Source organism: Noviherbaspirillum sp. L7-7A (genome assembly GCF_019052805.1).
In the GTDB taxonomy this organism is placed as follows: Bacteria; Pseudomonadota; Gammaproteobacteria; order Burkholderiales; family Burkholderiaceae_D; genus Noviherbaspirillum_A.
In genome coordinates this window covers 453,061-509,153 of record NZ_JAHQRJ010000001.1, presented here as the reverse complement: position 1 = coordinate 509,153, position 56,093 = coordinate 453,061, and the positions used below count along the sequence as shown (strand labels likewise).

Here is a 56,093-nt window from a genome sequence, read left to right as displayed (position 1 = left end):
GGAAGTACAGCTCAATGACAGCTTCCAGCAAGGCATTAACTGGGCCTCGTTCGCTTCGGTGCTTGGCAATCCGCTCGGCCTGGGTTTTGCCGCCCCCGGCACTACGCTGATGAACCGCAGCTATGTGCCTGCCCCCACTTCCACCGGGCAGGCAGTGGCAAACGGCCTCTATACCGCTGCCGACACAATCAATCCGCTGACCGGGTTGCGCGGCACGACCAGCTACAACACCTCGCCAGGCAGCATCGTGCAGGCGGCCGGCAATGCCGCCGGCTCCATCTTCGGCGTGGCGATCCAGAGCTCCAATTTTGCGGCGCTGCTGACCTTCCTCGAAACCCAGGGCAACGTGCATGTGCTGTCGAGCCCGCGCATCGCTACACTGAACAACCAGAAGGCCATCCTGAAGGTTGGCACCGACGACTTCTTCGTCACCAAGGTATCGTCCACTGTCAACGTCAGTAACGGCAACACGTCAACCACGCCGGACGTGACGCTGCAGCAGTTCTTCTCCGGCGTGGTGCTGGACGTCACGCCGCAGATCGACGACCAGGAAAACATCATCCTGCACGTGCATCCCTCGGTGACCGAAGTCACCACGCTGAACCGCCAGGTCAACCTCGGCCAGCTGGGCAACCTGACACTGCCGCTCGCCTCCAGCAACACCTCGGAAACCGACAGCGTGGTGCGCGGCCAGAACGGCCAGATCATCGCCATCGGCGGCCTGATGCGCCAGGCCAGCAGCGGCGACCAGTCGCAGGTGCCGGGCGCGGGCAATGCGCCGGTGGTCGGCGGCCTGTTCCGCAACACCAACCGGGTGAATCAGAAGCGCGAGCTCGTCATCCTGATCAAGCCCACCATCGTCGACAGCAACGCCGCATGGGGCGGTTCGCTGGCGGACAGCCAGAGCCGCATCCAGCAGATGGCGCCGCCGGCACCGGCCGAGCGCAACTGACATGTACACCGGCCACTTCGGATTGCGTGAGCCGCCGTTTGGCATCACGCCGGATACCAGCTTCTTCTTCGGCTGCAGAAGCTACCAGGAGGCGCTCAACACCCTCCTGATCGCCGCACAGAATGGCGAAGGCTTCATCAAGATCACGGGCGAGGTCGGCACTGGCAAGACGCTGTTGTGCCGCAAGTTCATGGCGACGCTGGATGCGGGCTTCTACACCGCCTACATACCCAATCCGGCGCTGGAGCCGCGCGCGCTGATCATGGCGCTGGCCGAGGAACTGGAGATCGTGCTGGAACCAGGCATCGAGCAGCATCAGCTGATCAAGCAGATCAACCTGCGGCTGCTGGACCTGGCGCGGGAAGACCGGCGGGTGCTGCTGTGCATCGATGAAGCCCAGGCGATGCCGGTGGAAAGCCTGGAGGCGCTGCGCCTCCTGACCAACCTGGAAACCGAAAAGCGCAAGCTGCTGCAGATCGTGATGTTCGGCCAGCCGGAGCTGGACCGCAAGCTCGAGATCAACGAGATACGCCAGCTCAAGCAGCGCATCACCTTCCAGTACCGCCTAAGCCCGCTGGACCGCGACGAGCTGCAGTTCTATCTGTCGCATCGCCTGAGCGTGGCCGGCTATGCCGGCGGCCGCCTGTTCGGCCCGGGCGCGGTGCGGGCGCTGCACCGGGCATCGAGCGGCTATCCGCGCCTGGTCAACATCCTGGGCCACAAGGCCCTGATGCTGGCCTATGGCGAAGGCAGGCAGCAGGTTGGCACGCGCCATGTGCAGGCGGCCGCCGGCGACACCGGTAGCGTGGCAAAGCCACGCCGCGCCTGGCTCTACGCCACGGTGCCTCTTATTTTTGCCGCCCTGTGCGGCGCAGGATGGATGTTTTTGCAATGAGTCTGATAAACAGCATGTTGAGGGATCTGGAAACGCGGCGCAGCGACGGTACGGCTGGCGCGCCGTTTCAGGGACAGGTGCGCGCCGTGCCGGCCAGGCCGGCGCCGACGATGAAGTTCAAGCTGGGCGCAGTGGCCGGTGGCGTGGTGCTGCTGGCCGTGGCGGCGGTCGCAGGACAGCGGCTGTGGCAGGCGCCGGCGCCATCGCAGATAGCGACAGCGGCTGTTGCGCCGGCAGCGGCAGAGATGCCGCAGGCTGCATTGCAAGCGCCCGAAACAACGCCGCCGGCAGTTGTCGCTGCACCAGTAGCGCCGGCAGTATCAGCTACGCCGGCAGCGCAGCAGGAAGCAGCAGAGGTTAAACCAGCAACGATGGTCAATGCGCCGGCTGCCAAAACCCAGGAAGCCAGCGAGGCAACTGGCAAGGTCATGTCGACAGTTGCAAGTAGTCCAGCCGCCATGCCTGCGCCTGCAAAACCGGTTGAACCGACCGCACCGGCTTCAAACACCACAGTGGCGACCGCAACCGCCGTGGCCGCATCAGCCAAGCCGACAGCACAGTTCAAGACGGCTGCAATAGCTGCAACGCCGGCATCGGCAGAACCGGCAATACAAGCTACCAGTGCAGGCAACGAGCCTGTCGCCAGGCCGGCGAAACGCCAGCCCATATCGCCGGCAGCCACAGCAGCACAGGCACAAGGACGCAATGAAGAAGCGCCGCTGCAGCAGGCCGCTGCAGCGGCATCAACGGCAACCACACCGACACCCCCAGCGGCGGAACCACTGAAGATCGTGCGCGAGACCTTGCCGCAAGCCGACATGGCAATGCAGCTGGCGCGCCAGCAATTGCAGGACAATGCGCTGCGCGAGGCGATCGACACCCTGCAGCGCGCCCTGCCCCAGGCAGGCGCCCGCGCCGACTACCATGCCTTCCTCGCCGCGCTGCTGCAGCGCGACGACCAGCACCGCTCCGCCGCGGAGCACTATGCCACGGCGCTGCGCAGCGCGCCTGACAATGGGGTCTGGTGGATGGGCCTGGGCATTTCCTACCAGGCCCTGCAGATGGCGACGCAGGCGCAGCAGGCCTACCGCAGCGCGCAGGCCAGCCGCACCCTGAGCCCAGAACTGGCGGCCTTCGTCGAAGCACGCCTGGGCCAGTTGCAGCGGCCGTGAAACGCCGAGCGCGTTTCCAGCCTGGCTGGGCATCAACCGGCTTGCCCGGAATGCCGTTGAACGAGCCGCACCGCGGCGATCCGTAGGGTGGCATACCCGAAGGGCATTCCACCATCGGCGGTTGAATGACGAGCGAAGTCAGCGCCCTGCCGTAAGCGGCGCGTTGGTGGTGGTGGAATGCCCCTGCGGGGTATTCCACCCTACGCCCTCAGGGGCATGGCAAGCAGGCGGGATGCGGTGTACGCCCCACGGGGCCTGCATCATGCTGAGATGGCCGAATCCGCTCTAGTGCCCGGTGCGGTCCGGGTTGCGGTCCGCTTCGAACAGGAACCAGGTACGTTCCTCGGTCTCGTCTATCCAGTTCTCGATCAGGCTGGCGGTGGCGATGTCACGGTTGTCGTCGCAGACTTCATGCGCTTCGCGCAGGCTGGCCACCAGCGCGCGGTTGTTGTCGCACAGCTCGGACAGCATCTTCGACGGCTCGACGAATTCCTCGTCGTTGTCGGGAATGCGCTGCAGCCGCGACACATGGCCGATCGAGCGCAACGTCTTGCCGCCCAGCTTGCGGATGCGCTCGGCCAGCGGGTCTGTCATTGCAAACAGTTCGGTCGCCTGGTCATCCAGCATCAGGTGATAGTCGCGGAAATGCGGCCCGCTCATGTGCCAGTGGAAGTTCTTGGTCTTCATGTACAGCGCGAACACGTCGGCCAGCACTGCATTGAGCGCCTCGGCCACTTCGGTGGTTGCCTGCGGCCTGAGGTCGGTCGGCGTCTTGAGCGCCGGCGCGGCGATGCCGTCGTCGCCTTGCTGCTTGTTTGCTTTTGGAGCGTCCATGTTGGTTCCTGAAAAAAGGGGGGTGAGTCCTGCCTTGTAGCAGCAGGAACGGAGGGATCCGATTCTCGGATTCCGGTTTGGCTCGCATGTTCAAAAAAAACCCGGCTAAACGCAGCAGTATTGCGAATAATCAGCGCTGACAGCCCCCACTGGCTTATGGCCGCGCCATCCTGCCAAGCCCTCCCTGCCGCCCACCCGCGGCCTTTGACGATTGACAAGACCGGCGATGTATGCATGCGCTGGCCTTCTTCTTGCATTGCTCCTGGCTGACAGCCGTACAGACCAGCACAGGACCATCCATGAAAAAAGCGTACAAGGAACCCGGCCTCACCACCGAAGGCGTGGTGTTTTCCGTCGAAGTCGACTCGGTCGAGCGTGAATTCCTGATCCTCAAGAGCGCCCTGACCTATCTCTGCAAGTTGCAGGGTTTCACCATGGACTTCATGAACACCTACCGTGCATGCGAAGCCCGGATACACAGCGTCGCGCGGCGCCTCGCCGCCAGCGCGCCCAGGGGCGGGCCGGTAGTCCTCAATACCGCCTGCTTCGTTTGAGGGCGTGGCAACGGGGCCGGCTGCACGATTCTGGACCAACCGCCCGCCGACCTGTCCAGCATGATGCAAGCGGTCAGCCCTTCATTGCGTCAAGGAAATAGATGGCACGGGCATTGCTTGAAGGAACAGTCTCTTCCAAGCGGGGCCCATGCATGCAGAACTACCTATCCCGCCTTATTGGCGGACTGAGCGTCGGCCGCAAGCTGGCGCTGATCTATTTCCTCGACCTGACCGCGGTGATTTTCGTTTCGGGCATCCTGATCAACGAAAAGTACATTGCCATCGACTTTACCGACAAGGAAATCGCCGGCGCCCACTATATCGCCGCAGTGAGCCGCAGCCTGGTGCCGCTGGCGCAGGGCCAGCAAGCCGCATCGTCCGCCGACACTGCCGCAACGCTGTCCCGCCTCGACGAGGCGCGCTCCCGTTACGGCGCGCTGTTTGGCGCCAACGATCTCGCACAGGCATACGGCCAGGCGCTACGCGCCCATGCAGGCGACCAGGCATTCGATGCCGGCCGCGCCCTGATTACCCGCATCGGCAACCAGTCCAACCTGATACTCGACCCCGACCTCGACAGCTACTACACGATGTCGCTGGTGATGCTGCGCTTCCCGGAACTGCTGGGCCTGCTGCGCGAAGCCGGGCAACTGGCACAGCGCCTGCAGGCGCATCCGGATGCGAACGGCCACACCCGGCTGCTGCTGCTGGAAGGCCGGCTGGACGCCACGATGCACGGCATCGCCAGCGATTACGAGGAGGCATTTGCCGCCAGCAAGCCGGCGCTGCGGGAACGGCTCTCGGCCAGCCGCGCCGCGCTGCTCGACGCCGTGGTGGTATTCCGCGCAGCAAGCCACAGCCTGGAGCGCCAGGACGGCACCGTCCTGGAGCGGGATCGCATCGCGGCGGTGCAGGCGCTGGCCAACGCATGGCATGCCGCCCAGGACGACCTGCAGCGCCTGCTGGCCTTGCGCAATGCCGAGGCCTATTCCCGGATGTGGACGCATCTGGGCACGGCAGCGCTGCTGCTGATCGTGATCCTGAATGTGGTGTTCTTCGTGGCCAGCCAGATCTCGCGGCCGATTTCGCGGCTGGCGCAGGTCGCGGCCCGGGTCAGCGGTTCGGGCGACTACACGCTGCGCGCCGACTGGCGCAGCGGCGACGAGATCGGCCGCCTGGTCAGCGGCTTCAACGGCATGCTGGAGCAGCTGGACCATCAGCGCATGAGCCAGCAGGAACTCGTGGCGCGCCATCGCGCCGCCGACGCCCAGCGCGAGCTGGTGGAAGCCATTCCCATCCCGATGATGGTCACCTCGATCCCGACCCACGAGGTGCTGCATGCCAACGAGGCGGCGCAGTCCTGGCTCAATGGCTGCCGCAGCGATCCGTGGAAGGCCGGCATGCCGGGGCCGACCCGGGCCCGCTTCTTCCAGGCACTGACCGACATGGAATCGGTGGACCAGTTCGAAGTCTGCTGGCGCGGCGGCCAGACGCCTTCCTGGGCGCTGGTGTCGGCGCGCTGCATTGTCTACCAGGGACAGCGCGCCGTGCTGACCACCTTCACGCCGATCAACCAGATGAAGCTGATGGAGCAGCGCCTGGAACTGTGGGCCAAGGTGTTCGAAGCCTCTTCGGAAGGCATCGTCATCGCCGACCCGCAGGGCCGCATCCTCGATGTCAACCGGGCCTTCTGCCGCAGCGCCAACCTTGACCTGGCCGAGCTGCTTGGCGCCAATCCGCGCGCGCTGCTCGACGAGCGCAATCCGGCGCGCTTCCTGGCCGACATCACCGATGCCGCCCAGAACCTCGGCAGCTGGCAGGGCGAAGCCTGGCTCAAGCGCAAGGGCCGCGACCCCTATCCCGCATGGCTGGTGCTCAACGCGGTGCGCGATGCGCAGGGCGAGGTCAGCCATTACATCGCCATCTCGCTCGATATCAGCGAACGCAAGAAGAACGAGCAGCGCATCGCCTACATGGCGCAGCACGACGCGCTGACCGGCCTGCCCAACCGCAGCCTGTGCCAGGAGCGGCTGCAGCTGTCACTGGCGCAGGCCCGCCGCACCGGCCAGAAGGTGGCGCTGCTGTTCGTCGACCTGGACCGCTTCAAGAACATCAACGATTCGCTCGGCCACCATGTCGGCGACGGCCTGCTGCGCTCCATCGCCAGCCGCCTCACCGCCTCCGTGCGCGAAGGCGACACGGTGTGCCGGCTGGGCGGCGATGAATTCGTGGTGATTCTGAATGGCGTCGGCGATGTCGACGAGATCGGCCGCATCGTCGACCAGCGCCTGATTTCTCTGGTGCGCAGGCCGCATCAGGTGGATGGCGCGGAACTGCATATCTCGTGCAGCGTCGGCGTGGCGGTGTTTCCCGACGACGGCAACGATATCGACCAGCTGATGCGGCATGCCGACGTGGCGATGTACCAGGCCAAGAACAGCGGGCGCGACAACCTGCAGTTCTTCACGAAGGAGCTCAACCACAAGGTCGTGCGCCGGCTGCAGCTGGAAAACGACCTGCGCCATGCGGTCGATCGCGGCGAGCTGCTGCTGCACTACCAGCCAAGGATCGATGCGCAGAGCGGCGCGCTGGCGGGCGTGGAAAGCCTGGTGCGCTGGATCCATCCGGCGCGCGGCCTGATACCGCCGGCTGACTTCATCCCGATCGCGGAGGAAACCGGGCTCATCGTCGGCATCGGCGCCTGGATCATCAATGAGGCATGCCGCCAGCACCAGGCCTGGCAGCAGGAGGGGTTGGGCCCAGTGCCGATCTCCATCAACCTGTCGGCACTGCAGCTGCGCGAGCCCGGCCTGTGCGCGATGCTTGCCCAGGCGCTGCTGCGCCATGCGGTGGACCCGGCCCAGATCGAACTTGAGCTGACCGAATCCCTGCTGATGGACAATGTCGCCGACACCATTGCCGTTCTGCGCGACATCAAGGCGCTGGGCTGCGCCATCTCCATCGACGACTTCGGCTCGGGCTATTCCAGCCTGAACTATCTCTACCGCTTCCCGATCGACAGGCTGAAGATAGACCGCTCCTTCATCCAGAGCATGCACAGCGCGCCGAAGAACCTGGCGGTGATCAATGCCATCATCGGGCTGGGCCATACGCTGGGCCTGAAGGTGGTGGCCGAGGGCGTGGAGCACTTGCCGGAAGCCGAGCAGCTGAGGGCGGCCGGATGCGATGAGCTGCAGGGCTTTCATTACAGCCGGCCGCTGCCGGCGGAGCAGGCGCAGCAATGGATCAGGGCGCATGGCGGCATGCTGGACGCGGGCCGCGCGCTGCGGCTGGCATGAAACCCGGTCCGCTGGAACCTCAGCTCAGGCCGCCCTGCTCCGGATCGATGCCCGCCCCGCTCCATACCATCTCCAGTTCGAATGCCAAGGAGCGCGCCAGGCCGTCGAGGTCGGGAAACAGCGAGGCATGGGTGATGTTCATGCGGTACAGCGTGCGCATCGCCTCGTCGCGTATCGATGGCGGCAGCAGCAGCTTCTGCATCAACGGGGCGTCGGCGGCGTAGCCGTCCAGGATCTGGTCCAGCGGACGGTCCAGCAGGCCCGGCACCGCGAACATGCCCGACTGCGCCACCAGCCGCCGGTCCATCTGCATCGGCTCGCCGACCCAGACCACCTCGTGGATGTTCTGCATGAAGTAGTACTCGAATTTCCCAGGCAGCCGCGGGTCGATCGCTTCACGCGTCAGTTCCGGCCGCTCGCGCGGCACCGCATGCCAGAGCGCCGGCGTATTGAGCGCATAGACGGCCGAGGTGCCGATGGCGCGTTCCAGCGCAAAGAAGGCGGCCACGAACGGCGACTTGGTAAAGTCGAGCAGGCGGGTCGGCGCGCCGTGATGCTGCATCAGCGCCACGGTGCGCAGCTCTTCCTGCAGCACCGCCTCATTGCTGAGGTAGTTATGCGCCTTGCGCCGGAAGATGCGCAGGGCGCGCTTCTCGCGCTCGGTCCAGGAAGCGGCGTCCGGCACGAATTCGCTGAAATAACGCGACAGCGAGGACGACAGCTGCGATCCGGCATAGCGCTGGCCACGGAATGCCCAGCCGTCGAGCGCGGCCGTGCGGTCGATGAATTCCTGCCAGGTGTGGATGGGGATTTCTTCCATGGTGGGGGCCAGCAAAGACAAGCCAGGCTCGATGTTCTCACTGTCATCGACATCACGGATGGAAATCCATCAAGCCGCAGATCGTTTGAATTTTACGCGCAACAGCTTACTTGTTCCGTTCCTCGTACCCTGCTGGAAACAGACCTGCTCGGCTGACTTGCAGTAAAGGATAGATGCAGAACTTCATCACGGACAGATGATGAGGTGGAACGCCCGCTTGGGGCAATGTTCAACCAGGAACATTGGTCAACAATACGGTTTCGGTTTGCGACCGATGGTGCGATGCGCTTCGAGTGTTGGAGCCTGCAAAAGCGGTTGCGGTTGCGGTTGCGGTTGCGGTTGCGGTTGCGGTTGCGGTTGCGGTTGCGGTTGCGGTTGCTTTTGCCTTTCAACTTCCCGTTGAGCGCGCCGTGCCGGCGGTGCCCCGAGCGGGAAAAGGTGCGGCGTCTGTTTGAGCGCAGCGTAGCGTAGCGAGTTTAGCCGCGCCCCGCTCGGGGCACCGCCGGCACGGGAACCCCGCGCAGCGGGGCGCGATCATCGGGGCCGCCTTTTTTGGTTACTTTTTTGGCGGAGCAAAAAAGTAACCCGGCCGCCGGGACGGACTCCCGGCTTCTCTCCACGGCAGTGCAATCGCCTTGCGTCACCCGGCAAGGCACGGGCAGCACCGTCGCCTTGGCCTTGAATTTGGATTTGGAACGATAGGTAAATGCAAAGCCCTGACTAGATCGACCAACCTTGGAATGCCCCTCCGGGGGTATTCCACCCTACGAAAGACGCCGCACCATATCCGCTTCAGCCATCGCCGTCACGGCGTGATCAACGGGGCCTGAACTGCGACGGCAAACCGCAACCGCAATGCGCCACGCGCCCTTACTTCACCCCCAACGCCGCCGACTCCTTATCCACCGCCATCAGCACTTCCTTCCCCACCCTGCCTTCCACTTCCTTCCTGACCGGCAGCAAGGCCTTGCGCCATTCCGCCTTCTCGGCATCGTTCAGGGCATAGACCTCCGTCTTGCCCGCCTTCCTGATGGCCTCCAGCGCATCGCGGTTTTCCTGCTCGGCGATGGCATTGGTGTACTTGGTGGCATCCCGCATCGCGCCTTCCAGCTGGGTGCGCACATCCGCCGGCAGGCCGTCCCAGAACTTCTTGTTGACGATCACCGCATAGCCTATGTAGCCATGACCGGAAATCGTCAGGTGCTTCTGCACCTCGTGCATCTTCTGCGTATAGATGTTGGACGGCGTGTTCTCGGTGCCGTCCACCACGCCGGTCTGCAGCGCCTGGTAGGCTTCCGAGAAGGCCATGACCTGCGGGTTGGCGCCCAGCGCGCGGAATTGCGCGTCCAGCACCTTGGACGACTGGATGCGCATCTTCATGCCCTTGAAGTCGGCCGGCTTGCGCAGGGGCTTGTTGGCGGTCATGACCTTGAAGCCGTTGTCCCAGTAGGCCAGGCCGGTGATGCCCTTGGGTTCGAGCTTCTTGAACAGGTCGCGGCCGACCTGGCCTTCGGTGACGCGGTACAGCACGTCCTTGGTCGGGAAGATGTAGGGAATGTCGAAGGCCTCGAATTCCTTCACGCCCAGCGGTCCAAACTTGGCCAGCGACGGCGCCAGCATCTGCACCGCGCCCAGCTGCAGCGCTTCCATTTCTTCCTTGTCCTTGTAGAGCGTGCTGTTGGGATAGACCTCGACCTTGACGCGGCCGCTGGTGGCCTTCTCCGCCAGTTCCTTGAAGCGCTCCGCACCCTTGCCCTTGGGGGTGTCGTTCGCCACCACGTGGCTGAACTTGATCACGATCGGCGCCTGCGCATGGGCGCCGGCGGACCACACCATGGCCGCGGCCATGGCAAATGCGAGGGGTTTGAATGTCATGATGGTCTCCTTATCGTTCTTGGTCCGCCGTCCGCGACGGCGGCATGATGCAGGCATGGTTTGCCTGGCATCGATTCATGCCGCTATGCTGCGGCTTGCTTCATCCCTGATAGCTTGCGCCTTCAGTATTACCGGGCGGTCGATCATCTTGCCGTCCAATGCCACTGCGGCGCCATCGGTATTTTCCACAGCCTGCAATACCCGCTCGGCCCATGCCACTTCCTCTGCCGTTGGCGCAAAGGCCGCATGGACATGGGCCAGTTGCTTCGGATGAATGCACAGCTTGCCGCCAAAGCCGTTGCGGCGCGCGCGACGGGCGTCGTCCAGGATCTGCGCGCCATCATCCAGCGCGGTGGTGACGCCATCGACCGGCGGCAGGACGCCGGCCAGCCGCGACGCCAGCACCAGGTGGGAGCGGAAGTACTGCAACTCTTCCACGCCCTCATGCAGGCCCAGGTCCAGGCTGAAATCGATGCTGCCGAACAGCAGCCGTTCCACCCCAGGCTGACGCGCCAGGGCCAGCGCCTGATGCAGGCCCAGCGCGGTTTCGATCAGCGGGAGCACTGCCGGCGCGCCCTTTTGCCGCAGCAGGGCAATGTCTCCGGCCTGCTCGGCCTTGGGCAGCACGATGCCGGACACGCCCGGCAGGCCGCACAGTTCGGCATCCGCGGCAAACCAGGCGGTGTCGGCGCTGTTGATGCGCACCAGCACGGGATGCGCTGGCGACAGCCAGGCACGCACCGCGTCGCGGGCGGCCGCCTTGTCGGCCGGGGCCACGGCATCCTCGAGGTCGATGATTACCGCATCAGCCCCGGCCGCGAGCGCCTTGGCAAAACGCTCGGGCCGGTTGCCCGGCACGAACAGGTAGGAGCGGTTCATGGCAGCAGCCTGCCCACCCGCTCGGCGCGGGCGATGTTCCACAGCCGCTCGAAGGCGGCGCGCATTTCGCCTTCGCTGGCGGACTGGCTGAACTCGGCCAGCCGCAGCGCCTTCTGCTCCAGCTCCTCGCGCGACAGCGTGTTGCCGGGGTCGCCTTTCGGCTCATCGACCCGGCCTTCATAGCGCTGGCCATCCACCGTTTCCACCGTGACCTTGCCGATCCAGCGCGCCGGATAAGCCTGGTCGACTTCCTGGTCCAGCACCATCCGCACCTTGTCGCGGAAGGCGCGAATGCCGATGTCATTGAAGGACTGGTCGAATTCCTTCATGCCGGCGCTGTGGAACTGGCCGATCAGGCCCAGCACGGTGCCCATCGAGAACTTGGCCTGATGCACGGTCTGCGGATTGACCACCGGCCCCAGCACGTCGATGGCGCCCTGGTGCACATGGGCGGTGACGCGGCCGATCTGTTCCGGCCGCAGGTGATGCTCGCTGATCACCTGCAGCAGCGCATCGGCGGCCGGATGGGTGTGGCGGCAGGATGCATGGAACTTGAACGAGGTCTCGGCCAGGGCCCAGCGCTGGCCGAGGCGGTCGGTCAGGCGTGACGGGTCTGCATCGGTCGACATGCCGGCGGCCATGCCCTGTGCGCCTTCCAGGATGCGCTGCGCGCCGGTAAAGCCTTCCTGCGCGAGGTAGGCCGACATCAGGCCATCGGCGGCGGCCTTGGCGGTATGCAGCTGCTTGGAGTCGGCGGCGTCGCGCAGGAATTCCCACAGGCCTGCGGCCTGGGTGCCGGCCGAGCCGAAGGCATGCAGCATCTGCTCCGGCGAAAGCTTCAGCAGCCGGCCGACCGCCGCGGCGGCGGCGATGGTGCCGGCGGTGCCAGTGGTATGGAAGATGCGGTAATGCGAGCGGCCCAGGAATTCGCCGACCCGGATGCCAACCTCATAGCCTGCCACCGAGGCCGTCAGCAGTTCGCGGCCGGAGGCGCCGATCACCTGGGCCACCGCCAGCGCCGCCGGGAACACCACGGCGGCCGGATGGAATACCGAGCCGTTGTGCACGTCGTCCTGCTCGGCGAAATGGGAGGATGCGGCATTGACCATGGCGGCAAACAGCGGCGTGCTGCCGGTGCGCGAGATCAGGATTTCGCAGGGGCCGTCGGCCGGCCCCATCTGCCGGGCAAAGCCGGCGATGGTCTGCACCGGGCGGCCGATCCTGCCGGCCAGCGCCGAGCCGAACCAGTCCAGCAGCAGGTCTTCGGCGCGCCGCATCACGTCGGATGGAATGCTGTCGAACTGCAGCCCGGCGGCAAATGCGGCCAGGGCCTTGCTGGGGTGGTTTTCCGTGTATTCCATTTGGGTTTCCCTTATCAGTTTCGCTCCGCCGTACCAGCGCGGCAGGCATACGGCGCCAAGCAGTTGATCCCGGCAAGACGCAGCCTTCGCTCCCCGTTTTGCCGCCCAACGTGCAATGCCCTTCGGGTATTGCACCCTACGTTCCAACATCCCCGACCGCGTAGGGCGTAATACCCCGAAGGGGCATTACGCGTTACCTCCAACACACCCAGTGCATCGCACCGCGCAACGCCTACACCGCCTTTTCCGCATGCAGCCTGGCAATCCGATCCCCATCGAATCCCAGCTCCGCCAGGATCGCATCGGTATGCTGGCCCAGGGCCGGCACCGGGTCCATCCTCGGCGCATAGCCGTTGGGCATGCCTGGCGGCAGCAGCGCCGGCACCGGGCCTGCGGGCGTGGCCACCTCGGTCCAGCGATGCCGGGCCTTCAGCTGCGCATGCTCCCACAGGTCATGCATCGTGTTCATGTGCGCATTGGCGATCTGCGCCTCTTCCAGCCGCCCGATCACCTGATCGGCAGCGAGGCCGGCAAACACGCCGACGATCAGTTCATACAGTTCCTTGCGCGAAGCGCTGCGCAAGGCATTGGTCCTGAAGCGCGCATCGGTGGCGAGTTCGGGCTGCAGCAGAACCTTGCTGCAGAACACCGCCCATTCCCGCTCGTTCTGCAGGCCCAGCATCACTACCTTGCCGTCGCCCGCCGGAAACGGCCCATAGGGATAGATGGTGGCATGCGAAGCAGCCGCCCGCGGCGGCGGCTCGGCGCCATCCATGGCGTAATACAGCGGGTAGCTCATCCATTCGGCCATGCTCTCCAGCATCGACACATCGATATTGCAGCCCTGCCCGGTCTTGCCGCGCTGGATCAGCGCCGCGAGGATATTGGTATAGGCATACATGCCGGCAGCGATGTCGGCCACCGAGCAGCCGGCCTTGGCCGGCTCATCGGGCGAACCGGTGATGGACAGGAAACCCGACTCGCTCTGGATCAGGAGGTCATAGGCCTTCTTGTCGCGATACGGGCCATAAGAACCATAGCCGGAGATGTCGCAGACGATGAGCCCCGGATACTGCGCCTTCAATGCCTCGTACGACAGCCCCAGCCGGGCGGCGGCGCCGGGCGCCAGGTTCTGTACCAGCACATCGGCCTTCTCCAGCAGCTGGTGCAGGATGGGCACCGCTTCCTCATGCTTCACATCCAGCGTCAGGCTTTCCTTGGAACGGTTGGTCCAGACGAAATGCGAGGCCAAACCGCGCACCCGCTCGTCATAGGCGCGCGCGAAGTCGCCCACGCCGGGACGTTCGACCTTGATCACGCGGGCGCCGAGGTCGGCCAGCTGGCGGGTGCAGAACGGCGCGGCGATCGCGTGTTCCAGGGTAACGACGGTGATGCCATCAAGGGGTCGCATGGCGCTTCCTCAGAACGAGCGTGGCAGTCCGAGCATGTGCTCGGCCACATAGGACAGGATCAGGTTGGTCGAGATCGGCGCGACCTGGTACAGCCGGGTCTCGCGGAACTTGCGCTCGACATCGTATTCGGCGGCGAAGCCGAAGCCGCCATGGAACTGCAGGCAGGCATTGGCCGCTTCCCACGAAGCATCGGCCGCCAGCATCTTGGCCATGTTGGCTTCGGCGCCGCAGGGCTGGTGCGCATCGAACAGCGCGCAGGCCTTGTAGCGCATCAGGTTGGCCGCCTCGATGTTGACGAAAGCCTTGGCGATCGGGAATTGCACGCCCTGGTTCTGGCCGATCGGCCGGCCGAACACCTCGCGCTCGGAGACGTACTTCGTGACCTTGTCGATGAACCAGTAGCCGTCGCCTATGCATTCGGCGGCGATCAGGGTGCGTTCGGCATTGAGGCCGTCCAGGATGTACTTGAAGCCCTTGCCTTCCTCGCCGATCAGGTTCTCTTCAGGAATCTCCAGGTTCTCGAAGAACAGTTCGCTGGTCTCGTGGTTGACCATGTTGGGAATCGGCCGCACGGTCAGCCCCTTGCCGATTGCCTCGCGCAGGTCGACCACGAAGATCGACATGCCCTCGGACTTCTTCTTCACCTCGGCCAGCGGCGTGGTGCGCGCCAGCAGGATCATCAGGTCGGAATGCTGCACCCGCGAGATCCACACCTTCTGGCCATTGACCACGTATTTGCCGCCCTTTTTCACCGCGGTGGTCTTGAGCTTGGTGGTGTCGGTGCCGGTGGAAGGCTCGGTCACGGCCATCGACTGCAGCCGCAGTTCGCCGCTGGCGATTTTGGGCAGGTAGTACTGCTTCTGCTGGTCCGAGCCATGGCGCAGCAGCGTGCCCATGTTGTACATCTGGCCGTGGCAGGCGCCGGAATTTCCGCCGGAGCGGTTGATTTCTTCCATGATCACCGAGGCCTCGGTCAGGCCCAGGCCGGAGCCGCCGTATTCCTGCGGTATGAGCGCCGCCAGCCAGCCGGCCTTGGTCAATGCATTGACGAAGGCTTCCGGATAGCCACGCTGCTCGTCGACCTTGCGGAAGTACTCGGCCGGGAATTCCGTGCACAGCGCGCGCACCGCGTCACGGATGTCCTGGTAGGGGTCGTTATGTTGATGCATGGTGGGCTCCTGTTGTCGTTGTCGGTAGCGGTGGCGATGAGGGGTGCGGCGGAAGCGGTGCATTGCGCTTCGCGTAATGCACCCTGCGATCCTTGCTGGCTTCAGGCGCTGATCAACGCTTCGGCCTGCATCGCCAGTTCGCCCCGCTGGTTCCTGGCCCATAGCCTCACGCGGCCGTCCGCGCCGGGCTGGCCGCATACAGTGAAGGGCTCGATGTCAAACAGCGGCCCCACCGCCCTGAAGCTGAATTCCTTCACTACCGCGTCCGGCATATTGCGGCGCAGCAGGTCCAGCAGCAGCGTGGCAATCAGCGGGCCATGCACGATCAGGCCCGGATAGCCTTCGACACCGGTGACGTAGCTGCGGTCGTAATGGATGCGGTGGCCGTTGAAGGTCAGCGCGGAATAACGAAACAGCAGCACCGGGTCGGGCACGATCTCCCGTGTCCACGCTGCCTCCTGCGGCGCGGGCTTGCCGGCCGGCGCGGCGGCGCCAGGCTGCGGCAGGTCGCGGTAGACGATGTCATGCTCCTCGGTGACCGCAATGCGCCCGTTCTGCGCAATCTCATGGCGCACCGTGACGAAGGCCAGCTGCCCGCTGGCACCGGCCTTGGCCTGCACATCGAGGATGCGCGAAGTGCGGGTCGCCGCCTCGCCGATGGCCAGCGGCGCGGTGAAGACGAGGCGGCCGCCGGCCCACATGCGGCGCGGCAGCGGCACCGGCGGCAGGAAGCCGCCGCGCTGCGGATGGCCGTCGGCGCCGACCTCGGATGCCGGCGCCACGGTCCAGAAATAGATCCAGTGCCACAGCGGCGGCAGCGCCGCAACCGGGGCGGCCTGGTCCAGCGTGGCGGCCAGCGCCGCGGACATGGCCGGCTGGATCAGGTCTTCCTTCACTTCGGTCCTGCCCACCCACTGCTGCAGCAGCGGCAGGTCGAAAGCATGGTCTGTCATCGCGTTTCCTGTCATGTCGGATTGGCGGCCAGTGTGCTGTCTGATGCCGTCTTGCGCAATCTGCAATTTTCTAAGGGGGGCTATCATTTTCGTGAAGCATCGTCGCGCGCCGTAAAATACCGGCCTGCCTCATCTGGAAGCCATCATGCTGTTCGACCTGACCGACCTGCGTTTGTTCATCCATATCGCCGAACTGAAGAGCCTGACCCGCGCGGCCGAGCGCAGCCGCATGTCGCTGGCCGCAGCCAGCAACCGCATCAAGGAGCTGGAGTCGCGCTTCGGCATGCGCCTGCTCTACCGCGAGAACAAGGGGGTGCAGCTGTCGCCGGCCGGCGAGACGCTGCTCGGCCATGCCCAGCAGTTCATGCAGCAGGTGGAACGCCTCAAGAGCGACATGCAGCAGTACAACAATGGCATCAAGGGCCATATCCGCATCTTCGCCAATACCACCGCCGTCACCGAGTTCATGCCGGAAGTGCTGGGCGCCTTCCTGGCCCGCCATCCGCAGGTCAATGTGGCGCTGGAGGAAAGGCTGAACCAGGACATCGTGCGCGGCATACAGGAAGGCACGGCCGACATCGGCATCGCCGCCGGGCCCGTGCAGGGACAGGGCCTGGAGATCATCAATTTTTCCACCGACAGGCTGGTGCTGGCGACTGCGCCCGACCATCCGCTCGCCCATGCCGGCAGCGTGGCCTTTGCCGATACCCTGGCCTATCCCCATATCGGCCTGCATGAAGGCAGCACGCTGTGGCATTTCCTGAACCGTATCGTGTCCGAGGCCGGCCAGCGGCTGGAGCTGCGCATCCAGGTGCGCGGCTTCGAGGCGATGTGCCGCATGGTCGAGGCCCGGGTCGGCATCGGCATCCTGCCGCAGTCGGCGGCGCTGCGGCACAGCCGCACCATGCAGCTGTCCCTGGTGGAACTGACCGAGCCGTGGGCGCTGCGCGAGCGCAGCGTGGTGGTGCAGACGCTGGAAGGCCTGCCGCACTATGCCCGTGAACTGGTGGAAGTGATCCGCGGCATCGGCCCGGACAGGAAGGCGTGACCATGCTGCATGCGCCGCCGATACCGGAAAGCGAGGTCGAGATCACCGCGGTGCGGGCGCAGGGCGCCGGCGGGCAGAACGTCAACAAGGTGTCCAGCGCGATTCATTTGCGCTTCGACATCCGCGCCTCGTCGCTGCCGGAAGCCATCAAGGAAAGGCTGCTGGCATCGAACGACCAGCGCATCACCCGCGACGGCGTGCTGGTGATCAAGGCGCAGGCCCATCGCAGCCAGGAGCAGAACCGCGAGGATGCGCTGCGGCGGCTGCAGGACATCGTCGAGGCGGTGGCGGTGCCGCAACGGGTGCGGCGGCCAACGCGGCCAACCCGCAGCTCGCAGAAGAAGCGGCTGGAGACCAAGTCCAGCCGCGGTCAGATCAAGGCACTGCGCGGCAAGGTGACGGATTAAGAAGCGCGCAGCCGCCGTAGCCTGGGTTGAGCGCAGCGAAACCCGGGATCCGCCACACCACTCCTCCGGTGCAATCGCAACACGCCGGCATGCCAATCAGCCGGATGAACCGCTTCAGGCAAGCACGCTCCCGGAATGGCGGATTGCCATTCCGGGAGCGTGCTTGCGCTGCCGGAGGTTTGAGGCGACCCGGGTTTCGCTTTGCTCAACCCAGGCTACAGTTGCCGATCAGGACGCATGCGGCCCGGACCACCAGGACGCATGCCCCCGCCCGCCGCTCAGAAAGTCAGCTTCTCGCCGGGGCTGATCGGAAACACCTTGGCCTGGCCCTGACCCAGCGCGCTGATGTACTCGGCGGTGGTGCCCTTCAACTGCGGCGTGGTGCCGTAGTGGATCGGAATGGCGAAGCGCGGCTTGATCATTTCCTTCGTGGCATAGGCCGCGTCCTTGGGCGACATCACGAAGTGACCGCCGATCGGAATCATCACCACGTCCGGCTTGTAGTACGACCCGATGAACGCCATGTCGCCAAACAGGCCGGTGTCGCCCATGTGGTAGATCTTGAAGCCGTTCTCAAGCTCGATGACGAAGCCGGCCGGCTCGCCGCCAGCATGCACTTCATCCTTGCCGGTGGCGGCATTCTTGTGGGCCAGTTCCGAGCTGTGCTCGGCACGGACCTGGGTGATCTTGATGTCCGCGCCGATCGGCGTCACCGTGCCGCCCTTGCCGAAGCGCACCGCCTGGCTGGCCGGCAAGATGCCCAGCGCCGCCACCGACTGCATCAGCCCTGCCGGGCCATAGACCGGGGCATTGGTAAGCTTGGCCAGCGCCGGCGCATCGGCGAAATGGTCGAAGTGGCCATGGGTCACCAGGATCAGGTCGACCTTGCCCATTGCCTCCAGCGACTTGAACTGCTCGGGCGTCTTCGGATTGCTGGTGACCCAGGGATCGATCACGATCACCTTGCCGCCCGGCGTGGTAATGCGGGTCGTGGCCTGGCCCAGCCACTGGATCTCGGTCTTGCCCTCGGCCTTGCTCTCTGCCTTGTCCTGCGCATGCAGATGGGGAGCGGCTGCCAGCAGGGCGGCAAGCATGGCGGCGGCGTGGAATGCGGTTTGTCTCATGATTTTTCCTTGTTATGGCAGTTCACATAAAAACGGCGCCTTCAATGAAGGCGCCGTATGGCGATGCCGGCCCTCAGGCCAGCGCTTCCTTTGCCGCTTCCTCCGGCGTCAGCCCGTCGTAGAACTGGTCGGTGAACCACTCGATCTGTTCCTCGATATGCTCCTGGGCTTCTTCCACCGTGGCGCCGCCCTTCACCAGAAACCCTTCCACTTCGATGCACCAGTGAATCAGCGCCAGGGTTTCCTCGTCGAGTTCCTCTTTCTTGGCCATAGCGTCACCTTTCATCAAGTCGGCACGCCTGTCTTATAGCACGGCCCTGCGTCTTGCAGCAGGGGAACCGGCCGCCGGTGCGGCTCTGCGCAAAAGCCGCGGCGATTGTGCAGTGCAACCGCCATCGAACACGCTGGCGCCGGCGCCGTTCCCGCTCAGACTGCGTAGGCGCGCAGGCCCTGCGGCGCGGCCGCCGGCGGCTGCATCGCGGCAGCGCGGCTGCGTGCCGCGGCTTCGGGATCGATCGCCAGCCATGCGCCGCGCAGGTCGCCCAGCAGGCGCTGCGCCTCTTCGATGTCTTCCGTGCGGTTTTCCAGATTGGCGCGCAGCAGGCGAGCGGAAATGTATTCGTACAGCGAATCCAGGCTGCCCGCGATGGCGCCGCCCGCCGACCTGTCCAGGCTGGCGCGCAGGCCTTCCTCGATGATGCGTATCGCCTTGGAAATGGCGCGGCCCTTGGCCGCCACATTGTTGGCGCGCATTTCGATCAGCGCGATATTGAGCGAGGTGAGCGCGCCGTCGAACAGCATCACGATCAGCTTGTGCGGGCTGGCTGCGGCCACGCCGGTTTCCAGGCCTACACTCGCGTAGGCGTTTGCGCCCTTGTTCATCGAACCAAACATTGCTCTCTCCTTGAAGTCCCTGCGCCGCCGCCTTGCCGGCGCTGCTTGTTTGCAATTTCACTTTCCTTAACGGCACATCCGGATGAATCATTAGCGTTTACAGGATTGAATGCCGATAAAAATTTTCGGTGGGAGAAGAAGAAAGCGTTAAAGCGATGCATACCTGCAAATTGGATCGAAAATTCGCAGGGTGGAATACCCCAAAGGGGCATTCCACCGCCTCTGCCGTTGCAAGCGCCGGGCTGGCGTGGCTACCGTGGCGGTATCGCATAATGCCCCTTCGGGGTATTACGCCCTACGTCTTCCATGATGCTTTACCTGCTCATAAAAATTTTCCTTGGGATGAGGAAGAAGGAAAACACGGGACCGCAGCCCAAGGGCAGTCGCCTCATGCGGAACACCCGCCATTGCAGCGGGCCGTCATGGAAATTGCGCTAGCCGTAAGCCCTGGCAATGCGCCGTGCCGAGTCAACGCTGTCGAGCAAAGCGCCAACGCTCGCGCGCCACTCCAGCGCCAGTTCGCGGCGCTTGGCCTGGTTGGCCAGGATCTGTTCAATCAGCGCCTGCTGCCTGCGCAGCACGTCGGCAGGACGCCGCTGGCCGGCGTCGGCCTGCTGCAGCATCGCAAACAGCGCATCCTGCTGCTGCTCCTGCCCGGCCAGCAGTTCCCATTCCCGTTCGCCGGTGGCAGCCAGCATCCTGGCCGACAGGTCGGCCATCTTCTGGTAGGCATCCAGCAGCTGGGCATCATCAAGCATGGGATGGTCGTGATTCATTATTCTCAGTCGGAAGAACTCGACAGCGACGCGATCTGCTTCAGCTGCTGGGTCAGGTAGGAGCTCACGGAATTGAGCTTGCTGATCTGGGTGTCGAGCGCGGTGAACTGCTTGCGCAGGGCCGCCTCGCGGTTGCTCAGCCGGTTCTGCTCCGCTTCCTGCTGCTTGCGCAGGCTGGTGATCGAGGAATTCAGGCCCTTGGTGCGGGCATCCAGGCTGCCGTTCTCGCCGATGATGGTACCCACCAGGGCGCCGAACTGCGACGCATAGCCACGCGAGAAGTTAATGGTTCCACGGTCGCCCGTGGCGCCGCCGGTGATGGATACCTGCAAGCCTTCCGCATCGCCAGTGCCGGCGGTCAGAATGCGGCCCTTGCCGGTTGCGCTGGCGCCGTTGATGGTTCCAGCCACATCCTCCCCCGCCACCGACAAGGGGCTGCCGCCGAAGACCTGCTCGGCGGCGGTGCCCGACACCGTGAACGTCGAGCTGCTGCCGTAAGCATCGGACGTGATCGCAATCTTGCCGTCCACCACCGCCACCTTCACCGGCGAACCGGCATAGGCCTTGCTGGCATTCATCTTCGATTGCAGGTCCAGCGCCAGCGCGGCCGCATCGGCGTAACTGTCATTGAGCGTGATCTCGCTTTGCACGCCGGCCAGGCCCAGCGACAGCGTATTGGCCGGCGCTGCGAATGTCAGCTGCGTCGGCGCCGCTGCCCCGGTTACCGTGCTCTGGCTGGCCATCTGGCTGATGTTCAGGCCGTAGGCGCCGGCCTTGGTGGCGGCGGTCGAGGTGGTATAGGACACCAGGCTGTCGCTGGCCTTGCCGGCCGCGGCGAACAGCCCTGCCACATCGTTGAAGTTGGTCTCCAGGGCCTTGGTCAGCTTGGCGGTATCGAGTTCCAGGTTGCCATTCTTCTGCATCGTCACGCCGATGTCGGACAGCCGGCTGTAGGCGCCATAGCCGCCGCCGATCGAGCTCGACAGCAGTCCGCGCAACTGGCTTTGCGCACCGCGTATCGAGGAATCGCCATTCAGGATGGCCCCGGTCTTGGTGGTGGCGTTATAGGCGGAGGCATCGCTGAGGGTCTTGGCGATGGCATTGTAGGCGCTGACGAACTTGTTGACTGCCGATACGACCGAGGCGCTGTCGCGCGCCACCGTCAGCGTGGTCGGGCTGCCGGCATTGGTCTTGGCCAGGTTGAGCGTCACGCCGGCAATGGCGTCGGTGACGGTGTTGGATGGCTTCTTCACCTTCAGGCCGTCGAGGGTGAATTCGGCATCCTGCGCCGCCACCGTTTCCTTCAGGTTCTGCGTTGCGCTTGCCGGGTCATGGTTGAGCAGGCCCGACAGGCCGCCGTCCGGGTCGTCAGATACCGATATCTTCATGCTGCTGGCTTCGCCGGTGGCGGTATTGGTCAGCACCAGACGGTTGGGCTGGGCGCCGCCATCGTTGACGATGGTGGCGGTCACGCCGATCTTGGCGCCATTGATTGCATCGCGTATGCCGGCCAGGGAATTGTTGCTGGAGCCGATGGTGACGGTCTTGCTTTCAGCGGTGCCGGGCTTGAAGGTCGCGCCGGTGTAGGTGCCGTCGGCGTTCCTGGGCGGCGCGGGATAGATGCCTGAGCCGGCCGGGGTTTCAACCGCTCCGGCGATGGTGCCGAACTGGAAGGTGATGGTGCCGGTGCCTACCGTCGTCGCGGTCGATGCCTGGCCTGCTGTCACAAGCTTCTGGGCCTGCGCCAGCTTGCTCACTTCCAGCGCATAGGCGCCGGGCGTGGCGGCCGACGTCGCCTTGGCCGACAGCACTGCGGCATCGGCCACGCTGGCGGTGGCGGCCTGGAACTGCTGCACCGTCGACAGTGAATTGACGGCGGTCTGGAATGTCGAAAATGCGCTTTGCACCTGCCCGAAGGCCGACACCTTGGACTGGTAGGACGCTTCCTGGGTCTGGAGCGAAGTCAGCTTGCGTCCTTCAACCGACATCAGCTGGGTCACGATGGTGTTGATGTCCAGGTTGGAACCGATGCCGGGAGAGGACAAGCCCATTTGCGATACTCCTTGCGTGTTATGCCTGCGTCTTGATGAACATGCCCTGGAACTTGTCGATCTGCTTCGATATCGCCAGCAGTTCCTTGGACGGGTATTGCCGCAGCACGGTATCGGTGTCGGTGTCGACCACCTTGACGATGGTGCGGCCCGAATCCTCGTCGATGGAGAACAGGATGCTGCTGGCATGCTGCTTCATTGCGGCATTGAGTTCTTCCACCCGCTGCCTGACTTCCTTCGGATCGGCTTCGGCCGTTTCGGCGCCGGTACTGATACCAGCCACTTCCTGCTGCTTCACGGCCTCCGGCTGCCGCGCCGCGCGCAGCTGCAGATCCGTCTGTTTGTTGTCTGCGCCCTGCGTGGCGAGCGGCGACAAACCGGCGCCTGATACTGGAGCGATGTTCATGATGCACCCTTTCTGCTAATGACAAAACGGAAAACAGTCGCCCGTTTTCCGTTTTATTCGAGAGAACGTCCTGAAACGTTACCGGGCGAGCCCGGCGATTAACCCCTCAGCAGCGACATCACGCTGTTGGGCAGCTGGTTGGCCTGGGCCAGCATCGCGGTACCGGCCTGCTGCAGGATCTGGCTGCGGGTCATGTTCGCGGTCTCCGAAGCGAAGTCGGTATCGGTGATGCGGCTACGCGATGCCGACAGGTTCTCGGTCGTGGTCGCCAGGCCGGAGACCACCGAGCCGAAGCGGTTCTGCAGGGCGCCGAGGTCGGAGCGGCTGTCGTTGATCGACTTCAGCGCGCCGTCGATGGCTTCCAGGGCTTTCTGGGCGCCGGCGGCGGTGGAGATGTCGATGTTTTCGACGCTTGAGACCGAGGACACTGTGGTGGCAGCGGTGACGCCGGTGGCCAGGCCAGCCTTTGCCACGCTTGCGCCGCCGACGACGATGCCGGCGGAACTCGTGCTCGACAGGCTAACCGTGCCGTGGGTGGTAGCCGCTACGCCGGCGGTGCCGCCGGTGACGGATTGCGTGCCCATGCTCAAGCCGGTCTGCGCATCCAGTGCGGTCTTGTTTGCAGTGGCAGTTGCGGCATCGGCGGCACTGCCATTCATTCCCAGCGCCACGTCACGACCGTCCGCAGCAGTCAGCTTGACTGCGCCAGTTGTGGCATCCGCAGTCGCCGTCACGCCGGTCTGGGAACTGATCTTGTTGATGGCGGCGGCAACGTTCGCGCCCTGGCCGGCAGCAGTCGTGCCGGCAGCGATCGCGCCGACATCCACGCCGTTGACATTGAACGTATTTGCAGCAACCGCCGTGAAAGCCGTGGCCGCGCTGCCTTGTACGGCGGTCGAATTGGCGGTTGCGGTCACACCGCTTTGAGCCGATACGGCATTGATCGCGTTGGCAACCGAGTAGGCACTGGCGGCCGACTGACCGGGCGCGGCGCCAACGTTGGAGGCGCCAACCTGCTGGCCGTTCAGGGTCAAGTCGCCGGCGGCAAGCGCAGCGGTGGTTGCGCCGCTGGTCAGCTTCGCGCTGCTCGACTGGCCAGCGCTGCCCAGTTCAGACGTACGTGCGCTGCCGATCTTGTTGACAGTAATGCGGTCGTTGTCAGTGTTGTTCGCGCCGATCTGGAAGGTCTGTGCATTGAACGAGCCATCCAGCAGCTTCACGCCGTTAAACGAGGAGTTCTTCGCAACGCGGTCAATCTCGCTCTTCAGCGCGGTGACTTCGGTCTGCAACGCAGCACGGTCCGAATCGCTGTTCGAAGCATTGGCTGCCTGCACCGACAACTCACGCATGCGCTGCAGGTTGTTGGAGATCGAGCCCAGGTCGCCTTCGGCGGTCTGCGCCAGCGAGATGCCGTCGTTGGCGTTACGAGCTGCTTGATTCGAGCCGCGGATCTGGGCGGTCATGCGCTCCGAGATCGCCATGCCGGCGGCGTCATCCTTGGCGCTGTTGATGCGCAGGCCGGAAGACAGGCGCTGCAGGGAAGTCGTGAGGCCAGCCGACGAGCTGCTCAGGTTACGTTGTGCATTCAGGGAAGCGACGTTGGTATTGATAACGGACATGCTGTTCTCCTAAGAAACTGGTTAAGAAATCTGGCTACTCAGCCAGCCCGTTCGGTGCCCTGTTCGGCGTTCCCTGCGGGTTACAAGTTACTTAACGGAGGGTCCTGAAAAACCTTGAGGAACTTTTTGAAGTTTTTTTTAAAAAGACTTGACAGTTGACTAGTCGGCCCTGATGGCCCGGCTTTAACGGCAACTGATGCAAATTCTTTAATAATCCTGCATAAACGGCACATCCATGTGCAGCGAGGCAGAAGGCTTGCTTGCGCTCTTCACCGATTGCCGCGGATTGCGTACCGTTGAGGCTTTGCGTTCAACGGCGCGCGTCGCCTTTACGGATTCATGGACTGGATACTTCTCATCATCGCCGGCCTGTTCGAAGTGGCCTGGGCCATTGGCCTCAAATACACCGAAGGCTTCACCCGCCTCTGGCCCAGCCTCGGCACCGCCGCTGCAATGCTGGTCAGCATAGGATTGCTTGGCGTTGCAATGCGCGCCCTGCCGGTGGGGACAGCGTACGCGGTCTGGGTAGGCGTGGGCGCGGTCGGCACAGTCATCCTTGGCATCGTGCTGTTCGGCGAATCCGCCAGCCCGGCACGGCTGGTCAGCGTGGGGCTGATCGTGGCCGGGATCATTGGCCTGAAGCTGGCGGGGGAATAAGGCTGTTGCCATTCAAGCGCCGTTGAGGGCGCCGTGACAACGCTACCGAAGTACGAAAACTGCAGGTTCGTAGGGTGCAATACCCCGCAGGGGCATTGCACTATTAGTCGATCAAGAAGTCGGCCGACATGACTATTACGGTTTGCGACCCATGGTGCAATGCCCTTCGGGTATTGCCTCCTACGCGAGCGACATTCCCTTCACGTCAAGAGCCATTTTCATCGCCGGCCACCCTGCCACGCAAATAAAACAAAAGGCAAAAAAAACCGCTGCCTTCAGCAGCGGTTTTTGTTCAAAACCCAAAGCGCTCAGCGCTGATACACCGCATCTACCACGCACAGCGCCGTCATGTTCACGATACGGCGCACGGTGGCCGACGGCGTCAGGATATGTACCGGCTTGGCGCAACCCAGCAGCACCGGCCCGATCGCGATGCCGTTGCCGGCCGTGGTCTTGAGCAGGTTGTAGGCAATGTTGGCGGCGTCGATGTTGGGCATCACCAGCAGGTTGGCTTCGCCGCTCAGGCTGCTTTCCGGCATGGTGCGCTTCAGCAGCGCCGGGTTCAATGCGGTGTCGCCATGCATTTCACCGTCGACTTCCAGCTGCGGGTCCAGCTCGCGCAGCAGGCCGAGCGCGGTGCGCATCTTTCTTGCCGACTCGCTGTTGCTGGTGCCGAAGTTGGAATGCGACAGCAGCGCCACCCGCGGCATCAGGCCAAAGCGGCGCATTTCCTCGGCGGCCAGCAGCGTGATCTCGGCGATCTGCTCGGCGCTCGGGTTCTCGTTGACATGGGTGTCGACGATCATGATCTGGCGGTCCTGCAGCAGCAGCGCATTCATCGCCGCATAGACATTGACGCCCTCGCGCTTGCCCAGCACATGATCGATGTAGCGCAGATGCACGTCGGTGGTGCCGTAGGTGCCGCAGATCATGCCGTCGGCATCGCCCTTGTGGACCATCATGGCGCCGATCAGCGTATGACGACGGCGCATCTCCAGCTTGGCGTACTGCTGGCTGATGCCTTTCCTGATCGTCATCTGCAGATAGGTCTCCCAGTAGCTGCGGAAACGCTCGTCATATTCGGGGTTGATGACCTCGAAGTCCACGCCCGGACGCAGGCGCAGGCCGAACTTCTCGATGCGCTGCGCCAGCACGGCCGGACGGCCCACCAGGATAGGCTTGGCCAGGGTCTCGTCGACCACCACCTGCACCGCGCGCAGCACTTTCTCTTCCTCGCCCTCGGCATAGACGATGCGCTTCAGTTCCGCCGGCGCCTTCTTGGCCACCGCGAAGATCGGCTTCATGAAGGTGCCGCTGCGGTAGACGAATTGCTGCAGGCGTTCGGTATAGGCCTGCACATCCTGGATCGGGCGTGCGGCAACGCCGCCCGCCTCGGCCGCCTTGGCCACCGCCAGCGCGATGCGCTCCATCAGGCGCGGATCGAAAGGCTTGGGGATGATGTATTCCGGGCCGAAGGACAGGTTGGTGATGCCGTAGGTGGTGGCGACGATGTCGGACTGCTCTTCCTGCGCCAGGCCCGCGATCGCATGCACCGAGGCGATTTCCATGTCGCGGGTGATGGTGGTCGCGCCGCAATCGAGCGCGCCGCGGAAGATGTACGGGAAGCACAGCACATTGTTGACCTGGTTCGGGTAGTCCGAACGGCCGGTGGCGATCACGGCGTCGCTGCGCACTGCCTTCACGTCTTCCGGCGTGATTTCCGGATTCGGGTTGGCCAGCGCCAGGATCAGCGGACGCGGCGCCATCTTCATGACCATGTCCTGCTTCAGCACGCCGCCGGCCGACAGGCCGAGGAAGATGTCGGCATCGGCGATCACGTCGTTCAGGCTGCGGGCCTCGGTCGGCTGCGCAAAGCGCGCCTTGTCCGGGTCCATCAGTTCGACGCGGCCGGAATACACCACGCCGGCCAGGTCGGTGACCCAGATGTTCTCGATCGGGAAGCCGAGGTCGACCAGCAAGTCCAGGCAGGCCAGCGCAGCCGCGCCGGCGCCGCTGACGACCAGCTTGCATTCCTTCATGTCCTTGCCGACCACCTTCAGGCCATTCAGGATGGCGGCGCCAACGATGATGGCAGTGCCATGCTGATCGTCGTGGAAGACCGGGATCTTCATCTTCTCGCGCAGCTTGCGCTCGATGTAGAAGCACTCGGGCGCCTTGATGTCTTCGAGGTTGACGCCGCCGAAGGTCGGCTCCAGCGCGGCAATGATGTCGCACAGCTTGTCGGGGTCGGTTTCATTGACTTCGATGTCGAAGACATCGATGCCGGCGAACTTCTTGAACAGCACGCCCTTGCCTTCCATCACCGGCTTGGAAGCCAGCGCGCCGATATTGCCCAGCCCGAGGACGGCGGTACCGTTGGAAATCACGGCAACCAGGTTGCCACGCGCGGTATAGCGGAACGCGTTGGCCGGGTCGACCACGATTTCCTCGCAGGCAGCTGCCACGCCGGGTGAATAGGCCAGCGACAGGTCGCGCTGGTTGGTCAGTTGCTTGGTGGGAGTAACGCTGATTTTTCCGGGAGTCGGAAATTCATGATATTCGAGCGCCGCCTGGCGCAATTGCTGGCGAATTTCTTCTTTCTGGTCGTTCGGCGTATCCATTGCAACCTTCCTATGAATTCTTACGGAAAGCTGACGATTTTAGCAGACGCTTGACATTGAACTAATAGGTATTTTCACGAATCAAGAGTTGGTTAATAAGGTGCAATACATTTCTGCCAAGAATATTCTTGAAAGCTATCCCTTCGATAACTACAATCAATTTCGCAGATCGATTTATTTTGGCTATGATCCACTCCATTCTGATTTGCCGAATTAATTTCATAAGGGAGTACATCATGGCCGACCACAATTCCGTTACGGTGCAAAACCTCGAAGCCGCGTTTGCCGGCGAGTCGATGGCGCATATCAAGTACCGTTATTTCGCCAAGCTGGCGCGTGCCGCCGGCGCCGAAGATGTCGCGAAGGCCTTCGAAGCCACCGCTGACCAGGAAGTCATGCATGCCTTCGGCCATCTCGATCTGCTTTATCCCAAGGCGAAGATGACTCCTGCGAAAGCGCTGGAAATCGCGATCGAAGGAGAAACGTACGAATATACCGAGATGTATCCGAAGTTCCGCCACCTTGCAGTGGAAGAAGGCAATCAGGCTGCCGTGGCGGAGTTCGATGAGCAAATCGCCGAATCCAAGGAGCATGCCGAGAATTTCCGTCGCACCCTGGAAATGGCGGCCAAGCGCTTCGCCGCGCTGGCCAAGGTTGAGGAGCGCCACGCCAACCATTATCGCGACGTGCTGAACGCGCTCGGCAAGGCCGCCTGACGGCACAATGAATTCAACTTCAACAAAGGGAACCCAATGAAAACCTATCAATGCGTCGTTTGCGGCTTTGTCTACGATGAAAGCATCGGCATGCCGGAGGATGGCATCCCCGCCGGCACCCGCTGGAACGACATTCCCGACAACTGGGAATGCCCGGATTGCGGCGTCTCCAAGGCCGATTTCGAGATGGTGGAAATCTGACGCCAGCCGGACGAAGGCCGTCAGCCGGCTCAACGGCCATGATGCGTGGCCGGCCGGGCTGAGGCCAGCCGTTGACGCAGCCGCTATACTGGCGCTCCGGAATCCGCAGGTTCACTGCTGCCGAACCCGCGTTCTCGCTGCGAGACAATAAGATACTGAAGCGCGCCATCCCGGTCATCGGCATGGCGCGCATTTTTTGCAAGGATGCTTCATGAAACCGATCATCATCATTGGCGCCGGCATGGCCGGCTATACCGCCGCCCGCGAATTGCGCAAGCTCGACAAGGAAGTGCCGATCACCATCATCACAGCGGACGATGGCGGCTTCTATTCCAAGCCCATGCTGTCCAACGCCTATGCCCAGAAAAAGCTGCCGGCCCAGTTGATAACGCAAAGCGCAACCCAGCTTGCGGCGCAGATAGGCGCCACCATCCTGACCTCCACCACGGTAAGCGGCATCGATACCGCCGAGAAAACCCTCGCCACCAGCGGCGGCGTTCTCGACTATGACAAGCTGATCTTTGCCATCGGCGCCCAGCCGATCCGTCTGCCGCTGCAGGGCGATGCCGCCGGGCAGGTAATGTCGGTCAATCACGTGGAAGACTATGCCCGCTTCCGCGAACTGCTGGATGCGACCGAAGCCGGACGCCAGGCGCGGGTGATGATCCTGGGCGCCGGCCTGATCGGCTGCGAATTCGCGGACGACCTGGCTGGCGGCGGCCATGCCGTCACCCTGATCGACCCCAATCCGCTGCCGCTGGCGGCGCTGGCCGCGCCGGCATTGTCCGAGGGTTTGCAGGCAGCGCTGCTGACACGGGGCGTAAGGCTGTGCCTGGGCACAACGGCGACGCGGATCGATCACAGCGAAAAAGGGGTGAAAGCCACGCTGGCCAATGGCGAGACGGTGGAGGCCGACATCGTGCTGTCAGCGGTCGGCCTGCGACCCAGCACTGCACTGGCCCAGGCTGCCGGGCTGAAGGTCAATCGCGGCATCGTGGTCGATGCCTATGGCCAGACCAGCGCGCCGGACGTCTATGCGCTGGGCGATTGCGCCGAATACACGCAAGCCGATGGCGTCACCCGCATCCTGCCGTATATCGCCCCCCTGCTCAACGCCGGCCGTGCCATTGCCAAAACACTGACCGGCACACCAACCGCTATCGATCTGAAGCCAGCGGCAGTCATCGTCAAGACGCCCTGCTACCCGCTGGCACTGGTGCCGCCGCCGCAAACTGCGCTGGAAAGCGGCAGATGGCACACGACCGAGGAAAGCGGCCGCACCGTATGCCGCTTTATCGATGCGGAAGGCCTGGTTGCGGGATTTGGCCTGTCGCACCACGAAGCCGCAAGCCGCCAGGTATTGATGGCGGAACTGGGCAAGAGCCCGGCAGCGGACAGCGCGGGCTGAATCCGGCAGCAGCGCCAGACCAGGGCTGCAGTGCGCAGCTGCAGCAGCAGGAGGTGGCCCCGGTTTTCGGCTCTATGGATAACAGCTTGATTGAGCTTGATTTAGAGCGTCTGGCAACATGTTCCTGCCCCCGTTGCGGCGGATTGCGGCACGGCGCATGCAATGTGCGCCGGCACGGCTGGCCAGGGAGACGCTACGCTCAACGTGGTAGACGCTATTCGCGCGGTGTGAATGCTTTCCGTTGATTTTTACCGCGCGCCAACAATCCAGTGACGCAATAGCGTCCTTTCCAAGCAGCTGGTAAACAGCTGTTTCCATGCCACTTTCAAGGTTTTCACTATCTACCTCAACCGTAGTTACGCTTAAAATCGCTGGGAAAGCGTTTCCAGGCAACTAGGTTTTCCGCCAAGGCGTGACAATGTATTTCGCAACAGCCTGCCAGGGAGTCATTGCGGCTTCCCGCTAGCATGTTTCCGCTCTGACTGGCTTAGGCAAAACCGAGCCAATTGGCGCCGGAACAAGGAATAAGCAAGGTCTTGCAAAGCCCCGCCCTGCTTTGCGCCGGCATACGATGTGAACCGGCAGCCGCAGACGCGCTCTGCAAGGGCAGCGATGCATCGTGACTTTTCAACAGCGAAGAACAGCATCGTAATACAGGGGTCAATCTGGCCGGAATCGGCAATCTGGACAAGCTGAAATCGCCCCGGCCGGCTTGCTGCCTGCAACAAGCATATAGATAACACTTGGCACTGAACGGGCTTTCCATGGCATGTCGCTGCGTTCTATGCCAAGGCTCACCCCGCCAGGCCAATGGGTGAATAAGCGTCCCACGTCGCTTCAGCCGTGCCACATAGTCCGGCCGGAACCGGCTCAAGTACAATCGCGCATGCTTTCCGAATTCAGCCTTATCTCCCGTTACTTCACCCGCACGCCGTCTGCCAACAGTGGCGTCGATCTGGGCGTGGGCGACGACTGCGCGCTGCTGGCGCCCGCACCGGGCATGCAGTTGGCCATTTCCTCCGACATGCTGGTGGAAGGCCGCCATTTCTTTCCGGGCGCCGACGCGCGACTGCTGGGGCACAAAAGCCTGGCAGTCAATCTGTCCGATCTGGCTGCCATGGGCGCAAAGCCAGTCGGCTTTACCCTGGCGCTGGCCCTCCCAGCGCTCGATGAATCCTGGCTTGCAGACTACTCGGCCGGCCTGTTTGCGCTGGCCGATGAACATGGCTGCCAGCTCATTGGCGGCGACACCACCAAGGGCCCGCTCACCCTGTGCATCACCGTGTTTGGCCATGTTCCGCCCGGCCTCGCGCTGCGCCGCGACCAGGCCCGGGAAGGCGACGATATCTGGGTCTCGGGTACCTTGGGCGATGCACGCCTGGCTCTGGCTGGCTACCGCAGGGAGTGCAGCTTGCCGGATGCCGAACTTGCAGCAGCCGGCCTGCGCATGCACGCGCCCACGCCGCGGATTGCACTCGGGCTGGCACTACGGGGCATCGCCCATGCCGCCATCGATATCTCCGATGGCTTGATCGGTGACCTCGGACACATTCTTGAACGTTCTGGCGTTGGCGCGACCGTGAACGTGGATGCCGTCCCCGCCGGCGCTGTACTGCGTACGCAGGAAAGTACCATGCGTCGCAACTACGCCATGGCGGGAGGAGACGACTATGAACTCTGCTTTACCGCACCGCCGTCTGCCCGGGCCGAAATCAATGCCGCCGCGCAGCGCGCCCAGTGCGAAGTGACCCTGATAGGCACTGTGGACGCGATACCGGGACTGCGACTCATTGATCGCTCCGGCAAGCCGTTATTGCTGCAGGTGCAGTCTTTTGATCATTTTTCCACGCCGTGATTGAATCCATGCGCCCGACAGTCAGCTTGAAGTCCACTGCCGCTCTGGCGCAGTTCATGCTCGCCCATCCCGCACATTGGCTGGCGCAGGGATTTGGCAGCGGCTTGTCCCCCGTGATGCCTGGCACGGCCGGTACGCTGATGGGCTGGGCCTTGTTCGCTGTACCAACCGGTCTCTGGCCCGCCGTCTTTACCCCGCTGTTCTGGGCCATTGCCATACTTGCGGGTTTCATCATCGGGATCTGGGCCTGCGACCGTACCGGGCGCGATATGGGTGTTGCGGATCATGGCAGCATGGTCTGGGATGAAATCATTGCTTTCTGGCTAGTCCTGCTTTTCCTGATGCCAGGCGATCTCGCTACCCAGTGCGCAGCTTTCCTGTGTTTCCGTTTCTTTGACATGGTCAAGCCACCACCCATCCGATACTTCGACAGGCAAATCAAGGGCGGCTTTGGCGTAATGTGGGATGACATCGTCGCAGCGTTTTATACATTGCTTCTGTTTAGTCTCTGGCGCGCCAGCTGATATGGCGTGATTTGTTTGTCATTGTTCATTGCTTTAATAAACGGCAACGACTATGCCGAACAACGAAGCTCCGGGTTACTGGCAAGCCCTATGTTAATAAGGAGAATATCATCCTGCGTTCACATGCTGCATGCATGAAATAAAGCGCTGTTTTTTCCATGCTGAATGGCTTTCCCTGTATTCCCGTAGCGTCTCCTTTTCCTATTTTTTCAGCGTTTCCTCTCCGTCACAATGCATCCCTCGGATCGGAATGCTGCCGCCTGCGGCTTAACTATCCGGCTAATCCATCCGGCTAATGCGACTGCCTTACGTCTTAGTATTGACAGGTCATGAACTACCAGCAAAGAACCAGGGTTTTTATCCAGCAAAGCTGTATCCAAGAATCCGAGCAGCACAGGTGCCTGCCGGGATGAATGGGTTCGCCTGGCATCGTGTGCTTCGATCCTGCCTAGGCAGATCGATTCACGTTATGTTCATCAGGTACAGCGCAGATGGGTAGGACTAAATCGGATAGGGTGAAATCAAGCCAAAGCACGGATATTCCTGCGTCTTGACAGGCAAGGATCAGCATAAGCAAAAGCGCCCGTTCAAGCCGGTCCAGGTTCAGAAGGCAGCGTCCATGCTGCGTATAACAAACTTAATGCTGAAGCTTGGCCTTGCGTCATGAATCAGGCCAATGTAGCAATGGCATGTAAAGTGAAATGTTAAGCATTACGGTGAGGTAATGCAAAGACAATGCGAGCATCTGGCCAGTAGAGGTTGTCAGATGCCCGCAAGAGCTTGCAGCATTTTTGGTTTGTGAATAAGGCACCAATGGGAACGAAAGAGAACAAGCAGACACGATGAAATCAAACAAACTCTTCATTTTTTAAATCAGTTACTAGCATCTTTCCAGGCGAATGAGTAAGGCAGAAAGGTAACTTGCTCAATTCGGCAATATATTGCGGCGTGACACCACATGCCCAAAACAATGGCAATTCATCCTCCATCAAGTGGACCGGATCACCAAAATCAGGTTTTGACAAATCGGCAATTCCCAGCCCTTGCGGAAAACCGATATGGACAGGAGCACCGTGCACACGAGGATAGCGGGCAGTAATCTGGACAGCGCGTGCGGCTTCCGAAGCCTTTATCGGACGCATGCTTACAACCATGTTTCCCCGCATGCGCCCCGCTGAATGACATGCCAGATTCGTTTTATACATTGCGACATTTTTTTGCTGCTCGACATGGCGTAGTGCAATTCCTTCACGCATCAGCGCGTTTTCGAATGAGAAGCTGCACCCCAATATAAAGCCGACCAAGTCATCCCGCCAATGGGACTGGATATCTTCCGTTTTTTCAGTAAGCACGCCATTCCTGTAAACACAGTACCCAGGAAGATCCGTGCGCAGGTCGCCCCCTTCCGCACATGCTGGCGTGAAGCAGCCTGGCTCCAACACTTCCACCAGCGGGCAAGGCTTGGGATTGCGTTGGCAAAATAGAAGAAAATCAAAGGCATATTCGGCTGGCACAATCATCAAGTTTGCCTGCACGTGGCCATCTGCCAACCCTGCAGTTTGGCCTGAAAAGGCGCCAGCCCGACATAGCGCCCGGATTTCTGCCGGCGTGAAATTCTGAAGGGAAGTGTTCATAGTCCGAGATAAGCTTTCTTGATATCAGGATCATTCAACAATTTCTCTCCAGTGCCTTCCATGACGATGCGCCCGGTCTGAATTACGTAACCGTAATGCGCAATTGCCAACGCCTTGTGCAAACTCTGCTCAACTAGAAGTATGGAAACGCCCTGAGCGTTAATCAGTTGTATGGTATCGAGCACCTTGGTGACAAACTTGGGCGCAATCCCCCAGGACGGCTCATCCAGCAACAGCATCTCGGGCTTGGCCATGAGTCCACGGCTAATGGCAAGCATTTGCTGCTCGCCGCCACTCATTGTTCCTGCCAACTGCGTGCGCCGCTGTTTAAGAATTGGAAAAAGGTTGTACATCGTATCGATGGACTCTGCAATCTCGTCCTTATTGCTCCTGCTGTAAGCACCCAATTCCAGGTTCCGCTCAACAGTCAGTCTTGCAAAAATTCGCCGCCCCTCCGGGACAAGCGACAGCCCAAGCCCTACACGCTTATGTGCAGGAACTTTTGCTATATCTTCACCTTTAAAAAAGATCGAGCCATGGTCAACTGCGTTTAAGCCGGCAACTGCTCTCAGCGTTGTTGATTTTCCGTTGCCATTCCCGCCAACAAGGGCGACGATACTACCTGCGCGCACATCGAGATCCACCTTGGAGACAGCAAGAACCCCGTCATAACTCACTTTTAAATTCCGAAGCTGGAGCATTATTCGTCCCCCAGATAAGCTGAGATAACTACTGGATCATTTGATACAACCTGCGGCGGTCCTTCAGCGATTTTTCTTCCGTAATCCAGAACAACAATTTTGTCGGCAATCGGCATGATCCCTTCAAGAACATGTTCAACAATCAGACAAGATATGCCCTGACTCCGGATCTTCTTTACGGTATCCACCATCTCCTTTACTTCAGAAGGATTAAGGCCAGCCATCACTTCGTCCATTAACAGGAGTTGTGGCTTGATTGCTAACGATCGAGCGACAGCTAGCCGTCTTTGTTCGCTAATCGTCATGCTGGAGGCTGGCTTATCAGCAAATCTCGAAAGACTGACCAGTTCCAGCAATTGCCAGCCATGCTCCTTTGCAACGGATACATTTCTGTTTTCCAGTACCGCACCGACGATTACATTTTCCAGTGCACTCATACTGTGAAAAGTGCGTGCCACCTGAAAGGTACGGCCTATGCCCATGCGAGCGCATTGATCCGGCCGCAAACCACTGACTTCGGTCCCGTTCAGCCAGATTTTTCCTGCAGTTGGATGAGCATAGCCAGCGATGCAATTGAACATTGTGGTTTTGCCAGCGCCATTTGGCCCTATCAATCCGACGATCTGCCCAGCATCCATGTCAAATGAGATATCTTCATTGGCGCAGATCCCCCCGAAACGCTTCGACACTTTTTCCACGCGGAGAAGAGTCATATGCCCCTCCCTTCCAGCCGAGTCTGGCGGATTGCAGTACGTCTGGATAGGAAACGACGGACCCATCCGACAACTCCAGATGGATAGTAGACGGCAACAACCACGATTAAAGCAGCGTAAATTACAAGGTCCGTTCCTTTTCCAGAGCCGCCAAACAGCATGCGCGTACCTTCCTCGATAAGGGTAAGAACTGCCGCGCCAATGACAGGTCCTGATAATGTGCCAACCCCTCCGAGAATCGATACCAACGCCATTTTTATGGAAAGGCCAGTGTGCAAAACTGATGCCGGGTCGATATAGAGTTCTTTATGTGCATACAAGCTGCCACCTAATGCAGTAAAAAAACTGCTGATGGCAAATGCGATTTGTTTGTACAGACTAAGGTTAACGCCCAAACTTTGAGCCGCATCTGGCTCGTCCTTTATTGCACGCAAATAATAACCAAGATAGCTTTTTTCAATTGCATAATTAACTGCCAATGTCAGCAACAACAAACCCAAAGCAAGATAATAATAAGGTTCCTTTTCCGCAAAGATCAGAAATTTCCACCCGCCTTCCATAGGCAAATTAAGACCGACTGCAGCACCCGCAAATTCCCAATTAGTGAAGACAATTTGGATAATTTCAGCAACAGCTATGGTCGCCATTGCAAAATAATGTCCTTTTAAGCGAAAACAGGACCAGCCAACAGCCAAGCTAATGGATGCAGCCAACAGCCCACCAAGGGGAATGGAAACCCACGGGTTGATACCCAGTTTCGTAAATAATAGAGTGGAAGTATAGGCACCGAGTCCATAGAATGCGACCTGACCTAATGAAATTTGCCCAGCATACCCCCCAATGATATTCCATGCCACACCAAGCTGCGCGGCCATGAGTACCAAGATGACGAAGTTCTGATGCGACGGCGATTTTTCAAAAAACGGAAAAAAAATTACTACACCGAGCAAAAACAGCAGGGCAAGACGTGTAGGCCATTTATACCCTGCTGATCCATAAGCAGTGCTAAAGACCGGTTGTTGATTCAACTGATTCATATTTCTCCCTGAGGCCTTTATAGACTGTTTAAACTTTTCCCATTAGACCTTGTGGTCGGAACATTAACACTGCAAGGAACAAACAGAGCACTATTCCCATCTTGTATTGCGGACCAAGAAAAAATCCGCCCATAACTTCAATCACGCCAACCAAAATACCGGCGATCAAGGCACCTACAACACTTCCAAAGCCGCCGAGGTTCACTACAACGAAAGCAGTTAAAATAAAGTTAGCACCGATTTCAGGAAAAATTGGAAAGAAAGTGGAAAGTAAGCCGCCAGCGACGCCTGCACATGCAGCTCCTACGCCCCAAGCCAGCGTAAACATGCGCTGTGAATCTATTCCCATCAACCGCGCTGCTTCTTTATCAGCCGCAGTGGCTTCCAACGCTGCACCTGTTCTTGTTTTGGTCAAAAACAAGTAAATCCCGAGGGTAACTAAAATTGCGCCCACCCCCGCAGTAAGCTGGGGCAAGCCAATTTGAATTCCAGATAGAGATACAGTGCCACTAACGACGGAATTTCCAACTGTCCTAAAATCAGGTTTCCATAAGAATTGTGCCAGACCTCTAAATAGAATCATCAAGCCAAAGGTAGTAAAAATCTGGGAAAGCATGGGAGCATCTATAATTTTCTTGATCACCACTCTATAGACGATCGCTCCCACACCAAAAAGGAGTATTGCGGTGAGAGGGAGAGTGTAAAGCGGATCCAGATGATAAATCGCATAGAGCCAAAAGCTGCAATACATACCCAGCATCAAAAATTCGCCGTGTGAAAAATTCACGATATCCATCACACCGAAAATAAGCGTTAAACCTATCGCAATTAGTGCATAGATCAGGCCAATTAGTAGCCCTGAAGCGAGAGTCTGGATGATAATTTCTGACGTCATTTAAACTCCTGGCAAAGCGATCTGGTAACGGTACATAGAGAGCAAGCGTCACCTCGACGTCTTTTACCCAAGCGTCAAGGCGGCACTGCAATTCCCAATAATCAAGATCTATTCATTGCACCCATTTAGGCATGGGCCAGATGACGTCGCGTGTTGCCAAATTAAAAGGCCAGATCGTATGATATTTTCCATTGACAATCTGTACTAGAATGCCCGATCCGAGGGTATTCTGACCTTGCTGATCAAACTTTATGCCCTTCCAAGGCATAATGGTATTTTTGCCGTCAATATTGGTTTCCGAGAGTGCTTTCCTGATTGCCTCCGGCTCTGTGGAACCTGCACGATTGATAGCATCAGCGAGGGTTAGCAACCCGGTAAAAGTGCGAGAAGAATTGCCAGTGAAATTGACTTTGTAACGGCTGCGAAATAGCTCGTTAACCTGCCCAATAAGCGGTTTGCTTTTCGCCAGATCTAATGACCATACTTCCCGAGTGATGATATGGTCGGCATCCTGCCCTAAAGTCCGAATGAATTCTGTATCGGTGAAACCGGCATTATTGGCCAGAATCATATCTGGCGAAAAATTAAGCTCTTTATAAGTTTTCATCGCCAGAATTGCATCTCCCAGATAAGAAGACTGTAATACAACCTGTGGCTTCCCGGACTTCAGACTTTGAATTTCAGATGTCAATTGCGTGCTCTTTGCAGGGTACGATATTGACTTTACAACATTAACTCCACGCTCCTCGGCAAGCTTATTCTCTAGCTTTGCGGTTTCGTTACCCCACAACGTATTTTCGTTAAAAAGCGCGATCTGGCCTACTTTTATTGCTTTTTTGGCTTCCAGATCTTTAAAGAATTCGAAGAAATTGTAAACAAACAGGTCATCGTGGGGAGTGATGCGATAAAACCATTTAAAATTTCTTGCCGTCAGAGATGTTGATGACGAATCGGGGTTCAGATAAGGAACCTTGTATCTTTCTGCGACCTGGCTGGATGTCGCGGTCACATTGCTGAAATAAGCGCCAACCACCGCAACAACTTTTTCCTGCGTTATCAGTCGCTCTGTCTCGGTTGCGCCGATTTGCGGATTACCTTGGTGGTCTGCAAATACCAGCTTGATTTTTGCGCCCTTTAGGTTAGGTAGGCCGCCTCCACCGGAAAAAGGTAATTCTGGAATATCCTTGGCTCCGTTGTTAACAATGTCAGCAGCCAGTTCGAGGGCTCCTTTAAGTTCTGCCCCGGTCGATGCTGCAGCGCCGGTCAGAGGATAGAGAACACCAATTTTGATTTCTTGCTGCGCCATGGCCAAGGTGCTGGCGGCAAAGGCAGTTAAGAAACATGCAGTTCTCGTTAAGGCGTTCAATGAAAATTGCATCGAGCATCTCCTTTAAATATGTAAAACCATCTAATAATGCAAAAAGAACAATATTTCAAACAAGTTGCTGGTACAACGAATGCTGATTTGGTGCGTACTAAGTAGTTTTTTGGACTTATTGCTTGTCGGTCGATGCTCGGTTCGATGTTTTCCGTGAGGATGTGCCTGCCGAAATTCTCTTACCGTCGTGCCTGATCCGTTTTCACAGTGTCTTGGAAAGCATCAAGCAATGTCATGGATCTGCCATCTGCTTACAAAGTGGAGAAACAGTTCTTCCTATTATCCTTGTAGCAAGGAAATCAACACTGCTATCGAGAGTTTTGCGCGCCTGCAATGACTTATTTAATTGATCTATCGGTCGTGTATTTCAGCAGTACCTGAAGTTCTGTCACGCCGGCCTTCTTTAGCCATTCGCGTGCCACGATTTCACCTATTCGATCAAGGTAGCTACGGATCATGAAATCCATGCCAAATACCTTTACGTGATTAGAAGTCAACTGCCTTTCGTAAATCTGGTCACTTTCCTGGCTGAGCTGCCAGCCTCTGGCCTCCGCCACACGGGCTGCATCCATTACTACCTTGCGGTCGGCGTCGGATATCCTCGAAAGCGTATCCGCCCTAAGGAAAACCATGTTTTTCGGAAACCAGGCGTTTACCTTGTAGTAGTGATTCATTACCCGCCAAGCTTTGGTATCTACGCCTGTCCAACTCGAAGTCAGCATTAATTCCACCCGCTTGGCAGAAATGGCTTTCGCCAGGTCAAGTACTTGCACCGTCACCGGTCTTGCGCCGATCAGCTCGGCAATACGCTGCGTAGTAGGGTTATAGACTCGCATGGCACGTCCGCTGAAATCGCGAATCGTGCTCACCTCCTCGGTGGAATAGAGATTTTGCGGAGGCCATGGCACAGCATACAAAACAACCAACCCACGCTTTTCCAGAGCCTTTTCAACCGCCGGACGCGAGGCCTGCCACATGCGCCTGGCGTCTTCATAGCCTGACACAATGAAAGGAAGTGAATCCAAGCCAAAGAGTAGCTCCTCTTTTTCAAGGCTGGACATGATGACTTCACCTGCTTCCGCACGACCTTCACGCACTCCCGAAAAAATTTCCGCCGGCTTGAGGAGCCGGCCGCCTGAATGCACGCGGATGTTGACGCGTCCGTCAGTGGCTAGCTTCACGTCTTCCGCAAACTGTTGAATGTTGCGCGTCTGAAAGTTATCTTCCGCGTAACCGGTAGCCAGGTCAATGTCAATCGACGCTGTGGCTGCCGCATGTACAGGACTGGATAGTGCGGCAAGGAAAAGACCGACCAAGCCCATCGCAGCTAGCGCGATTACGCGGCGAAGATGCGGCAACAGGAAGACTGTTAGCTTGGTCATTGGCTCGCAAAGGTTAAATCTACATTAACCAAAAGTTACAGAAGCTTCGGATTATAGGAGTTTTTATCGATATTACAACCATGTTTTTGAAACAATTTAGTAACAATTCGGCAAAGTGTCCTATTCATTGAATGGGATGACATCGCATTAAGGTGATGCATCGCCATCACCCCGGGTGGTAAAGTAGGCTGGGCTACAAGCAGACGATGGAACTACCGTTCAAACAAATTCAACGAGAGGAGACGCCATGAGGGATATCAATGAATTAGCGACGCAGGTAGGCAGCGTGCTCAAGTCGCAAGGCCTCATTCTGGCTACCGCCGAGTCTTGTACGGGAGGTGGCGTTGCTCAGGCTATTACTGAAGTTGCCGGCTCTTCGGAATGGTTCGAATGCGGATTCATCACCTATTCGAACGCATCGAAGGCAGACATGCTGGATGTTCCTGAAGCGTTAATCGTCCGTTACGGCGCGGTAAGCGACGAAGTTGCTCAGGCAATGGCAGAAGGCGCTTTAGCCAACAGCAACGCAACAATCACTTTGTCTACGACTGGCATCGCCGGTCCGGGCGGTGCAGTTCCCGGCAAGCCCGTTGGAACGGTCTGTTTTGCGTGGGCGATGGCACACCGCACTTTCAGCGAGAGGCTGGTATTTCAGGGAGACCGGCATGCGGTGCGACAACAAACTGTTGCGCACTCGCTCGCAGGCCTTCTCCGCTTTCTTGAACAGTAGGAAGTACTAAACCCCTGTGGAACTCTGTGGGACTAGATAGCAAGGCCGCGATGACTATTGATGGCATCGCGGGTTTCGCAAGCTACCCTGCGCGCGGCTTCGATCTGCGTTTCAGCGCTGTCCTGTGGCTGTGCATAGAGGATGGCGCGTGAGGAATTGATCATCATGCCGGTGCCGTCGGTGCTACGCCCTGCTGCGACAGTAGCGGCGATGTCGCCGCCCTGCGCGCCTATGCCTGGCACGAGCAATGGCATGTCGCCGACGATGGCACGCACCTGCGCCAGTTCTTGCGGAAAAGTCGCGCCAACCACCAAGCCGCATTGTCCGTTGCGATTCCATTTTTCGGCAACCAGCCGCGCCACATGCTGGTAAAGCGGCACGCCGTCGACCTGCATGAATTGCAGGTCGGAGCCACCCGGATTGGACGTGCGGCACAGCACGATCACACCCTTGTCCTTCCACTCCATGTAGGGTGCAATGGAATCGGCTCCCATATAGGGATTGACCGTCACCGAATCAGCGCCATAACGCTCGTAGGCTTCCCGCGCATATTGCTCGGCGGTGGCGCCGATATCGCCACGCTTGGCATCCAGCACGATGGGCAGCGCGGGATAGGTGTTGCGGATATAGGCGCACAAGGCTTCCAGCTGGTCTTCGGCACGCAATGCAGCGAAATAGGCAATTTGCGGCTTGAAGCAGCAGGCAGCAGCGGCAGTGGCGTCGACCATGGCTTTGCAGAATGCAAAGATGCCATCCGGCTGGGACTGAAGATGCGGGGGAAACCGCGAGATGTCGGGGTCCAGGCCTACACATAACAGGGATTGTTGGGTGCGCCATGCGGACGCCAGCTTTGCTGTGAAACTCACGGGGAAACCTTGTGGAAAGAGAAAAAATGTGTGCGATCAAGCTTTAATGCATCAGGCGAACATATTGTAACTTGCCATGTTATGTTTCAGGCATCGCTGCTTGCGCCTGTCTCTGCACCTGCCGGATTGCGCCTTGCCGGCATTGCCCGCGTTGCGCTGCGCATCAATCACCAGCCTGCGGGCCGGGTGAAAGATCAAACTCATATGGAAGGGAAAGATAATGAAAAAATGGTCATCGTGGATCATGCTTGGGCTGTTGAGCATCCTGCTCTCAGGCTGTGGCTACAACCAGTTCCAGGCCAGGGACGAGGCAGTCAAGGCCGCCTGGGGCGAAGTGGTCAACCAGTACCAGCGACGCGCCGACCTGGTGCCGAACCTGGTCAATACGGTCAAGGGTTATGCCTCTCATGAGAGGGAAACCCTGGAGGCAGTGACCAAGGCGCGTGCCGCCGCGACCAGTATCCAGGTAACGCCTGAAGTGCTGAACGATCCGCAGGCATTCCAGCGCTTCCAGCAGGCCCAGGGCCAGTTGACGCAGGCCCTTTCACGTTTGCTGGCAGTATCTGAAAATTATCCGCAATTGAAGGCCGACGGCCTGTTCCGCGACCTCCAGTCACAACTGGAAGGGACGGAAAATCGCATTACCGTGGCGCGTCAGCGTTACATCAAATCGGTGGAAGAATACAACGTGCTGGCGCGCAGCTTTCCGACCAATCTGACGGCCATGATGTTCGGCTATCCAGTCAGACCGTCGTTTACCGTGGACAATGAAAAAGCCATTTCCAATGCGCCAGCCGTCAATTTCGGCAAATAGCGTCGTATCGGCTCTGCGCTGTCTGCTCGCACTGCTGCTCCTGGCGAGCGCGCTGCATGTACATGCGGAGGACTTCACGCCGGTACCGCCGCTGAAAAGCCGCGTCACCGATACCATCGGCATGTTGACGCCGGACCAGCGCAATGCGCTGGAAAATGTGCTGAAGGAACATGAGGACCGCACCGGCAACCAGATTGCGATTCTGCTGGTGGCATCGACCTCGCCCGAAGCAATCGAGCAGTACAGCATCCGTGTGGCCGATGCCTGGAAGCTCGGGCGCAAGGGCATTGACGATGGCGTAATACTTCTGGTGGCGCGCGACAATCCCAGCGCCTTGCGCCGCCTGCGCATCGAGGCCGGCCGCGGTGTGCAAGGCTCGCTGACGGATGCGCAGTCCAAGCGCATCCTGCAGGACGTGATTGCGCCGCACTTCCGCCAGAACGACTTCTATGGCGGTCTTGCTGCCGGCGTCTCTTCCATTGCTGCCCTGATCGACAAGGAAAACTTGCCGGCGCCAACGGCGCGCCAGCCAGATCAGCAGGATGACGGGCTGGGGTCATGGCTGCCGTTTCTGTTTTTTGCGCTGTTCATCCTGCTCCCCATGTTTAGCCGCCGTGGACGGCGGCGCAGCCGCTTGGGCGGCAATGACTGGGGCCGCAACGCTGGCATCATCCTTGGCAGCGGCATAGGGAGCCGGGGCGGCTTCGGTGGCGGTGGCTTCGGTGGCGGTGGATTTGGCGGAAGCGGCGGTGGCGGATTTTCGGGCGGCGGTGGCGGCTTTGACGGCGGCGGCGCCTCGGGGAACTGGTAATGAACAAGCTCGAACGATTCTGGCGGCACCTGGTTACCACCCGCGCCTCCGGCCAGCGGGCCTTTCCGAGAAAGGTTCTCGACGAGATCCAGAAAACCATCGCACAGGGAGAATCATTGCACCGTGCCGAAGTGCGCATGATCATTGAGCCATCGCTTCCGCTTGGCGACATTCTCGATGGCATGCATCCGCGAGCTCGCGCCCGCGAGCTGTTTTCTGATTATCGACTGTGGGACACGGAGGAAAACTCGGGCGTACTGATCTATCTCGATCTGGCCGACCATCAGGTTGAAATTGTGGCGGACCGCGGTGTCGGGCGCCTGGTGCAGGCTGGCGAATGGCAGGCCATTTGCGACACGATGATTCGCGAGTTGCAGCGCGGCGCCTACCGCGACGGCGCCATCGCCGCACTTGAACAGCTCAATGCGCTGCTCCAGATGAAGCTGCCCGCAAATGGCCAGCGCCCTAACCAGCTGTCGGACAAGCCCATCATCCTGTAAGGCAGGCTCATCTTTCAGGCGGATTCAGCCGTTTTCGTAGATCCACTGCACCAGCTGATCCAGCGCCGGGCCCGCCGCCGCCGCCCTGGCGTGGTTCACCATGCAAACCACTGCATACCACTTGCCGGACGCAGCCATCACATAGCCGGCCGACGCCCGCACGCCTTCCAGGCTGCCGGTCTTGATGTGCGCCCGACCTGCAACCGACTTTTCACGCAGACGGTTGCGCATGGTGCCGTCATAGGCGGCCAACGGCAGGGAGGCGATGAATTCGGGCATGACCGGTGAGTTGTAGGCTGCAAGCAGCACCCGCGCCATCGTCAGCGGCGCAATGCGCGTGCTGCGCGAAAGGCCGGAGCCGTTGTCAAGCACCATTTCCGGCGCATCGATGCCGCGTTCCCGCATCCATGAACGCACTGCCGCTTCGCCTTCTTCCGGCGTAGCCGGCGCACCCGAACTCTGGCTGGCCAGCGTCAGCAGCAATTGCCTGGCCATGACGTTGTTGCTGAATTTATTGATGTCCTGGATGACCTGCGTCAGCGGCGCGGACTGCCATTGCGCCAGCAAGCGCGCCTGCTCGGGCAAGGCGCCGTCGCGTACCTGCCCTTTCAAGGTGCCGCCCATCTCGTTCCACAGGCGGCGAAACACCGCGCCGAAGTAGGCGGCGCGGCTCATCTGATAGGGATGCACATACAGGGTGTTCTCACCACAGGCATAGGGATAATTGCCGGCGACGGAAATGCTGTTGTCGGTCATGTCGGGTGTCAGCGCGGCTTTCCAGTCGCCACAGTCGCCCTCCACCAGTGCCGGGCCCTGCACCGAAAGCCCCGCTACCGGCGGCTCCACGCTGATGCGGGCGGTTCCGTTCGACTGGTCCGGGATCAGCCGCAATGCGAAGGCATGATAGTTCAGCAGCAGCGCATCGGGCCCGGCGTTGTAGGGCTTGTGGGGCGCGCCGTCGAACAGCGCGGCATCGAACGCGTGCGGCGCAAAGAGGCTGCGGTCAAGTACCAGGTCGCCGTTGATCTGCCGGACACCCTTTTCCCTGATCTGCCGCAGGAACAGCCACAGGCTTTCCATGGTCAGACGCGGATCACCGCCGCCGCGCAGGATCAGGTCACCATTGAGCACGTCGCCTGACTGGCTGCCGCTGGCATAGGCCGCCGTTTTCCAGTTGAATGTCGGCCCCAGAACCTGCAGCGCTGCCTGGGTGGTCACGAGCTTGATGGTCGATGCGGGGCTGAATGCCACCATTGGATTGGTCGATACCAGCGTGCGGCCGGCAATGACTTCCTGGGCATAAGCCCCTACCGCGCTGGCAGGTATGCCGGCCTGGCGCAAGGCCCGGCTCACGCTGCCTGGCAATTCCTGCGCCCAGCAAATGGTGCTCGCAACAAACAGCAGGATACTGACTTGGAGTCTGAGGATAATTCGCATACGATCCATAGCTAATGAAGATGACCACGTCGGCATCGCCGGCAGTGTGTGACACCCGGCGGCTGTCCGACGTTCAACCCGAGGAATCAAGATGTCTAGACCTTCCACCAGCGCGGACAAGCTGCTGGCCCTGGATAAGCAGTTCTGCTTCGCACTTTACTCGGCCTCGCTGGCCATGACAAAGGCCTATAAGCCGCTTCTCGACAATCTGGGCCTGACCTATCCACAGTATCTGGCCATGCTGGTGCTGTGGCAGGAGGACGACCTGCTGGTCAAGGACATCGGCGAAAGGCTGTTTCTCGATTCCGGGACCCTGACGCCGCTGCTCAAGCGCCTGGAGACAGCGGGAATGGTTGCGCGCACACGCGACGAAAAGGACGAGCGTCAGGTCCGCATTACCCTGACCCCGGAAGGCCGCGCCCTCAAGCGCCGGGCGCGCACCATTCCCGAGCAGGTCATGTGTGCAAGCGGGCAATCTGCGCAAGCCCTGAGTGCGCTGCGCAACCAGCTCGCGCTGCTACGGGACAGCCTGACACAGGCAAATGAGGCAGACGAATAGGCAGGGACCGTGTCCCTACGCCCCTGCCATCATGCGAAAACCAATCGGCACTGTAGAAAAATTAAATTGCACACAATTTAATTATGACTTATCTTGATGGCCATGGAGACGCGCAGCGATCCATTGCTTTTTGATTTCCAATTTCCAATTTCCACTTTCCCAGGAGGATGAACACCATGCAGATACTCTACACAGCCCATGCCACGGCAACCGGCGGCCGCGATGGCCGCGCCGCCAGCGATGACAAGCACCTGGACGTGCCGTTGAACACACCGAAGGAACTGGGCGGCGCCGGCGGCGCGGGCACCAACCCGGAGCAGCTGTTTGCGGCAGGCTATGCAGCCTGCTTCCTGTCGGCGTTGAAGTTCGTGGCAGCGCATACCAAGGCGCAGCTCCCGGCCGATACCACGGTCAATGCCGAAGTCGGCATCGGCCCGAACGACCGCGGTGGCTTCGGGCTGGCGGTCAGCCTGGAAGTCGCCCTGCCCGGCATGGAAGCCGGCGCGGCACAGGCGCTGGTCAACAAGGCGCATGAAGTCTGCCCATATTCCAACGCCACGCGCAACAACATCGACGTCGGCCTGCGTATCGCCTGAGGTCGGCCATGCTGTGATGGAATGATATAGATTAGTGCGTTACCTGATTTATTCATTTCCATCACTTCGGACACAGCATGGTTCCTTTTCTGAATGCAGGGCGGCTCAGCGCTGCCCTTTCCTATCCCATCCTCATCGAAGCGCTGCGCATGGCGTTTCGCAAGGGCGCCGAGGCACCCCGGCGTCATGTCCATCCGATCTCGCCCGACAACGATGCCGTCCTGCTGCTGATGCCGGTATGGCAACCCGAGCGCCATACCGGCGTCAAGATCGTCACGGTGGCGCCGCGCAATCCGCAACGTGGGCTGCCTTCCGTGCATTCGATGTTCATGCTGCTCGACAGCGCCACGGGCGCGCCGGTATGCCTGATGGATGGCGAAGAGCTGACCTTGCGCCGCACGGCGGCGGCGTCGGCGCTCGCTTCCGGGTATCTTTCCCGTCCCGACAGCAGCCGTCTCCTGGTCATCGGGACCGGCTCGCTGGCGCCCTATATGGCGGCGGCGCATTGCACGACGCGCCCGATCAGGACAGTCAGCGTATGGGGCCGTTCCACGGAAAAGGCGGCAGGCAGCGCTGATCTGCTGCGCCAGCAGTTCGAAGGCAGCGGCATACGGGTCGAGGTCGCCGGAGAACTCGAAGCGGCAGTGCGCCAGGCCGACATCATTACCTGCGCTACCACCAGCACCACACCCATCGTGCAGGGCGCCTGGGTGCAGCCAGGCACGCATGTGGACCTGGTTGGCGGTTTCCGTCCCAACATGCGCGAGGCCGATGATGCATTAATGTGCAGCGCGGCGGTGTTCGTCGATACCTGGAACGGCGCACTGGCCGAGGCTGGCGATCTGGTGCAGCCCATGGAGACAGGCAAGCTGCAACGCGCCGCCCTGCAGGCGGAACTGGCTGACCTGTGCGCCGGACGGCACCCGGGGCGCGACAATCCGGCGCAGGTAACGCTGTTCAAGTCGGTAGGCGCCGCCCTGGAAGACTTATGTGCGGCCGACCTGGCCTGGGATCATCACCAAGGCCAGCCCATAGACTAAGGCGCCCAAGGCTCAGACCACCTTGTCCAGCGTGATCGGCAGCTCCCGCACCCGCTTGCCGGTGGCATGAAACACCGCATTGCCGATGGCCGCGGCAACGCCGACGATGCCGATCTCGCCCATGCCTTTGGCGCCCAGCGGGTTGACGATGCCGTCATGCTCCTCGACGAAGATGACGTCGATGTCATGGATGTCGGCATTGACGGGGATGTGATACTCGGCCAGGCTGTGGTTCATGAAACGGCCCAGGGCATGGTCGGCCATGGTTTCCTCATGCAGCGCCATGCCTATGCCCCAGACCACGCCGCCCATGATCTGGCTGCGCGCGGCTTTCGGATTGATCACGCGGCCGCCGGCGATGGCGCTGACGACCCTTTTTACTGCCACCGTGCCGAAGTCCTCGTCGACCTCCACCTCGGCAAACACCGCGGAATGGGTATGCATGGTGTATTTCTTCTGCTTGCTATCGGGCTTCTGGTCCACCGCATGCTCGATGCTATGCAGACCCTTGCTGCGCATGATGTCGGCGATGGCCAGCGACGCCGCCGGCTGCCCGATGCGCTGCACCCGTCCCTCGCACCACTCGACATCTTCCGCCCTGGCGCCGGCCAGAGGCGAATCCGGCATTGCGCGAGCGATTGAAAACAGTTCATCCCTGACGGCTTCGCATGCCATCTTGACCGCGGAGCCAACGGAAGAGACGGTCCATGAACCGCCTTCCAGCGGCGCCTGCGGCAGCGAGGAGTCGCCCAGCGTGAAGTTCACATCCTCGATCGCCAGGCCCAGCACATCGGCCGCGATGATGGTCATGGCGGTGTAAGTGCCGGTGCCGATGTCGGCAGTGGCGGACGATACCTGCAGCTTGCCCTCCACCGACAGCACCGCCTTGGCGCTGGCCGGCTGCTGCATGGCGTCCCAGAAGCCGGTCGCCATGCCCCAGCCCACCAGGGTTTTGCCGCGCCGCATCGAGCGAGGGACCGGATTGCGCTTGTCCCAGCCAAACCGTGCCGCGCCCTGTTCATAACAGGCCTTCAATTCCTTGCTGGAGAATGGTTTGCCGGTATTCTGGTCCTGCTCGGCATAGTTCAGAAGGCGCAGCGCCAGCGGATCGACGCCGGCCGCATGGGCCAGTTCATCCATCGCCGACTCCAGCACATAGACGCCAAGGGTTGCGCCCGGCGCCCGCATGTCCAGTGGCGTATAGACATCCAGCGCAGTGACCTTATAGTCGAGCATGACGTTGTCGCACTGATAGGCCGAACCGGACCAGTTCACCACCACCTCGATATAGTCTTCAAAGCGCGATGTTTCCGATACCGTTTCATGCTTGATGGCCAGCAGCTTGCCGCTCTTGTCGGCGCCCAGCGCGATCTGGTGCCGCGTGGCCGGACGATGGCCGAAGCTGAACATCTGCTGGCGCGTCAGGACCACCCGCACCGAGCGCTTCAGCTCCTGCGCCGCCATCACGGCCAGGAACAGCTGGTACTGCGGCCGCAACCCGGAGCCGAAGGCGCCGCCGACGAAGGGCGACCGCACCCGCACCTGTTCCTGCTTCAGGCCAAAGACACTGGTCACATACTGCTGGGTGTTGAGCACGCCCTGGGTCTTGTCATAGATCGTCAGGTTGCCGTCCACGTCACGCAGCACGGTGGTGGCATGCATTTCCATGGGATTGTGGTGTTCCACCGGCGTGGCGTAATCGGCCAGTACATTGATCTCGGCCCTCTTCAGGGCGGCATCGGCGTCGCCGCGTGGCTTGGGCGGCGGCTCGAAGCCATCCTTGCCCTGCCTGGGCGCATAGGCCGCATCGCGCCCGGCATCCAGGTCGGTCTGGTGCTGGTCGGCCTTGTAGCGGACGTCGATCAATGCCGATGCATGGCGCGCCGCCTCGAAGCTGCTTGCCACGACCAGGGCCACCGGCTGGCCGCTGAAGATGATGCTGGCGTCGTAAAGCGGCCGGAACGGCGAACCGGAAGGCGAGTCGTCGTCCTGGTAGCTGCGGTCGAACCACGGCAGGCTGGGCCGGTTTTCATGGGTCAGCACGTGGATCACGCCTGGCACCGCCAGCGCAGGGCCGGTATCGATGCTGCTGATGCTGCCGCGAGCGATGCCGCTGGAAACCACCACGCCATACAGCAGGTCCTCTGCCGGAAACTCGGCGGCGTAGCGCGCCTGCCCGGTCACTTTTAGTCTGCCGTCGACCCGGCTGGTTGCAACGCCGATGCGGCCCTGTTGCTTGTTCTGCGCTGTGCTCATGATTGTTCTTCCATTGCGACGGCCCGGCCCAGTGCACGGACAATGGTCCGCCTGGCCAGGCCGATTTTGAATGCATTGTGGGCAAGCGGCTGCGCCGGCTGCAGCAACGCGTCGGCAAAGGCGGAAAACGTTGCCTCGTTGGCCGGCTTGCCGATCAGCAGCTGCTCGGCCTGGCGGTCGCGCCACGGCTTGTGGGCAACGCCGCCCAGCGCCACAGCGGCGCTTTTGATCGTCTCGCCATCCAGCACCAGGCCGGCTGCCACCGAGACCAGCGCGAAGGCATAGGAGGCGCGGTCGCGGATCTTGATATAGCTGTAATGGCTCTCGTAACCCTGCGCCGGCAGTTCGACCGCGGTAATGATTTCATCCGGCGCCAGGCTGGTATCGACATCCGGCGTGTCGCCCGGCAGCTGGTGGAAATGGTCGAAGGCAATTGCACGGTCGCCGGCCGGTCCGCTGACATGCACAGTCGCATCGAGGGCGGCCAGGGCCACGCACATGTCGGACGGGTGCACCGCGACGCATTGCTCGCTTGCGCCGAGAATGGCATGAATGCGGTTGACGCCGTCCCGCGCCGGACAGCCCGATCCCGGCTCGCGCTTGTTGCACGGCGTCGCGGTGTCGTAGAAGTAGTAGCAGCGGGTGCGCTGCAGCAGGTTGCCGCCGGTCGACGCCATATTGCGCAACTGCGGCGAGGCGCCGGCAAGGATCGCCCGGGACAACAGGGGATAACGACTGCCCACCTCGGCGTGATAGGCAAGGGCCGCATTCGACACCAGCGCGCCGATGCGCAATCCGCCGTCCTTGCCTGTTTCCACAGCCGCCAGCGGAAGATGGGTAATGTCGATCAGGCGTGTCGGACGGGCGACGTCTTCCTTCATCAGGTCCAAGAGGTTGGTGCCGCCGGCGATGAAGCGGGCATGGCTTTCGCCGGCAAGCAGGGCGAGCGCATCGGCCACGCTGGAAGCGCGCGACAGTTCGAACTGGTTCATGGCTGGCCGCCCTTCCCGTCCGTCGGGAGCGCCTGGCGTACGGCGGCGACGATGTTGGGATAGCAACCGCAACGGCACAGGTTGCCGCTCATGAGTTCGCGGATGTCATCGTCGCTTTGCGCCCGCCCTTCGCCGATCAATCCGACCGCCGAGCAGATCTGCCCCGGGGTGCAGTAGCCGCACTGGAAGGCATCCTGGTCGATGAATGCCTGCTGCACCGGATGCAGCGCCTCGCCCTGCGCCAGCCCTTCCACGGTCGTGATCTCGCAGCCGTCCTTCATGGCCGCCAGCGTGAGGCAGGCATTGACGCGCTTGCCATCGACCAGCACCGTGCAGGCGCCGCATTGGCCGTGGTCGCAACCTTTCTTGGTCCCGGTGAGCTGCAGGTCCTCACGCAGCAGGTCCAGCAGCGTAGTCCATGGCGCGGTGCGGATTTCGCGCTGGACGCCATTCAGGGTCAGGCTGATCTTGCAGGATTGCGCAAAGGGCGCCTTCTGCGCCGACCTGGCGCGGTCATCGGGACTATTCATGGTGTTCGGCTCCGGAAAGGAAAGGGGGCGCTATTCGCCACTTTGGCGCGAACAGGGCGACAAAGCGTTCCAGCCTAGTCACTGTCATTGAAAAGCACAGGTCGGAAAACGACTTGTATGGCTGTAGGAATCCGCGCGTTCAGGCAGCGGAATTGATGAAATCGGCCTGTTCTCGATCGGTCCGGATGCCGCCCCGACTAGAAGTCTTCCATTTTCGACAATTGCCGGCCTTGAAAAGGGTTCTATCCGCCCCTATACTTAGCACTCGCCGACGGAGAGTGCTAATAATTCCCTCGGACCGTCGAATCCCCGCGGTTGAATGCAGCGAAAAACGCTGAAGTCAGCCGTTTTATATTAATTACTGACAACATTTTTTAGGAGTTTGTATGGCACTTCGTCCTTTGCACGATCGCGTCATCGTCAAGCGCCTCGACCAGGAAACCAAAACTGCGTCCGGCATCGTTCTCCCTGAAACCGCGGCCGAGAAGCCGGATCAGGGTGAAGTCCTGGCTGTAGGCAACGGCAAGATCCTCGAAGGCGGCCAGGTGCGTCCTCTGGACGTGAAGGTTGGCGACCGCGTGCTGTTTGGCAAGTATTCCGGCCAGACCGTCAAGATGAACGGCGAAGAACTGCTGGTCATGCGCGAGGAAGACATCCTCGCCATCGTGCAGCAGTAATGCGGACCGCCATGCGCCGCGCAACCCGCGGGCCATGGCGACGGCGGCAGCCGGCACCGGTCGGCGCCCTCCCCTGCAATCCTATTCAAGAATACTCAAGGAGTAATTAACATGGCTGCTAAAGAAGTCGTATTTGGCGACAGCGCTCGCCACAAGATGGTCGAAGGCGTCAACATCCTGGCCAACGCGGTCAAGGTGACCCTGGGCCCGAAAGGCCGCAACGTGGTTCTGGAGCGTTCCTTCGGTTCCCCGACCGTGACCAAGGACGGCGTGTCGGTCGCGAAAGAAATCGAACTGAAAGACAAGCTCATGAACATGGGCGCCCAGATGGTCAAGGAAGTGGCTTCCCGCACCAGCGACAACGCTGGCGACGGCACCACCACCGCAACCGTTCTGGCCCAGGCTATCGTCCGCGAAGGCATGAAATACGTTGCCGCCGGCATGAACCCGATGGACCTGAAGCGCGGCATCGACAAGGCAGTCACCGCTCTGGTCGACGAAGTGCGCAAGCTGGCACGTCCCTGCACCACCACCCGCGAAATCGCCCAGGTTGGCTCGATCTCTGCCAACAGCGACAGCTCCATCGGCGACCGCATCGCTGAAGCCATGGAAAAAGTCGGCAAGGAAGGCGTTATCACCGTGGAAGACGGCAAGTCGCTGAACGACGAGCTGGACATCGTGGAAGGCATGCAGTTCGACCGCGGCTACCTGTCCCCGTACTTCATCAACAATCCGGACAAGCAAAGCGTCATCCTGGAAAGCCCGTTCATCCTGCTGTTTGACAAAAAGATCTCGAACATCCGTGACCTGCTCCCGGTGCTGGAGCAAGTCGCCAAGGCTGGCCGTCCGCTGCTGATCATCGCCGAAGACATCGAAGGCGAAGCGCTGGCAACCCTGGTGGTGAACAACATCCGCGGCATCCTGAAGACCTGCGCAGTCAAGGCCCCTGGCTTCGGCGACCGTCGCAAGGCCATGCTGGAAGACATCGCCATCCTGACTGGCGGCCAGGTCATCGCTGAAGAAGTCGGCCTGACGCTGGAAAAGGTCACGCTGAACGACCTCGGCCAAGCCAAGCGCATCGAAGTGGGCAAGGAAAACACCACCGTCATCGACGGCGCAGGCCAGAGCGCTGCGATCGAAGCCCGCGTCAAGCAGGTTCGCGTGCAGATCGAGGAAGCCACGTCCGACTACGACCGTGAAAAGCTGCAGGAACGCGTTGCCAAGCTGGCAGGCGGTGTTGCAGTCATCAAGGTTGGCGCCGCCACCGAAGTCGAGATGAAAGAGAAGAAGGCACGCGTGGAAGACGCGCTGCACGCCACCCGCGCTGCGGTGGAAGAAGGCATCGTGCCTGGCGGCGGCGTTGCACTGCTGCGCGCTCGCGCCAACCTGAACATCAAGGGCGACAACAGCGACCAGGACGCAGGCATCAAGATCGTTCTGCGCGCCATCGAAGAGCCGCTGCGCATGATCGTTCAGAACGCAGGCGAGGAAGCATCGGTTGTGGTTGCAAAGGTGCTGGAAGGCACGGGCAACTTCGGCTACAACGCTGCCAACGACACCTACGGCGACCTGGTCGAGCAAGGCGTGCTGGATCCGGCCAAAGTGACCCGCACCGCGCTGCAAAACGCAGCATCGATCGCCAGCCTGATGCTGACCACCGACTGCACCGTCACCGAACTGGCTGAAGACAAGCCAGCCGGCGGCCCGGGCATGGGCGGTATGGGTGGCATGGGCGGTATGGGTGGCATGGACGGCATGATGTAATTGCTGGCTGCATGCAGCACATATGCCGGCCACATCAGGCGGCAATAAAATCCCCGGTTTTACCGGGGTTTTTATTTGCGCGGCGAAAACTGGAAGAATCAGAACTACGGTGCAAGAGCTACAATATCCATTCCTTGTTCGATGGAAACAGTTTCTTGCATAACTTCCTTCTTCTCAGGCTTTCTATCAGCAATTTTCATTTTTGACCTTATTGCTGACTCAACCAATCTTACGACTTCATCGGACGAATCAGGTAACAATTCCAGCATATCAATATCGTCATTGCTTAACCCTAAAGACGCAAACAGAGCTCGCATCGCTTCCTTTCTAGCTGGATCTGGGTTGGTGTTTTTAATGACATCTTTTTCAAACTGCTTGGCCACCATCCAAATCATGAAATACTTGTTTTCATACGGATTGGAACCGGCATCATCGTCGAAGGTTGACGCATCATCTGAATTTTTTTGAAAAATTTCTGCGTCCTTATATTGTTCCTTCCACTTCTCCGCAGCATTACATTCTTCCACTTCAGCTAGCGCTTGGTTCACATCTCTTGCAACTCTCACAATAAGGGAAAAAAAGTAAACAAAAGCCGTCCCCCCACCAACAGCAGCTGCTATGGGAGCAGCCGACCCAACACTTAGCACCAATCCAACCGCCGTAATTGCCGAAATGGCGAGACCCACAAAGCCTCTTACAATCCTTCCGATTGCAAAACCACCATTCAATTTTGCGCTATCAATCTTTTTATTAAACAGATTGGAACATCCATCCTTGAACCGCGAATCAAGGGAGTTCAAGTTATTTTCCGCTTGTATTTTCGACTCGAATTCTTTCTTTAAATTCGAGAAAACTGAATATTCATCATACGCCTCCCTTGCTTTAACAAAGCCCTGATAAATATCAATAACATTGGCTGCCACAGCAAACACCACACTTAATGCACCCATAACCACACCTGCCACCGCAACCCCCACAGCAGCAGAACCAGCCATGATTGCGGGGGCAAAGTGTTTCAATATTTTTATGGCACTTTGGATTAAACCGATAACTGCACCGACTGTAAAAAAGGTTTCTTTTGCAGCCACCGCCCCGGCCACTATCCTTGCATCCTTGGCTGCTGGGGAACAATCTTCCACGTTGCTTTTTGCCTCCAATAAAGCGAAGTGATTCTTTACCTTCTGCACTTTCTCTTCAACGGTTTTTTCATTCGAAGGCGTATTTTTATCCTGCATCGGGGCTGCAATATTATCTTTCTCTTTAACTGCAAGTAGAGAAGAATCAGTCGCCTCAACTGAATTTTCCGGAGAAATCTCCGCACAATCTTTTTCTCTCAACTTTTTAAGCTTATCAAGACTATCATTCTCTTTCTTTTCCAGTTTTTCTTTATTACGCACCGCTTCTGCGGTGTCATAGCATTGCAAAAGCAAGCCTATTGCGAGCCTGACAATATTGATGACGAGCAGAACCTCCTCATCTGCGGAATGCGTCACTAGAAGCGTACTTTCCACAGTGCGCGCTATGTTCGCTGCAGTATAAGCGCTTGCCCAAGTAAACTTTACGTTCGTGTTTTCAAAGAAAAATTTTGAAAGGGGATTGGCTGCTTTATCAGCGGCATCAGTAGACTCTGCTGTTGGCGGATGCGTGCCATCTGAAATATTGGTTGATGCCGATGGACTCTCCTCACCTCCCAACGAATTACACTGTTCTCTTACCTCATCCTGTCCTGTCTTCTTTATGTCATCGCTTTCACTACCCATCGCCGAACGCTGTTCTTCTGGTTTGTTTTCTAAAGGCTGAAAATCGGAAACAGAAACAGATGGCGTAGGATTATGAATTCCATGGTTTGGAGTATTAAACAGGCTATTCGATATTTCTCTCGTTGCATCACGAATCATAAATCATCGCTCCTCACGCAAATCCACCACTAGGCAGTTCCTTATTATTACCTGGCATCGCCTTGTCGCATTTCTCAAAGCAACCTCGCCAAGCTTTAATAAGCGGCAATAACTGCTGATCCAGCAGATAGTATAGCTTCACTTCATTACGCAACATTTCCAGCGAAATATGTAGCATCAGCAATGCATGGCCATCCTTATCATTAATACCAAGGAAGGGCAGATATCTGGAATGGCTACCACAGTTTGATTCAAGCATCATGCGGGCCATATTGGAAGGAATTCCTTCTTCCGGCTTACCAAGATCGATTACGATCCTGCATAGGTTTGCCACTTCAATGTATTGAAACCACACCAGACAATGATGAATCAGAAAGGCCTTTCCAGATGCGATTTCACTG

General features: G+C 60.2%; 53 protein-coding genes (2 of these 53 only partly in view). 22 read left to right on the top strand and 31 right to left on the bottom strand.

Annotation, left to right across the window (positions count from 1 at the left end):
* The 3 genes in view from mshL to KTQ42_RS02305 are tightly spaced (at most 14 nt apart) and all read left to right on the top strand, a layout consistent with a single transcriptional unit that may run on beyond the window.
* Positions 1–952, top strand: the 3' portion of a protein-coding gene (gene mshL / locus KTQ42_RS02315) for a pilus (MSHA type) biogenesis protein MshL (protein ID WP_217344035.1). It extends 893 nt beyond the left edge of the window; only the last 952 of its 1,845 coding nucleotides appear in the window; the start codon falls outside the window, past its left edge; its stop codon occupies positions 950–952.
* Position 953: 1 nt separating this feature from the next.
* Positions 954–1,847 (top strand): AAA family ATPase, encoded by an 894-nt coding sequence (locus tag KTQ42_RS02310; RefSeq protein ID WP_217344034.1) that lies wholly within the window; start codon positions 954–956, stop codon positions 1,845–1,847.
* Between the two features lie 14 nt (positions 1,848–1,861).
* A complete protein-coding gene (locus tag KTQ42_RS02305; RefSeq protein ID WP_217344033.1) occupies positions 1,862–3,019 on the top strand; it encodes a hypothetical protein in 1,158 nt (385 codons plus the stop codon).
* A gap of 285 nt (positions 3,020–3,304) precedes the next feature.
* On the opposite strand, the gene KTQ42_RS02300 is transcribed toward KTQ42_RS02305, so the two are convergent.
* A complete protein-coding gene (locus KTQ42_RS02300) occupies positions 3,305–3,853 on the bottom strand; it encodes a DNA starvation/stationary phase protection protein (RefSeq protein ID WP_217344032.1) in 549 nt (182 codons plus the stop codon).
* Between the two features lie 299 nt (positions 3,854–4,152).
* Here KTQ42_RS02300 and KTQ42_RS02295 point away from each other — a divergent pair, with 299 nt between their 5' ends.
* Both KTQ42_RS02295 and KTQ42_RS02290 read left to right on the top strand, forming a co-directional pair.
* Positions 4,153–4,407, top strand: a complete 255-nt coding sequence (locus KTQ42_RS02295) for a hypothetical protein (protein ID WP_217344031.1) — start codon at positions 4,153–4,155, stop codon at positions 4,405–4,407.
* A gap of 152 nt (positions 4,408–4,559) precedes the next feature.
* Positions 4,560–7,706, top strand: coding sequence for an EAL domain-containing protein (locus KTQ42_RS02290; protein ID WP_217344030.1), 3,147 nt, complete (start codon positions 4,560–4,562; stop codon positions 7,704–7,706).
* 19 nt (positions 7,707–7,725) lie between these two features.
* Here KTQ42_RS02290 and KTQ42_RS02285 read toward each other — a convergent pair whose 3' ends face one another.
* The 7 genes from KTQ42_RS02285 to KTQ42_RS02255 all read right to left on the bottom strand — a co-directional run bounded on the left by KTQ42_RS02285 (position 7,726) and on the right by KTQ42_RS02255 (position 16,175).
* Positions 7,726–8,526: an FRG domain-containing protein gene (locus KTQ42_RS02285; protein WP_217344029.1), complete on the bottom strand. Its 801-nt coding sequence runs from the start codon at positions 8,524–8,526 to the stop codon at positions 7,726–7,728.
* Positions 8,527–9,396: 870 nt separating this feature from the next.
* Positions 9,397–10,401, bottom strand: coding sequence for a TRAP transporter substrate-binding protein (locus KTQ42_RS02280; RefSeq protein WP_217344028.1), 1,005 nt, complete (start codon positions 10,399–10,401; stop codon positions 9,397–9,399).
* Between the two features lie 75 nt (positions 10,402–10,476).
* Positions 10,477–11,280 (bottom strand): CoA ester lyase, encoded by an 804-nt coding sequence (locus KTQ42_RS02275; protein WP_217344027.1) that lies wholly within the window; start codon positions 11,278–11,280, stop codon positions 10,477–10,479.
* The gene (locus tag KTQ42_RS02270) at positions 11,277–12,641 is read right to left on the bottom strand and encodes an MmgE/PrpD family protein (protein WP_217344026.1); all 1,365 of its coding nucleotides are present in this window, start codon (positions 12,639–12,641) and stop codon (positions 11,277–11,279) included. Before KTQ42_RS02270 ends, KTQ42_RS02275 begins: the two co-directional genes overlap by 4 nt.
* Positions 12,642–12,873: 232 nt before the next feature.
* Positions 12,874–14,052 (bottom strand): CaiB/BaiF CoA-transferase family protein, encoded by a 1,179-nt coding sequence (locus KTQ42_RS02265; RefSeq protein WP_217344025.1) that lies wholly within the window; start codon positions 14,050–14,052, stop codon positions 12,874–12,876.
* A gap of 9 nt (positions 14,053–14,061) precedes the next feature.
* Positions 14,062–15,222, bottom strand: a complete 1,161-nt coding sequence (locus KTQ42_RS02260; RefSeq protein WP_217344024.1) for an acyl-CoA dehydrogenase family protein — start codon at positions 15,220–15,222, stop codon at positions 14,062–14,064.
* A 101-nt stretch (positions 15,223–15,323) separates the two neighbouring features.
* Entirely contained in the window at positions 15,324–16,175 is an 852-nt protein-coding gene (locus KTQ42_RS02255) for a MaoC family dehydratase N-terminal domain-containing protein (protein ID WP_217344023.1), read from the bottom strand.
* A gap of 145 nt (positions 16,176–16,320) precedes the next feature.
* Between KTQ42_RS02255 and KTQ42_RS02250 the strand changes: the two genes are divergently transcribed.
* Positions 16,321–17,223 (top strand): LysR substrate-binding domain-containing protein, encoded by a 903-nt coding sequence (locus tag KTQ42_RS02250; RefSeq protein ID WP_217344022.1) that lies wholly within the window; start codon positions 16,321–16,323, stop codon positions 17,221–17,223.
* Positions 17,224–17,225: 2 nt separating this feature from the next.
* Positions 17,226–17,630 (top strand): alternative ribosome rescue aminoacyl-tRNA hydrolase ArfB, encoded by a 405-nt coding sequence (gene arfB / locus KTQ42_RS02245; protein ID WP_217346781.1) that lies wholly within the window; start codon positions 17,226–17,228, stop codon positions 17,628–17,630.
* 278 nt (positions 17,631–17,908) lie between these two features.
* Here arfB and KTQ42_RS02240 read toward each other — a convergent pair whose 3' ends face one another.
* From KTQ42_RS02240 to KTQ42_RS02210, 7 genes are all read right to left on the bottom strand, one after another.
* Positions 17,909–18,754, bottom strand: a complete 846-nt coding sequence (locus tag KTQ42_RS02240) for a metal-dependent hydrolase (protein WP_217344021.1) — start codon at positions 18,752–18,754, stop codon at positions 17,909–17,911.
* A gap of 73 nt (positions 18,755–18,827) precedes the next feature.
* Positions 18,828–19,025, bottom strand: a complete 198-nt coding sequence (locus KTQ42_RS02235; RefSeq protein ID WP_194712824.1) for a hypothetical protein — start codon at positions 19,023–19,025, stop codon at positions 18,828–18,830.
* A gap of 155 nt (positions 19,026–19,180) precedes the next feature.
* The gene (gene fliS / locus KTQ42_RS02230; RefSeq protein WP_217344020.1) at positions 19,181–19,648 is read right to left on the bottom strand and encodes a flagellar export chaperone FliS; all 468 of its coding nucleotides are present in this window, start codon (positions 19,646–19,648) and stop codon (positions 19,181–19,183) included.
* Positions 19,649–20,082: 434 nt separating this feature from the next.
* The gene (locus KTQ42_RS02225; RefSeq protein ID WP_217344019.1) at positions 20,083–20,424 is read right to left on the bottom strand and encodes a flagellar protein FliT; all 342 of its coding nucleotides are present in this window, start codon (positions 20,422–20,424) and stop codon (positions 20,083–20,085) included.
* A gap of 5 nt (positions 20,425–20,429) precedes the next feature.
* Entirely contained in the window at positions 20,430–22,475 is a 2,046-nt protein-coding gene (gene fliD / locus KTQ42_RS02220) for a flagellar filament capping protein FliD (protein ID WP_217344018.1), read from the bottom strand.
* 19 nt (positions 22,476–22,494) lie between these two features.
* Positions 22,495–22,881 (bottom strand): flagellar protein FlaG, encoded by a 387-nt coding sequence (locus tag KTQ42_RS02215; RefSeq protein WP_217344017.1) that lies wholly within the window; start codon positions 22,879–22,881, stop codon positions 22,495–22,497.
* Positions 22,882–22,979: 98 nt separating this feature from the next.
* The gene (locus tag KTQ42_RS02210; RefSeq protein ID WP_217344016.1) at positions 22,980–24,500 is read right to left on the bottom strand and encodes a flagellin; all 1,521 of its coding nucleotides are present in this window, start codon (positions 24,498–24,500) and stop codon (positions 22,980–22,982) included.
* Between the two features lie 339 nt (positions 24,501–24,839).
* On the opposite strand from KTQ42_RS02210, the gene sugE reads away from it, so the two are divergent.
* The gene (gene sugE / locus KTQ42_RS02205) at positions 24,840–25,157 is read left to right on the top strand and encodes a quaternary ammonium compound efflux SMR transporter SugE (RefSeq protein WP_217344015.1); all 318 of its coding nucleotides are present in this window, start codon (positions 24,840–24,842) and stop codon (positions 25,155–25,157) included.
* A gap of 308 nt (positions 25,158–25,465) precedes the next feature.
* Here sugE and KTQ42_RS02200 read toward each other — a convergent pair whose 3' ends face one another.
* The gene (locus tag KTQ42_RS02200; protein WP_217344014.1) at positions 25,466–27,778 is read right to left on the bottom strand and encodes an NADP-dependent malic enzyme; all 2,313 of its coding nucleotides are present in this window, start codon (positions 27,776–27,778) and stop codon (positions 25,466–25,468) included.
* 236 nt (positions 27,779–28,014) lie between these two features.
* On the opposite strand from KTQ42_RS02200, the gene KTQ42_RS02195 reads away from it, so the two are divergent.
* The 5 genes from KTQ42_RS02195 to KTQ42_RS02175 all read left to right on the top strand — a co-directional run bounded on the left by KTQ42_RS02195 (position 28,015) and on the right by KTQ42_RS02175 (position 32,482).
* Positions 28,015–28,494 (top strand): rubrerythrin family protein, encoded by a 480-nt coding sequence (locus tag KTQ42_RS02195; protein ID WP_217346780.1) that lies wholly within the window; start codon positions 28,015–28,017, stop codon positions 28,492–28,494.
* A gap of 36 nt (positions 28,495–28,530) precedes the next feature.
* On the top strand, positions 28,531–28,695 hold the full coding sequence (locus tag KTQ42_RS02190) for a rubredoxin (protein WP_217344013.1): 165 nt from the start codon (positions 28,531–28,533) through the stop codon (positions 28,693–28,695).
* A gap of 211 nt (positions 28,696–28,906) precedes the next feature.
* A complete protein-coding gene (locus tag KTQ42_RS02185; RefSeq protein WP_217344012.1) occupies positions 28,907–30,103 on the top strand; it encodes an FAD-dependent oxidoreductase in 1,197 nt (398 codons plus the stop codon).
* A gap of 886 nt (positions 30,104–30,989) precedes the next feature.
* Complete coding sequence (gene thiL / locus KTQ42_RS02180) at positions 30,990–31,958, top strand: thiamine-phosphate kinase (protein WP_217344011.1); 969 nt, start codon at positions 30,990–30,992, stop codon at positions 31,956–31,958.
* Positions 31,959–31,966: 8 nt separating this feature from the next.
* Entirely contained in the window at positions 31,967–32,482 is a 516-nt protein-coding gene (locus tag KTQ42_RS02175) for a phosphatidylglycerophosphatase A (RefSeq protein WP_249222615.1), read from the top strand.
* A gap of 848 nt (positions 32,483–33,330) precedes the next feature.
* Here the strand turns inward: KTQ42_RS02175 and KTQ42_RS02170 are convergent.
* From KTQ42_RS02170 to KTQ42_RS02140, 7 genes are all read right to left on the bottom strand, one after another.
* The gene (locus tag KTQ42_RS02170) at positions 33,331–34,116 is read right to left on the bottom strand and encodes a putative hydro-lyase (protein ID WP_217344010.1); all 786 of its coding nucleotides are present in this window, start codon (positions 34,114–34,116) and stop codon (positions 33,331–33,333) included.
* Complete coding sequence (locus KTQ42_RS02165; protein WP_217344009.1) at positions 34,113–34,817, bottom strand: ABC transporter ATP-binding protein; 705 nt, start codon at positions 34,815–34,817, stop codon at positions 34,113–34,115. The genes KTQ42_RS02170 and KTQ42_RS02165 overlap by 4 nt, the downstream gene beginning before the upstream one ends.
* The gene (locus tag KTQ42_RS02160) at positions 34,817–35,530 is read right to left on the bottom strand and encodes an ABC transporter ATP-binding protein (protein WP_217344008.1); all 714 of its coding nucleotides are present in this window, start codon (positions 35,528–35,530) and stop codon (positions 34,817–34,819) included. The genes KTQ42_RS02165 and KTQ42_RS02160 overlap by 1 nt, the downstream gene beginning before the upstream one ends.
* The gene (locus KTQ42_RS02155; RefSeq protein ID WP_217344007.1) at positions 35,527–36,567 is read right to left on the bottom strand and encodes a branched-chain amino acid ABC transporter permease; all 1,041 of its coding nucleotides are present in this window, start codon (positions 36,565–36,567) and stop codon (positions 35,527–35,529) included. The genes KTQ42_RS02160 and KTQ42_RS02155 overlap by 4 nt, the downstream gene beginning before the upstream one ends.
* Before the next feature lie 28 nt (positions 36,568–36,595).
* A complete protein-coding gene (locus KTQ42_RS02150; RefSeq protein WP_217344006.1) occupies positions 36,596–37,462 on the bottom strand; it encodes a branched-chain amino acid ABC transporter permease in 867 nt (288 codons plus the stop codon).
* Positions 37,463–37,574: 112 nt separating this feature from the next.
* Positions 37,575–38,840, bottom strand: coding sequence for an ABC transporter substrate-binding protein (locus KTQ42_RS02145; RefSeq protein WP_217344005.1), 1,266 nt, complete (start codon positions 38,838–38,840; stop codon positions 37,575–37,577).
* Between the two features lie 338 nt (positions 38,841–39,178).
* Complete coding sequence (locus KTQ42_RS02140; protein ID WP_217344004.1) at positions 39,179–40,222, bottom strand: TRAP transporter substrate-binding protein; 1,044 nt, start codon at positions 40,220–40,222, stop codon at positions 39,179–39,181.
* Positions 40,223–40,469: 247 nt separating this feature from the next.
* On the opposite strand from KTQ42_RS02140, the gene KTQ42_RS02135 reads away from it, so the two are divergent.
* A complete protein-coding gene (locus tag KTQ42_RS02135; RefSeq protein WP_217344003.1) occupies positions 40,470–40,952 on the top strand; it encodes a CinA family protein in 483 nt (160 codons plus the stop codon).
* A 32-nt stretch (positions 40,953–40,984) separates the two neighbouring features.
* Here the strand turns inward: KTQ42_RS02135 and pyrF are convergent, their stop codons facing one another.
* Both pyrF and KTQ42_RS02125 read right to left on the bottom strand, forming a co-directional pair.
* Positions 40,985–41,818 carry an orotidine-5'-phosphate decarboxylase gene (gene pyrF / locus KTQ42_RS02130; protein ID WP_217344002.1) on the bottom strand — a complete coding sequence of 278 codons (834 nt, stop codon included), beginning with the start codon at positions 41,816–41,818 and terminating at the stop codon, positions 40,985–40,987.
* Positions 41,819–41,869: 51 nt separating this feature from the next.
* Positions 41,870–42,064 (bottom strand): hypothetical protein, encoded by a 195-nt coding sequence (locus KTQ42_RS02125; RefSeq protein WP_217347044.1) that lies wholly within the window; start codon positions 42,062–42,064, stop codon positions 41,870–41,872.
* Between KTQ42_RS02125 and KTQ42_RS02120 the strand changes: the two genes are divergently transcribed.
* Genes KTQ42_RS02120 through KTQ42_RS02110 form a run of 3 tightly spaced genes read left to right on the top strand, consistent with a single transcriptional unit; the run spans position 42,039 to position 43,943 of the window.
* Positions 42,039–42,632 carry a LemA family protein gene (locus KTQ42_RS02120; protein ID WP_217344001.1) on the top strand — a complete coding sequence of 198 codons (594 nt, stop codon included), beginning with the start codon at positions 42,039–42,041 and terminating at the stop codon, positions 42,630–42,632. The genes KTQ42_RS02125 and KTQ42_RS02120 overlap by 26 nt on opposite strands.
* Entirely contained in the window at positions 42,604–43,443 is an 840-nt protein-coding gene (locus tag KTQ42_RS02115) for a TPM domain-containing protein (RefSeq protein WP_217344000.1), read from the top strand. Before KTQ42_RS02120 ends, KTQ42_RS02115 begins: the two co-directional genes overlap by 29 nt.
* Positions 43,443–43,943 (top strand): TPM domain-containing protein, encoded by a 501-nt coding sequence (locus tag KTQ42_RS02110; RefSeq protein WP_217343999.1) that lies wholly within the window; start codon positions 43,443–43,445, stop codon positions 43,941–43,943. Before KTQ42_RS02115 ends, KTQ42_RS02110 begins: the two co-directional genes overlap by 1 nt.
* Before the next feature lie 24 nt (positions 43,944–43,967).
* On the opposite strand, the gene dacB is transcribed toward KTQ42_RS02110, so the two are convergent.
* Positions 43,968–45,296 carry a D-alanyl-D-alanine carboxypeptidase/D-alanyl-D-alanine-endopeptidase gene (dacB, locus tag KTQ42_RS02105; RefSeq protein ID WP_349292114.1) on the bottom strand — a complete coding sequence of 443 codons (1,329 nt, stop codon included), beginning with the start codon at positions 45,294–45,296 and terminating at the stop codon, positions 43,968–43,970.
* A 175-nt stretch (positions 45,297–45,471) separates the two neighbouring features.
* On the opposite strand from dacB, the gene KTQ42_RS02100 reads away from it, so the two are divergent.
* The 3 genes from KTQ42_RS02100 to KTQ42_RS02090 all read left to right on the top strand — a co-directional run bounded on the left by KTQ42_RS02100 (position 45,472) and on the right by KTQ42_RS02090 (position 47,575).
* Positions 45,472–45,939: a MarR family transcriptional regulator gene (locus KTQ42_RS02100; protein ID WP_217343997.1), complete on the top strand. Its 468-nt coding sequence runs from the start codon at positions 45,472–45,474 to the stop codon at positions 45,937–45,939.
* A 176-nt stretch (positions 45,940–46,115) separates the two neighbouring features.
* Positions 46,116–46,535 (top strand): organic hydroperoxide resistance protein, encoded by a 420-nt coding sequence (locus KTQ42_RS02095; protein WP_283093249.1) that lies wholly within the window; start codon positions 46,116–46,118, stop codon positions 46,533–46,535.
* Positions 46,536–46,612: 77 nt separating this feature from the next.
* Entirely contained in the window at positions 46,613–47,575 is a 963-nt protein-coding gene (locus KTQ42_RS02090; protein WP_217343995.1) for an ornithine cyclodeaminase family protein, read from the top strand.
* A gap of 12 nt (positions 47,576–47,587) precedes the next feature.
* Here the strand turns inward: KTQ42_RS02090 and KTQ42_RS02085 are convergent, their stop codons facing one another.
* The 3 genes from KTQ42_RS02085 to KTQ42_RS02075 are packed head-to-tail and all read right to left on the bottom strand — an operon-like array spanning position 47,588 to position 51,353.
* On the bottom strand, positions 47,588–49,831 hold the full coding sequence (locus KTQ42_RS02085; protein WP_217343994.1) for a xanthine dehydrogenase family protein molybdopterin-binding subunit: 2,244 nt from the start codon (positions 49,829–49,831) through the stop codon (positions 47,588–47,590).
* The gene (locus tag KTQ42_RS02080) at positions 49,828–50,823 is read right to left on the bottom strand and encodes a xanthine dehydrogenase family protein subunit M (protein ID WP_217343993.1); all 996 of its coding nucleotides are present in this window, start codon (positions 50,821–50,823) and stop codon (positions 49,828–49,830) included. Before KTQ42_RS02080 ends, KTQ42_RS02085 begins: the two co-directional genes overlap by 4 nt.
* The gene (locus KTQ42_RS02075; RefSeq protein WP_217343992.1) at positions 50,820–51,353 is read right to left on the bottom strand and encodes a (2Fe-2S)-binding protein; all 534 of its coding nucleotides are present in this window, start codon (positions 51,351–51,353) and stop codon (positions 50,820–50,822) included. Before KTQ42_RS02075 ends, KTQ42_RS02080 begins: the two co-directional genes overlap by 4 nt.
* Before the next feature lie 386 nt (positions 51,354–51,739).
* Between KTQ42_RS02075 and groES the strand changes: the two genes are divergently transcribed.
* Both groES and groL read left to right on the top strand, forming a co-directional pair.
* Positions 51,740–52,030, top strand: a complete 291-nt coding sequence (gene groES / locus KTQ42_RS02070; protein ID WP_217343991.1) for a co-chaperone GroES — start codon at positions 51,740–51,742, stop codon at positions 52,028–52,030.
* A 111-nt stretch (positions 52,031–52,141) separates the two neighbouring features.
* Positions 52,142–53,794 (top strand): chaperonin GroEL, encoded by a 1,653-nt coding sequence (gene groL, locus KTQ42_RS02065; protein ID WP_217343990.1) that lies wholly within the window; start codon positions 52,142–52,144, stop codon positions 53,792–53,794.
* Between the two features lie 104 nt (positions 53,795–53,898).
* On the opposite strand, the gene KTQ42_RS02060 is transcribed toward groL, so the two are convergent.
* Entirely contained in the window at positions 53,899–55,692 is a 1,794-nt protein-coding gene (locus tag KTQ42_RS02060) for a hypothetical protein (protein WP_217343989.1), read from the bottom strand.
* A 13-nt stretch (positions 55,693–55,705) separates the two neighbouring features.
* A protein-coding gene (locus tag KTQ42_RS02055) for a hypothetical protein (RefSeq protein WP_217343988.1) crosses the window boundary here: on the bottom strand, positions 55,706–56,093 show its 3' portion. 65 nt of this gene lie beyond the right edge of the window; only the last 388 of its 453 coding nucleotides appear in the window; its start codon lies beyond the right edge, outside the window; its stop codon occupies positions 55,706–55,708.

What these genes read in the sequence shown, in the direction of transcription:
- KTQ42_RS02310 (WP_217344034.1), top strand. Translation starts at nt 954, where the DNA reads ATGTACACCGGCCACTTCGGATTGCGTGAGCCGCCGTTTGGCATCACG.
- KTQ42_RS02305 (WP_217344033.1), top strand. Translation starts at nt 1,862, where the DNA reads ATGTTGAGGGATCTGGAAACGCGGCGCAGCGACGGTACGGCTGGCGCG.
- KTQ42_RS02300 (WP_217344032.1), bottom strand. Translation starts at nt 3,853, where the DNA reads ATGGACGCTCCAAAAGCAAACAAGCAGCAAGGCGACGACGGCATCGCC.
- KTQ42_RS02295 (WP_217344031.1), top strand. Translation starts at nt 4,153, where the DNA reads ATGAAAAAAGCGTACAAGGAACCCGGCCTCACCACCGAAGGCGTGGTG.
- KTQ42_RS02290 (WP_217344030.1), top strand. Translation starts at nt 4,560, where the DNA reads ATGCAGAACTACCTATCCCGCCTTATTGGCGGACTGAGCGTCGGCCGC.
- KTQ42_RS02285 (WP_217344029.1), bottom strand. Translation starts at nt 8,526, where the DNA reads ATGGAAGAAATCCCCATCCACACCTGGCAGGAATTCATCGACCGCACG.
- KTQ42_RS02280 (WP_217344028.1), bottom strand. Translation starts at nt 10,401, where the DNA reads ATGACATTCAAACCCCTCGCATTTGCCATGGCCGCGGCCATGGTGTGG.
- KTQ42_RS02275 (WP_217344027.1), bottom strand. Translation starts at nt 11,280, where the DNA reads ATGAACCGCTCCTACCTGTTCGTGCCGGGCAACCGGCCCGAGCGTTTT.
- KTQ42_RS02270 (WP_217344026.1), bottom strand. Translation starts at nt 12,641, where the DNA reads ATGGAATACACGGAAAACCACCCCAGCAAGGCCCTGGCCGCATTTGCC.
- KTQ42_RS02265 (WP_217344025.1), bottom strand. Translation starts at nt 14,052, where the DNA reads ATGCGACCCCTTGATGGCATCACCGTCGTTACCCTGGAACACGCGATC.
- KTQ42_RS02260 (WP_217344024.1), bottom strand. Translation starts at nt 15,222, where the DNA reads ATGCATCAACATAACGACCCCTACCAGGACATCCGTGACGCGGTGCGC.
- KTQ42_RS02255 (WP_217344023.1), bottom strand. Translation starts at nt 16,175, where the DNA reads ATGACAGACCATGCTTTCGACCTGCCGCTGCTGCAGCAGTGGGTGGGC.
- KTQ42_RS02250 (WP_217344022.1), top strand. Translation starts at nt 16,321, where the DNA reads ATGCTGTTCGACCTGACCGACCTGCGTTTGTTCATCCATATCGCCGAA.
- arfB (WP_217346781.1), top strand. Translation starts at nt 17,226, where the DNA reads ATGCTGCATGCGCCGCCGATACCGGAAAGCGAGGTCGAGATCACCGCG.
- KTQ42_RS02240 (WP_217344021.1), bottom strand. Translation starts at nt 18,754, where the DNA reads ATGAGACAAACCGCATTCCACGCCGCCGCCATGCTTGCCGCCCTGCTG.
- KTQ42_RS02235 (WP_194712824.1), bottom strand. Translation starts at nt 19,025, where the DNA reads ATGGCCAAGAAAGAGGAACTCGACGAGGAAACCCTGGCGCTGATTCAC.
- fliS (WP_217344020.1), bottom strand. Translation starts at nt 19,648, where the DNA reads ATGTTTGGTTCGATGAACAAGGGCGCAAACGCCTACGCGAGTGTAGGC.
- KTQ42_RS02225 (WP_217344019.1), bottom strand. Translation starts at nt 20,424, where the DNA reads ATGAATCACGACCATCCCATGCTTGATGATGCCCAGCTGCTGGATGCC.
- fliD (WP_217344018.1), bottom strand. Translation starts at nt 22,475, where the DNA reads ATGGGCTTGTCCTCTCCCGGCATCGGTTCCAACCTGGACATCAACACC.
- KTQ42_RS02215 (WP_217344017.1), bottom strand. Translation starts at nt 22,881, where the DNA reads ATGAACATCGCTCCAGTATCAGGCGCCGGTTTGTCGCCGCTCGCCACG.
- KTQ42_RS02210 (WP_217344016.1), bottom strand. Translation starts at nt 24,500, where the DNA reads ATGTCCGTTATCAATACCAACGTCGCTTCCCTGAATGCACAACGTAAC.
- sugE (WP_217344015.1), top strand. Translation starts at nt 24,840, where the DNA reads ATGGACTGGATACTTCTCATCATCGCCGGCCTGTTCGAAGTGGCCTGG.
- KTQ42_RS02200 (WP_217344014.1), bottom strand. Translation starts at nt 27,778, where the DNA reads ATGGATACGCCGAACGACCAGAAAGAAGAAATTCGCCAGCAATTGCGC.
- KTQ42_RS02195 (WP_217346780.1), top strand. Translation starts at nt 28,015, where the DNA reads ATGGCCGACCACAATTCCGTTACGGTGCAAAACCTCGAAGCCGCGTTT.
- KTQ42_RS02190 (WP_217344013.1), top strand. Translation starts at nt 28,531, where the DNA reads ATGAAAACCTATCAATGCGTCGTTTGCGGCTTTGTCTACGATGAAAGC.
- KTQ42_RS02185 (WP_217344012.1), top strand. Translation starts at nt 28,907, where the DNA reads ATGAAACCGATCATCATCATTGGCGCCGGCATGGCCGGCTATACCGCC.
- thiL (WP_217344011.1), top strand. Translation starts at nt 30,990, where the DNA reads ATGCTTTCCGAATTCAGCCTTATCTCCCGTTACTTCACCCGCACGCCG.
- KTQ42_RS02175 (WP_249222615.1), top strand. Translation starts at nt 31,967, where the DNA reads ATGCGCCCGACAGTCAGCTTGAAGTCCACTGCCGCTCTGGCGCAGTTC.
- KTQ42_RS02170 (WP_217344010.1), bottom strand. Translation starts at nt 34,116, where the DNA reads ATGAACACTTCCCTTCAGAATTTCACGCCGGCAGAAATCCGGGCGCTA.
- KTQ42_RS02165 (WP_217344009.1), bottom strand. Translation starts at nt 34,817, where the DNA reads ATGCTCCAGCTTCGGAATTTAAAAGTGAGTTATGACGGGGTTCTTGCT.
- KTQ42_RS02160 (WP_217344008.1), bottom strand. Translation starts at nt 35,530, where the DNA reads ATGACTCTTCTCCGCGTGGAAAAAGTGTCGAAGCGTTTCGGGGGGATC.
- KTQ42_RS02155 (WP_217344007.1), bottom strand. Translation starts at nt 36,567, where the DNA reads ATGAATCAGTTGAATCAACAACCGGTCTTTAGCACTGCTTATGGATCA.
- KTQ42_RS02150 (WP_217344006.1), bottom strand. Translation starts at nt 37,462, where the DNA reads ATGACGTCAGAAATTATCATCCAGACTCTCGCTTCAGGGCTACTAATT.
- KTQ42_RS02145 (WP_217344005.1), bottom strand. Translation starts at nt 38,840, where the DNA reads ATGCAATTTTCATTGAACGCCTTAACGAGAACTGCATGTTTCTTAACT.
- KTQ42_RS02140 (WP_217344004.1), bottom strand. Translation starts at nt 40,222, where the DNA reads ATGACCAAGCTAACAGTCTTCCTGTTGCCGCATCTTCGCCGCGTAATC.
- KTQ42_RS02135 (WP_217344003.1), top strand. Translation starts at nt 40,470, where the DNA reads ATGAGGGATATCAATGAATTAGCGACGCAGGTAGGCAGCGTGCTCAAG.
- KTQ42_RS02120 (WP_217344001.1), top strand. Translation starts at nt 42,039, where the DNA reads ATGAAAAAATGGTCATCGTGGATCATGCTTGGGCTGTTGAGCATCCTG.
- KTQ42_RS02125 (WP_217347044.1), bottom strand. Translation starts at nt 42,064, where the DNA reads ATGATCCACGATGACCATTTTTTCATTATCTTTCCCTTCCATATGAGT.
- KTQ42_RS02115 (WP_217344000.1), top strand. Translation starts at nt 42,604, where the DNA reads ATGCGCCAGCCGTCAATTTCGGCAAATAGCGTCGTATCGGCTCTGCGC.
- KTQ42_RS02110 (WP_217343999.1), top strand. Translation starts at nt 43,443, where the DNA reads ATGAACAAGCTCGAACGATTCTGGCGGCACCTGGTTACCACCCGCGCC.
- KTQ42_RS02100 (WP_217343997.1), top strand. Translation starts at nt 45,472, where the DNA reads ATGTCTAGACCTTCCACCAGCGCGGACAAGCTGCTGGCCCTGGATAAG.
- KTQ42_RS02095 (WP_283093249.1), top strand. Translation starts at nt 46,116, where the DNA reads ATGCAGATACTCTACACAGCCCATGCCACGGCAACCGGCGGCCGCGAT.
- KTQ42_RS02090 (WP_217343995.1), top strand. Translation starts at nt 46,613, where the DNA reads ATGGTTCCTTTTCTGAATGCAGGGCGGCTCAGCGCTGCCCTTTCCTAT.
- KTQ42_RS02085 (WP_217343994.1), bottom strand. Translation starts at nt 49,831, where the DNA reads ATGAGCACAGCGCAGAACAAGCAACAGGGCCGCATCGGCGTTGCAACC.
- KTQ42_RS02080 (WP_217343993.1), bottom strand. Translation starts at nt 50,823, where the DNA reads ATGAACCAGTTCGAACTGTCGCGCGCTTCCAGCGTGGCCGATGCGCTC.
- KTQ42_RS02075 (WP_217343992.1), bottom strand. Translation starts at nt 51,353, where the DNA reads ATGAATAGTCCCGATGACCGCGCCAGGTCGGCGCAGAAGGCGCCCTTT.
- groES (WP_217343991.1), top strand. Translation starts at nt 51,740, where the DNA reads ATGGCACTTCGTCCTTTGCACGATCGCGTCATCGTCAAGCGCCTCGAC.
- groL (WP_217343990.1), top strand. Translation starts at nt 52,142, where the DNA reads ATGGCTGCTAAAGAAGTCGTATTTGGCGACAGCGCTCGCCACAAGATG.
- KTQ42_RS02060 (WP_217343989.1), bottom strand. Translation starts at nt 55,692, where the DNA reads ATGATTCGTGATGCAACGAGAGAAATATCGAATAGCCTGTTTAATACT.